The 57,671-nt window shown below is 68.7% G+C and carries 46 protein-coding genes; 25 read left to right on the forward strand and 21 right to left on the reverse strand.

Annotated features, from left to right (window positions below):
- The first annotated feature begins 639 nt into the window (after positions 1-639).
- Positions 640-1,614: a glucokinase gene (locus ASC98_RS15240; RefSeq protein WP_056809534.1), complete on the forward strand. Its 975-nt coding sequence runs from the start codon at positions 640-642 to the stop codon at positions 1,612-1,614.
- A gap of 9 nt (positions 1,615-1,623) precedes the next feature.
- Here the strand turns inward: ASC98_RS15240 and fabI are convergent, their stop codons facing one another.
- Positions 1,624-2,409: an enoyl-ACP reductase FabI gene (gene fabI, locus ASC98_RS15245; protein ID WP_056809535.1), complete on the reverse strand. Its 786-nt coding sequence runs from the start codon at positions 2,407-2,409 to the stop codon at positions 1,624-1,626.
- Between the two features lie 195 nt (positions 2,410-2,604).
- Between fabI and rimP the strand changes: the two genes are divergently transcribed.
- The 11 genes from rimP (at position 2,605) to ASC98_RS15300 (ending at position 16,184) form a co-directional block, all read left to right on the forward strand.
- On the forward strand, positions 2,605-3,153 hold the full coding sequence (gene rimP / locus ASC98_RS15250) for a ribosome maturation factor RimP (RefSeq protein ID WP_056809537.1): 549 nt from the start codon (positions 2,605-2,607) through the stop codon (positions 3,151-3,153).
- On the forward strand, positions 3,143-4,621 hold the full coding sequence (gene nusA / locus ASC98_RS15255) for a transcription termination factor NusA (protein WP_056809539.1): 1,479 nt from the start codon (positions 3,143-3,145) through the stop codon (positions 4,619-4,621). The genes rimP and nusA overlap by 11 nt, the downstream gene beginning before the upstream one ends.
- Before the next feature lie 70 nt (positions 4,622-4,691).
- Complete coding sequence (gene infB, locus ASC98_RS15260; RefSeq protein ID WP_056809541.1) at positions 4,692-7,616, forward strand: translation initiation factor IF-2; 2,925 nt, start codon at positions 4,692-4,694, stop codon at positions 7,614-7,616.
- Between the two features lie 106 nt (positions 7,617-7,722).
- Positions 7,723-8,088 carry a 30S ribosome-binding factor RbfA gene (rbfA, locus tag ASC98_RS15265; RefSeq protein WP_056809543.1) on the forward strand — a complete coding sequence of 122 codons (366 nt, stop codon included), beginning with the start codon at positions 7,723-7,725 and terminating at the stop codon, positions 8,086-8,088.
- 4 nt (positions 8,089-8,092) lie between these two features.
- Entirely contained in the window at positions 8,093-9,040 is a 948-nt protein-coding gene (gene truB / locus ASC98_RS15270) for a tRNA pseudouridine(55) synthase TruB (protein ID WP_056809544.1), read from the forward strand.
- 16 nt (positions 9,041-9,056) lie between these two features.
- Positions 9,057-10,874 carry a translational GTPase TypA gene (typA, locus tag ASC98_RS15275; protein WP_056809546.1) on the forward strand — a complete coding sequence of 606 codons (1,818 nt, stop codon included), beginning with the start codon at positions 9,057-9,059 and terminating at the stop codon, positions 10,872-10,874.
- Positions 10,875-10,885: 11 nt separating this feature from the next.
- Positions 10,886-11,752, forward strand: coding sequence for a DMT family transporter (locus ASC98_RS15280; RefSeq protein ID WP_056809549.1), 867 nt, complete (start codon positions 10,886-10,888; stop codon positions 11,750-11,752).
- Positions 11,749-12,846, forward strand: coding sequence for an enoyl-CoA hydratase/isomerase family protein (locus ASC98_RS15285; RefSeq protein WP_056809551.1), 1,098 nt, complete (start codon positions 11,749-11,751; stop codon positions 12,844-12,846). Before ASC98_RS15280 ends, ASC98_RS15285 begins: the two co-directional genes overlap by 4 nt.
- A gap of 68 nt (positions 12,847-12,914) precedes the next feature.
- On the forward strand, positions 12,915-14,447 hold the full coding sequence (locus ASC98_RS15290; protein WP_056809552.1) for a wax ester/triacylglycerol synthase family O-acyltransferase: 1,533 nt from the start codon (positions 12,915-12,917) through the stop codon (positions 14,445-14,447).
- A 52-nt stretch (positions 14,448-14,499) separates the two neighbouring features.
- Positions 14,500-15,303 (forward strand): alpha/beta fold hydrolase, encoded by an 804-nt coding sequence (locus ASC98_RS15295; RefSeq protein WP_056809554.1) that lies wholly within the window; start codon positions 14,500-14,502, stop codon positions 15,301-15,303.
- Entirely contained in the window at positions 15,300-16,184 is an 885-nt protein-coding gene (locus ASC98_RS15300) for an alpha/beta fold hydrolase (RefSeq protein WP_056809556.1), read from the forward strand. The genes ASC98_RS15295 and ASC98_RS15300 overlap by 4 nt, the downstream gene beginning before the upstream one ends.
- 7 nt (positions 16,185-16,191) lie before the next feature.
- Here the strand turns inward: ASC98_RS15300 and ASC98_RS15305 are convergent, their stop codons facing one another.
- Positions 16,192-16,422, reverse strand: a complete 231-nt coding sequence (locus ASC98_RS15305; RefSeq protein WP_157597984.1) for a hypothetical protein — start codon at positions 16,420-16,422, stop codon at positions 16,192-16,194.
- A gap of 122 nt (positions 16,423-16,544) precedes the next feature.
- The gene (locus tag ASC98_RS15310) at positions 16,545-17,543 is read right to left on the reverse strand and encodes a molybdopterin-dependent oxidoreductase (protein WP_056809559.1); all 999 of its coding nucleotides are present in this window, start codon (positions 17,541-17,543) and stop codon (positions 16,545-16,547) included.
- Positions 17,544-17,699: 156 nt separating this feature from the next.
- Here ASC98_RS15310 and dusA point away from each other — a divergent pair, with 156 nt between their 5' ends.
- The gene (dusA, locus tag ASC98_RS15315) at positions 17,700-18,710 is read left to right on the forward strand and encodes a tRNA dihydrouridine(20/20a) synthase DusA (RefSeq protein ID WP_082541977.1); all 1,011 of its coding nucleotides are present in this window, start codon (positions 17,700-17,702) and stop codon (positions 18,708-18,710) included.
- 23 nt (positions 18,711-18,733) lie between these two features.
- Here dusA and fhuF read toward each other — a convergent pair whose 3' ends face one another.
- Complete coding sequence (fhuF, locus tag ASC98_RS15320; RefSeq protein ID WP_235581282.1) at positions 18,734-19,474, reverse strand: siderophore-iron reductase FhuF; 741 nt, start codon at positions 19,472-19,474, stop codon at positions 18,734-18,736.
- Between the two features lie 91 nt (positions 19,475-19,565).
- Here fhuF and ASC98_RS15325 point away from each other — a divergent pair, with 91 nt between their 5' ends.
- From ASC98_RS15325 to ASC98_RS15350, 6 genes are all read left to right on the forward strand, one after another.
- Entirely contained in the window at positions 19,566-21,272 is a 1,707-nt protein-coding gene (locus ASC98_RS15325) for a cyclic peptide export ABC transporter (protein ID WP_056809566.1), read from the forward strand.
- A gap of 65 nt (positions 21,273-21,337) precedes the next feature.
- On the forward strand, positions 21,338-21,538 hold the full coding sequence (locus tag ASC98_RS15330; protein ID WP_056809568.1) for a type II toxin-antitoxin system VapB family antitoxin: 201 nt from the start codon (positions 21,338-21,340) through the stop codon (positions 21,536-21,538).
- Positions 21,535-21,912, forward strand: coding sequence for a type II toxin-antitoxin system VapC family toxin (locus tag ASC98_RS15335; protein WP_056809570.1), 378 nt, complete (start codon positions 21,535-21,537; stop codon positions 21,910-21,912). Before ASC98_RS15330 ends, ASC98_RS15335 begins: the two co-directional genes overlap by 4 nt.
- Before the next feature lie 82 nt (positions 21,913-21,994).
- Positions 21,995-22,732 (forward strand): YoaK family protein, encoded by a 738-nt coding sequence (locus ASC98_RS15340; protein WP_056809640.1) that lies wholly within the window; start codon positions 21,995-21,997, stop codon positions 22,730-22,732.
- Positions 22,733-22,881: 149 nt separating this feature from the next.
- Complete coding sequence (locus ASC98_RS15345; RefSeq protein WP_056809572.1) at positions 22,882-24,378, forward strand: ATPase domain-containing protein; 1,497 nt, start codon at positions 22,882-22,884, stop codon at positions 24,376-24,378.
- A gap of 38 nt (positions 24,379-24,416) precedes the next feature.
- Positions 24,417-26,015 (forward strand): ATP-binding protein, encoded by a 1,599-nt coding sequence (locus ASC98_RS15350; protein WP_157597983.1) that lies wholly within the window; start codon positions 24,417-24,419, stop codon positions 26,013-26,015.
- A 26-nt stretch (positions 26,016-26,041) separates the two neighbouring features.
- On the opposite strand, the gene ASC98_RS15355 is transcribed toward ASC98_RS15350, so the two are convergent.
- The 11 genes from ASC98_RS15355 to ASC98_RS15405 all read right to left on the reverse strand — a co-directional run bounded on the left by ASC98_RS15355 (position 26,042) and on the right by ASC98_RS15405 (position 38,363).
- The gene (locus ASC98_RS15355) at positions 26,042-27,292 is read right to left on the reverse strand and encodes an MFS transporter (protein WP_056809576.1); all 1,251 of its coding nucleotides are present in this window, start codon (positions 27,290-27,292) and stop codon (positions 26,042-26,044) included.
- Positions 27,289-27,627: a hypothetical protein gene (locus ASC98_RS15360; RefSeq protein ID WP_056809642.1), complete on the reverse strand. Its 339-nt coding sequence runs from the start codon at positions 27,625-27,627 to the stop codon at positions 27,289-27,291. The genes ASC98_RS15355 and ASC98_RS15360 overlap by 4 nt, the downstream gene beginning before the upstream one ends.
- Before the next feature lie 24 nt (positions 27,628-27,651).
- On the reverse strand, positions 27,652-28,245 hold the full coding sequence (locus ASC98_RS15365) for an RNA polymerase sigma factor (RefSeq protein WP_056809578.1): 594 nt from the start codon (positions 28,243-28,245) through the stop codon (positions 27,652-27,654).
- A 39-nt stretch (positions 28,246-28,284) separates the two neighbouring features.
- The gene (locus ASC98_RS15370; RefSeq protein WP_157597982.1) at positions 28,285-29,976 is read right to left on the reverse strand and encodes a phosphoethanolamine transferase; all 1,692 of its coding nucleotides are present in this window, start codon (positions 29,974-29,976) and stop codon (positions 28,285-28,287) included.
- A 35-nt stretch (positions 29,977-30,011) separates the two neighbouring features.
- Entirely contained in the window at positions 30,012-31,688 is a 1,677-nt protein-coding gene (locus ASC98_RS15375; RefSeq protein WP_056809580.1) for a response regulator, read from the reverse strand.
- Positions 31,689-31,743: 55 nt separating this feature from the next.
- Positions 31,744-32,904, reverse strand: coding sequence for a molecular chaperone DnaJ (dnaJ, locus tag ASC98_RS15380; RefSeq protein ID WP_056809582.1), 1,161 nt, complete (start codon positions 32,902-32,904; stop codon positions 31,744-31,746).
- A gap of 78 nt (positions 32,905-32,982) precedes the next feature.
- The gene (dnaK, locus tag ASC98_RS15385) at positions 32,983-34,944 is read right to left on the reverse strand and encodes a molecular chaperone DnaK (RefSeq protein ID WP_056809584.1); all 1,962 of its coding nucleotides are present in this window, start codon (positions 34,942-34,944) and stop codon (positions 32,983-32,985) included.
- A gap of 98 nt (positions 34,945-35,042) precedes the next feature.
- Positions 35,043-35,594: a nucleotide exchange factor GrpE gene (gene grpE, locus ASC98_RS15390; RefSeq protein WP_082541975.1), complete on the reverse strand. Its 552-nt coding sequence runs from the start codon at positions 35,592-35,594 to the stop codon at positions 35,043-35,045.
- A 116-nt stretch (positions 35,595-35,710) separates the two neighbouring features.
- Positions 35,711-36,142, reverse strand: a complete 432-nt coding sequence (locus ASC98_RS15395; protein WP_056809589.1) for an RNA-binding S4 domain-containing protein — start codon at positions 36,140-36,142, stop codon at positions 35,711-35,713.
- A 53-nt stretch (positions 36,143-36,195) separates the two neighbouring features.
- Positions 36,196-37,554 carry a sensor histidine kinase gene (locus ASC98_RS15400; protein ID WP_056809591.1) on the reverse strand — a complete coding sequence of 453 codons (1,359 nt, stop codon included), beginning with the start codon at positions 37,552-37,554 and terminating at the stop codon, positions 36,196-36,198.
- A gap of 128 nt (positions 37,555-37,682) precedes the next feature.
- Positions 37,683-38,363, reverse strand: coding sequence for a response regulator (locus ASC98_RS15405; protein ID WP_056809593.1), 681 nt, complete (start codon positions 38,361-38,363; stop codon positions 37,683-37,685).
- A gap of 205 nt (positions 38,364-38,568) precedes the next feature.
- Here ASC98_RS15405 and ASC98_RS15410 point away from each other — a divergent pair, with 205 nt between their 5' ends.
- From ASC98_RS15410 to ASC98_RS15425, 4 genes are all read left to right on the forward strand, one after another.
- Positions 38,569-39,525, forward strand: a complete 957-nt coding sequence (locus ASC98_RS15410; protein WP_056809596.1) for a tripartite tricarboxylate transporter substrate binding protein — start codon at positions 38,569-38,571, stop codon at positions 39,523-39,525.
- A gap of 100 nt (positions 39,526-39,625) precedes the next feature.
- A complete protein-coding gene (locus tag ASC98_RS15415) occupies positions 39,626-40,135 on the forward strand; it encodes a tripartite tricarboxylate transporter TctB family protein (RefSeq protein ID WP_056809597.1) in 510 nt (169 codons plus the stop codon).
- A gap of 14 nt (positions 40,136-40,149) precedes the next feature.
- Positions 40,150-41,655, forward strand: a complete 1,506-nt coding sequence (locus ASC98_RS15420; RefSeq protein ID WP_056809599.1) for a tripartite tricarboxylate transporter permease — start codon at positions 40,150-40,152, stop codon at positions 41,653-41,655.
- Positions 41,656-41,692: 37 nt separating this feature from the next.
- Complete coding sequence (locus ASC98_RS15425; protein ID WP_157597981.1) at positions 41,693-42,685, forward strand: tripartite tricarboxylate transporter substrate binding protein; 993 nt, start codon at positions 41,693-41,695, stop codon at positions 42,683-42,685.
- 26 nt (positions 42,686-42,711) lie between these two features.
- Here the strand turns inward: ASC98_RS15425 and hemH are convergent, their stop codons facing one another.
- Positions 42,712-43,803: a ferrochelatase gene (hemH, locus tag ASC98_RS15430; RefSeq protein WP_056809604.1), complete on the reverse strand. Its 1,092-nt coding sequence runs from the start codon at positions 43,801-43,803 to the stop codon at positions 42,712-42,714.
- A 43-nt stretch (positions 43,804-43,846) separates the two neighbouring features.
- Positions 43,847-47,056, reverse strand: coding sequence for a PAS domain S-box protein (locus tag ASC98_RS15435; protein ID WP_056809606.1), 3,210 nt, complete (start codon positions 47,054-47,056; stop codon positions 43,847-43,849).
- Positions 47,057-47,166: 110 nt separating this feature from the next.
- On the opposite strand from ASC98_RS15435, the gene ASC98_RS15440 reads away from it, so the two are divergent.
- Positions 47,167-47,865, forward strand: a complete 699-nt coding sequence (locus ASC98_RS15440) for an HAD family hydrolase (protein ID WP_056809608.1) — start codon at positions 47,167-47,169, stop codon at positions 47,863-47,865.
- Positions 47,866-47,869: 4 nt separating this feature from the next.
- Here ASC98_RS15440 and ASC98_RS15445 read toward each other — a convergent pair whose 3' ends face one another.
- The 3 genes from ASC98_RS15445 to dnaG form a co-directional block, all read right to left on the reverse strand.
- Entirely contained in the window at positions 47,870-48,844 is a 975-nt protein-coding gene (locus ASC98_RS15445) for an adenylate/guanylate cyclase domain-containing protein (protein WP_056809610.1), read from the reverse strand.
- Positions 48,845-48,964: 120 nt separating this feature from the next.
- Positions 48,965-51,184 carry an RNA polymerase sigma factor RpoD gene (gene rpoD, locus ASC98_RS15450; protein WP_056809612.1) on the reverse strand — a complete coding sequence of 740 codons (2,220 nt, stop codon included), beginning with the start codon at positions 51,182-51,184 and terminating at the stop codon, positions 48,965-48,967.
- 349 nt (positions 51,185-51,533) lie between these two features.
- Positions 51,534-53,519, reverse strand: coding sequence for a DNA primase (gene dnaG, locus ASC98_RS15455; protein WP_056809614.1), 1,986 nt, complete (start codon positions 53,517-53,519; stop codon positions 51,534-51,536).
- A gap of 130 nt (positions 53,520-53,649) precedes the next feature.
- On the opposite strand from dnaG, the gene ASC98_RS15460 reads away from it, so the two are divergent.
- Positions 53,650-54,555, forward strand: a complete 906-nt coding sequence (locus tag ASC98_RS15460; RefSeq protein WP_157597980.1) for an energy transducer TonB — start codon at positions 53,650-53,652, stop codon at positions 54,553-54,555.
- Positions 54,556-54,579: 24 nt separating this feature from the next.
- Here ASC98_RS15460 and ASC98_RS15465 read toward each other — a convergent pair whose 3' ends face one another.
- The gene (locus tag ASC98_RS15465; RefSeq protein WP_056809618.1) at positions 54,580-57,609 is read right to left on the reverse strand and encodes an EAL domain-containing protein; all 3,030 of its coding nucleotides are present in this window, start codon (positions 57,607-57,609) and stop codon (positions 54,580-54,582) included.
- Between the last annotated feature and the right edge of the window lie 62 nt (positions 57,610-57,671).

Here is a 57,671-nt window from a genome sequence, read left to right on the forward strand (position 1 = left end):
TCCGTAGCACGCGCGCGACGAGTCCTTCGACGTCGCGCCCGGGCCGGTGCGGAAGTAGCCGCCCCAATCGACGGCTTGTGCAGAGGTGGCGCTCAACAGACCCATCGCGGCGGCAACGGTTGCGAGCTTGAACTGACTCTTCATCAACTGACTCCTCAGAGGTTTTGCTTTGAAATGTGCCGAGCGCCTGGTCTGGGGGGACCCATTGCTGCAGCGGTTGGGGGAAACGGGCTGGGGCGAGCGGTTCGCAGTTCGCCCCGAATGGCTGGAAACGTGCGTTGTCTTCCTTGTGTCCAGCGAGTAGCACGGCTACATCGTTGGCTGTAATGTTTTGTCAAGGTTGACTCTAGTAATCCGACTACAGCCGGTAAACGCGGGTTTTCCCGTCGTTTATCACAATAACCACACCCATCAGGGAAGTCCCGAATGCCCGGCCGCCGATACTTTGCGGCCGGCTTGGCTATCATTAAAAGTAGTTTGGCTACAAAGTCGAGCGCACGGCTCAGGTGCATGGCGCACCGGCCGGGCCGCTCCGAGGGGCGCGCTTCGCGTCGGGAGGCCGCGCGCGAATGGTCGCGCAGCGGCGAGGTCCGTTGCCACGGGGTTTGCCTGCGGTGACTCGAACGAGAGAACGTTGACATGCAGGCAGATTCATATCCGCGATGGGTCGGTGACGTCGGTGGCACGAACGCGCGTTTCGCGCTGCAGCTGGCGCCGGGTGCCGAGCTGAGCGCCGTCGACACGCTGCCGGCCGCCGATCACCCGACGCTGCAGGACGCGATGGCGCATTACCTGCGCACGCATTCGCCGGCGGTGAGCCCGCGCTGGTGCGCGATCGGCATCGCCAACCCGATCGTCGGCGACCGGGTGCAGATGACCAATCACCACTGGTCGTTCTCGATCGAGGCGGTGCGCCAGACGCTTGGCCTCGAGCGGCTGTTGCTGATCAACGACTTCACGGCGCTCGCGCTGTCGCTGCCGTCGCTGAAGCCGGCCGAGTTGCGGCAGGTGGGTGGCGGGGCAGTGGTCGAGGGTGCGCCGGTCGGGCTGATCGGCCCGGGCACCGGGCTCGGCGTGTCGGGCCTGTTGCGGGTGCCGGGCAGCGATCGGGTGGTGCCGCTGAACGGGGAGGGCGGCCATGTGACGCTCGGCGGCGCGACGCCGCGCGAGGATGCGGTGATCGCGGCGTTGCGCCAGCGCTACGGACATGCGTCGGCCGAGCGGGCCTTGTCGGGCCCGGGGCTGGTGAGCCTGTACGAGGCGCTGTGCCAGGTCGACCGCGCCATCGCGCAGCCGCTGAGCGCGGCCGAGGTCAGCGAGCGAGCGGTGGCGGCGAGCGACGCGCACTGCGTCGAGGCGCTCGACATGTTCTTCGCGCTGCTCGGCAGCGTGGCCGGCAACCTGGCGCTGTCGCTGGGCACGCGCGGCGGGATGTACATCGGCGGCGGCATCGTGCCGCGCCTGGGCGACCGGATCGACCGGTCGACCTTCCGCGAGCGCTTCGTCGCGAAGGGGCGGTTCCGCGACTACCTGCAGGCGATGCCGACCTTCGTCGTGCAGGCCAGCACCTCGCCGGCGCTGCTCGGCGCGCTGCGGGCCCTCGACGACCTGTGATGTGGCAGGTCAGACTTCGGTGATCCCGCCCATGGCGTGGCTGAAGCCGCCGTCGACATAGGTGATTTCCGATGTGACGCCTGCCGCCAGGTCGGACAGCAGGAAGGCCGCGACGTTGCCGACATCGTCGATCGTGACGTTGCGGCGCAGCGGCGCGTTCTGCTCGACCACGTCGAGGATCTTGCCGAAGCCCTTGATGCCGGACGCGGCCAGCGTCTTGATCGGTCCGGCCGAGATGCCGTTGACCCGCACCCCCTTCGGGCCCAGGCTGGCCGCCAGATAGCGGACCGAGGCCTCGAGCGAGGCCTTCGCCAGCCCCATCGTGTTGTAGCTGGGAACGCTGCGAATCGCCCCCAGATAGCTCAGGGTCAGCAACGCGGCTTTCGGGGTCAGGCGCGAGGCGGCTGCCTTGGCCATCGCCGGGAAGCTGTAGCTGGAGATGTCGTGGGCGATCCGGAAACTCTCGCGCGACAGGCCGTCGAGAAAATCGCCGGCAATCGCTTCGCGCGGTGCGAAACCGATCGAATGGACGAAACCGTCGAACTGCGGCCAGGTTTCGCCGAGCTGGTTGAACATCGCGTCGATCTGTTCGTCGCTCGCGACATCGCAATCGAACAGCAGCGTGGAGTCGAACTCGGCGGCAAACTCGGCCACGCGGTCCCGGAAGCGTTCTCCGACGTAGCTGAACGCCAGTTCGGCGCCTTCGCGCCGGCAGGCACGTGCAATGCCATAGGCGATCGAGCGGTTGGACAGAACGCCGGTGATCAGGAAGCGCTTGCCGGCCAGGAATCCCATGGAGTCTCCAGTCTGGTGTCATCAAAAGGGGGTGCTCATTCTGGCATGCACATGAGCTTGCCCGTCACAACCCTTGCCGCGTGCTCGCTCAGCGAGATACAATGCGTCTTTCGCAAGAAAACTGCATGGGCGGATTCTTCCAGCCCATTTTTTTTGCTTCTCCACATTTTCATAACCTCTGAAGACACTCGCTGGATGAATTGGCAAGACGTTGTTGAACGCACCGTGACCGGGCTGGGTTACGACCTCGTGAGCTGCGATCGCAGTCCCAAGGGTTTGCTGCGTGTCTTCATCGACCGGCTGCAAAATGATCCAAACGGCGAGTTCATCGTGGTCGAGGATTGCGAGAAGGTGACCCGCCAGCTGCAGCACGTGCTGGAGGTCGAAGGGTGCGCCTATGAGCGCCTGGAAGTGTCGTCGCCGGGGCTGGACCGGCCGCTGAACAAGCCTGCCGACTACCAGCGCTTCGCCGGCTCGGAAGTCGAGCTGACGCTGAAGATGCCGTTCCAGGGCCGCAAGAAGTACCGCGGCGTGCTGGAGGCCCTGGGGGAGCAGTGGCGCCTGGTGTTCAACGACGGCAAGGTCGACCAGGCCCTGGAATTTTCGTTCGAGGAAGTGCGGGACGCCCACTTGGTGCCCGTCCTCGATTTCAAGGGCCGGCGCTTTGCGCAGCCGGCTGCTGCGCCGCACGACGCCGACGTGCAGGCCGAAGATGTTGACGGAGATCCTAAGAATGAATCGTGAACTCTTGATGCTGGTCGATGCCATCTCGCGCGAGAAGAGCGTGGATCGCGAAGTCGTGTTCGGCGCGGTCGAGGCCGCCCTGGCCTCGGCCAGCAAGAAACTGCACGGCGGCGAGGTCGACATGCGCGTCACCGTCGACCGCGAGAGCGGCGAATACGAAACCTTCCGCCGCTGGCACGTGGTGCCGAACGAGGCCGGCCTGCAACTGCCCGATTCCGAGATCCTGCTGTTCGAGGCGCTCGAGCAGATCCCCGACATCGAGGTCGACGACTACATCGAGGAACCGGTCGACTCGGTGTCGATCGGCCGCATCGGCGCCCAGGCCGCCAAGCAGGTCATCCTGCAGAAGATCCGCGACGCCGAGCGCGAGCAGCTGCTCAATGACTTCCTGTCGCGCGGCGAGAAGATCTTCGTCGGCACCGTCAAGCGCCTGGACAAGGGCGACGTGATTGTCGAATCCGGCCGGGTCGAAGGGCGCCTGAAGCGCAGCGAGATGATCCCGAAGGAAAACCTGCGCTCCGGCGACCGCGTCCGCGCCTTCATCGCCGAGGTCGATTCGACACTGCGTGGCCCGCAGATCGTGCTGTCGCGCAGCGCGCCCGGCTTCATGATCGAGCTGTTCGCTCAAGAGGTGCCCGAGATCGAGCAAGGCCTGCTGGAGATCAAGTCCTGCGCCCGCGATGCGGGTTCGCGCGCCAAGATCGCGGTGATCTCGCACGACAAGCGGGTCGATCCGATCGGCACCTGCGTCGGCGTGCGCGGTTCGCGCGTCAACGCGGTCACCAACGAACTCGCCGGCGAGCGTGTCGACATCGTGCTGTGGTCCGAAGACCCGGCGCAGTTCGTGATCGGCGCGCTGGCACCGGCCAACGTGCAGTCGATCGTCGTCGACGAAGAGCGCCATGCGATGGACGTCGTCGTCGATGAAGAGAACCTCGCGATCGCGATCGGCCGGGGCGGCCAGAACGTGCGCCTGGCTTCCGAGATGACCGGCTGGCGCATCAACATCATGACGGCCGAAGAATCGCAGGCCAAGCAGAACGAGGAGTCCGACAGCGTTCGCAAGCTGTTCGTCGACAAGCTCGACGTCGACGCCGAAGTGGCCGACATCCTGATCGCCGAAGGCTTCAGCAGCCTCGAGGAAGTGGCCTACGTCCCGATGCAGGAAATGCTCGAGATCGAAGGCTTCGACGAAGACACCGTCAACGAGCTGCGCACGCGGGCCAAAGACGCTTTGCTGACGATGGAGATCGCCCGCGAAGAGAAAATGGAAGACGTGTCGCAGAACCTGCGCGATCTCGAAGGGCTGGACCCGGCCCTGATCCCGAAGCTGACCGAGAGCGGGATCAACACACGCGATGACCTCGCCGACCTGGCGGTCGACGAACTGACTGAAATTGCCGGCATCGGCGAAGACCAGGCCAAGGCATTGATCATGAAGGCTCGCGAACATTGGTTCACGACCTGACATTGAACGACCTGATGCCCCAACGCCCGATCGAACGCTGCACTGCAAGTACCAAGCAAGGATATTCACAATGGCTGTGACCACCGTCGCCCAGTTGGCTGCTGAGCTCAATCGCCCGGCGGCTGCGCTGCTCGAGCAGCTCCAGTCGGCCGGCGTCGCGAAGGCGTCGAGCGACGACGCGCTGACCGAGTCCGACAAGGAGCGACTGCTTGATTACCTTCGCACTGCCCATGGCACGGGCGGGGGCGAGCGCAAGAAGATCACGCTGACCCGCAAGTCGACCAGCGAGATCAAGCAGGCCGATTCGAGCGGCAAGGCGCGCACGATCCAGGTCGAGGTGCGCAAGAAGCGCACCTTCGTCAAGCGCGACGAATCGGCGCCGTCCGAAGAGCCGGCAGCGCCGGTCGTCGACGACGCCGAACTGCAGCGCCGCGAGGTCGAGGCCCAGGCCCAGGCCGAGCTGCTGCGCCGCCAGGAAGAAGAACTGGCCGAGAAGCGCCGCCTGCGCGAGGAACAGGAAGCCCGCGAACGCGAGGCCGCCGAGGCCCGCGCACGTGAAGCCGCCGAGGCCGCCGCGAAGGCCGCGGCCGAGGAAGCCGCGAAAGCGGCCGCCGCCGCAGCGGCTGCCGCGAAGGCCGCAGCGGCTGCGCCGACCGCGCCGACGCCGGCACCTGCCGCGAAGGCCGCGGCCGCCGCGGCCAAGGCGGCACCGGCACCGACCGCCGCGCCGGTTGCTGCTGCGCCCGTCGCGCCGGCTGCGCCTGTCGAGCCGCCGAAACCCGCGCTGCGCGTGATCAAGGCTGCCGACGTCGTCGACGAAGAGAAGCAGCGCGCTGCCGACCTCGCCAAGCGCCGCAAGGCCGCCGAGGACGAAGCCGCCGCGATCCGCGCGATGATGAACGCGCCGAAGAAGGTGCTGACGGCCAAGAAGCCCGAAGAGCCGCCGAAGCCGGAAGCCGGCAAGGAAGGCATCAAGGGCACGATCCACAAGCCGGCTGCCGCGCCGGGGACGACCACGGCTGCCGCCGCCGCGAAGCCGGGCGACAAGCCGGGCGACAAGAAGTCCGTCAAGTCCGAGAAGCTGTCGTCGAGCTGGGCCGATGACGCCGCGAAGAAGCGCGCGCTGAAGACCCGCAACGACGCAGCCGCCCGTCCGGGCTGGCGTGCGCCGCGTGGCGGCCGCCGTGGCGACCGCAACGATTCGCAGGGCGGCAACTTCAACGCCCCGCCGGAGCAGCAGATCCAGGAAGTGCACGTGCCGGAGACCATCAGCGTCGCCGACCTCGCGCACAAGATGTCGGTGAAGGCGTCCGAGGTCATCAAGCAGTTGATGAAGCTCGGCCAGATGGTCACGATCAACCAGCAGCTGGACCAGGAAACGGCCATGATCCTCGTCGAGGAAATGGGCCACAAGGCGTTCGCTGCGAAGCTGGACGACCCGGAAGCCTTCCTCGAGGACACCCAGGCCGAATCGACGCACGAAGAACTGCCGCGCGCACCGGTGGTCACCGTCATGGGTCACGTCGACCATGGCAAGACCTCGCTGCTCGACTACATCCGCCGTGCCCGCGTGGCCGCCGGTGAAGCGGGCGGCATCACGCAGCACATCGGCGCGTACCACGTCGACACGCCGCGCGGCATGATCACCTTCCTCGACACCCCGGGTCACGCGGCCTTCACGGCGATGCGTGCCCGCGGTGCCAAGGCGACCGACATCGTCATCCTCGTGGTGGCGGCGGACGACGGCGTGATGCCGCAGACCAAGGAAGCCATCTCGCACGCCAAGGCGGCCGGGGTGCCGATCGTGGTCGCGATGAACAAGATGGACAAGCCCGAGGCCAACGTGGAGCGCCTGAAGTCGGAGCTGGTGGCCGAACAGGTCGTGCCGGAAGACTTCGGTGGCGATTCGCCGTTCGTGCCGGTGTCGGCCAAGACCGGAATGGGCATCGACCAGCTGCTGGAACAGGTGCTGCTGCAGGCCGAGGTGCTGGAACTGAAGGCACCGAAGGACGCACCGGCCAAGGGCCTCGTGATCGAAGCCCAGCTCGACAAGGGCCGCGGCCCGGTCGCGACGGTGCTGGTGCAGTCGGGCACGCTCAAGCGTGGCGACGTGGTGCTGGCCGGCTCGACCTACGGCCGCGTGCGCGCCATGCTCGACGAAAACGGCAAGCCGGCGACCGAAGCCGGTCCGTCGTTGCCGGTCGAGATCCAGGGCCTGACCGAAGTGCCGCAGGCCGGCGACGAGTTCATGGTGCTGGCCGACGAACGCCGGGCGCGCGAGATCGCGACCTTCCGTTCGGGCAAGTACCGCGACGTCAAGCTGGCCAAGCAGCAGGCCGCCAAGCTCGAGAACATGTTCGAGAACATGGGCCAGGGCGAAGCGCAGACGCTGGCACTGATCATCAAGGCCGACGTGCAGGGTTCGCAGGAAGCACTGGCCCAGTCGCTGCTCAAGCTGAGCACCGCCGAGGTCAAGGTGCAGATCGTGCACGCGGCGGTCGGCGGCATCAGCGAGAGCGACATCAACCTCGCGATCGCCTCGAAGGCCGTGATCGTCGGCTTCAACGTGCGTGCCGATGCCGGTGCGCGCAAGCTGGCCGAAGGCAACGGCGTCGACCTGCGCTACTACAACATCATCTACGACGCGGTCGACGACGTGAAGAAGGCGATGACCGGCATGCTGGCGCCGGAGCAGCGCGAAGAGGTGATCGGCACCGCCGAGATCCGCACGGTGTTCGTGGCGTCGAAGATCGGCACGGTGGCCGGTTCGATGGTCACCTCGGGTGTGGTGCGCCGCAACGCGCGCTTCCGCCTGCTGCGCGAGAACGTGGTGGTGTACACCGGCGAAGTCGAGTCGGTGCGCCGCCTGAAGGACGACGTGCGCGAAGTCAAGGAAGGCTTCGAGTGCGGCATCAAGCTGAAGAACTACAACGACATCGCCGAAGGCGACCAGCTGGAGTTCTTCGAGGTGAAGGAAGTGGCACGAACGCTGTAAAGCGGAGTGGGTCTCCCCCCCAAACCCCGCCTTCCGAAAGATGGCGGGGTTTGTGTTTGAAGAGAGTCTCGGGAGACCTCCCACGCCCCCGGCAGGAGCCTTGAACATGCGACACAAAAGAGCCATTCCGAACCGCGGTTTCCGCATCGCCGACCAGATCCAGCGCGATCTGGCGGAGCTGATCCGCGACCTGAAGGATCCGCGCATCGGCATGGTCACGCTGCAGGCGGTGGAGGTCACGCCCGACTATGCGCACGCGAAGGTGTTCTTCTCGCTGCTGGTCGGCGACGTGAAGGAATGCGAGGAGGCCTTGAACGAGGCCGCCGGCTTCCTGCGCAACGGCCTGTTCAAGCGGCTGCAGATCCACACCGTGCCGACGCTGCATTTCCACTTCGACCGCACCACCGAGCGGGCGGCCGAATTGAGCGCGCTGATCCAGCAGGCCAATTCGACGCAGGCCAAGGACGACTGATCCGGTGAACGCACAACGCCCGCGCATTCCGCGGCGCGCCGTCCACGGCGTGCTGTTGCTCGACAAGCCGCTCGGCCTGTCGAGCAACGACGCGTTGCAGAAAGCCAAGCGCCTGTACCGCGCCGAGAAGGCCGGCCACACCGGCACGCTGGACCCGCTGGCCACCGGGCTGCTGCCGCTGTGCTTCGGCGCGGCCACCAAGTTCTCGCAGGTCAGCCTCGACGCCGACAAGACCTACCGCGCCACGCTGCAGCTGGGCACCACGACCACCACGGCCGATGCCGAGGGCGAGGTGCTGCAGCAGCGCGAGGTGAACGTGACGCGCGCGCAGCTGCAGGCCGCGATCGAGCGCTTCACCGGCCCGATCCGCCAGGTGCCGCCGATGCATTCGGCGCTGAAGCACGAAGGCCGCGCGCTGTACGACTATGCGCGTGCCGGCATCGAGATCGAACGCGAGGCGCGTGCGGTGACGATTCATCGCATTGCCATCGTGGACGACGAGACTGCCCAGGCCGAAGGCCGCTGGACGCTCGACGTGCGCTGCTCGAAAGGCACCTACATCCGCACGCTGGCCGAAGACATCGGCGAAGCGCTCGGCTGCGGCGCCCACCTGGCCGCGCTGCGCCGCACCGAAACCGGCGGGCTGACGCTCGGTCAGGCGCTCACGCTGGAGCAACTGGCCGGCATGGACGAAGCACAGCGCGAAGCCGCGTTGCTCGACGCCGATGCGCTGCTGGCCGACTGGCCGGTGGTGCGCCTCGGCGACGAAGACGCCGGCCGATTCCTGAGCGGCCTGCGCCGCCGCCTGCCGCTGGCAGATGCGGAGCAGGTCCGCGTGTACGGCCCCGACCCCCGTGCGTTCCTCGGCAGTGGCCGGGTGAATGCCGGAGAACTGATTTCGACGAGGCTCTTGAGCCCGGTGGAGGTGCAAGGCCTCCTGAAGACACCTTGAACGCAGAGAGCACGTCATGACAAGACAGATCCGCAACATCGCCATCATCGCCCACGTGGACCATGGCAAGACCACGCTGGTGGACCAGCTGCTTCGCCAGAGCGGCACCTTCCGCCAGAACGAGAAGGTCACCGAACGGGTGATGGACAGCAACGACCTTGAAAAGGAACGTGGCATCACCATCCTCGCGAAGAACTGCGCGGTGGAATGGAAGGGCACGCACGTCAACATCGTCGACACCCCGGGGCACGCCGACTTCGGCGGCGAGGTCGAGCGCGTGCTGTCGATGGTCGACAGCGTGCTGCTGCTGGTCGATGCGGTCGAAGGCCCGATGCCGCAGACCCGCTTCGTGACGAAGAAGGCGCTGGCGCTCGGGCTGAAGCCGATCGTCGTCGTCAACAAGGTCGACCGTCCCGGTTCGCGCATCGACTACGTGATCAACGCGACCTTCGAGCTGTTCGACAAGCTCGGCGCGACCGAAGAGCAGCTCGACTTCCCGGTGATCTATGCATCGGGCCTGAACGGCTGGGCCACGCTGACCGCCGGCGAGACCGGCACCGACCTGGCGCCGCTGTTCGACGCGGTGCTGCAGCACGTGCCGGCGCACGAAGGCGATCCGGCCGGCCCGCTTCAACTGCAGATCTGCTCGCTCGACTACTCCACCTACGTCGGCCGCATCGGCATCGGCCGGGTCAACCAGGGCACGCTGAAGCCGATGCAGAACGTGGCCGTGTACAGCGGCCCGGACAGCACGCCGTTCAACGCCCGCGTCAACCAGGTGCTGAAGTTCGAAGGCCTGGAGCGCCAGCAGGCGACCGAAGCCGGCCCCGGCGACATCGTGCTGATCAACGGCATCGAGGACATCGGCATCGGCGTCACGCTGACCAGCATCGACGACCCGAAGCCGCTGCCGATGCTGAAGGTCGACGAGCCGACGCTGACGATGAACTTCTGCGTCAACAACTCGCCGCTGGCCGGCCGCGAAGGCAAGTTCGTGACCAGCCGCCAGATCTGGGACCGCCTGCAGCGCGAGCTGCAGAGCAATGTGGCGCTGAAGGTCCGCGAAACCGACGAAGACGGCATCTTCGAGGTGTCGGGCCGCGGCGAACTGCACCTGACCATCCTGCTGGAAACCATGCGTCGCGAGGGCTACGAGCTGGCCGTCAGCAAGCCGCGCGTGGTCTTCAAGGAGGTTGACGGCGAGCGCCACGAGCCGATCGAGATGGTGACGGCCGACGTCGAGGACCAGCACCAGGGTGCGGTGATGCAGGCGATGGGCGAGCGCAAGGGCGAGCTCGTCAACATGGAGCCGGACGGCATGGGCCGTGTGCGCCTCGAGTACAAGATCCCGGCGCGCGGCCTGATCGGCTTCCAGAACGAGTTCCTGAACCTGACGCGCGGCACCGGCCTGATCAGCAACATCTTCGACGGCTACGAGGCCTTCAAGGGCGACATCGAAGGCCGCAAGAACGGCGTGCTGATCAGCCAGGACGACGGCGAGATCGTGACCTACGCGCTGGGCAAGCTCGATGACCGCGGCCGCATGTTCGTGAAGCCGGGCGATCCGGTGTACGAAGGCATGATCGTCGGCATCCACAGCCGCGACAACGACCTGATCGTCAATGCGGTGCGTGCGAAGCAGCTGACGAACTTCCGCGTGTCCGGCAAGGAAGACGCGATCAAGATCACGCCGCCGATCATCCTGACGCTGGAATACGGCGTCGAGTTCATCGCCGACGACGAGCTGGTCGAGATCACGCCGAAGTCGATCCGCGTGCGCAAGCGCCACCTGAAGGAACACGACCGCAAGAAGGCGTCCCGCGACAGCGCTTGATCGCTGCCGCGATGACTCACGGCCGTGCGGTGGCCGGCATGGTGCTGGTCACGCTGATGTGGAGCATCGCCGGCGTGGTGACGCGCCAGCTCGAGGCTGCCCGCAGCTTCGAGGTGACGTTCTGGCGCAGCCTGGCGACCTTCGTGTGCCTGGGCGCGTATTACGCCTGGGCGCATGGCCGCAGCACCTTTGCGCTGCTGCGCGCGGGCGGCCGGCCGCTGTGGATCTCGAGCGCGATGTGGAGCGTGATGTTCACCTGCTTCATGGTGGCGCTGACGCTGACCACGGTGGCCAACGTGCTGATCACGATGGCGCTCGCGCCGCTGATCACCGCGGTGCTGGCGCGCTTCACGCTCGGCCATCCGGTGGCGCCACGCACCTGGGCCGCGATCGTGCTGGCCGGGCTGGGCATCGCCTACATGTACGGGCAGGGCCTCAGCTCGGAGCCGCAGCACGTGATCGGCACGCTGGTCGCGCTGGGCGTGCCGGTCGCCAGTGCCATCAACTGGAACACGCTGCAGCGCAGCGGCACCAGCGTCGACCTGGTGCCGGCGCTGCTGCTGGGCGCGCTGATCTCGGCGATCGTCACGCTGCCGTTGTCGCTGCCGCTGCAGGCCTCGGTGCACGATGTGGGCTTGCTCGGCCTGCTGGGGCTGGTGCAGCTGGCGATCCCGTGCGTGATCGCGGTGCGCCTGGCGCGGCACCTGCCGGCGCCGGAGATGTCGTTGCTGGCGCTGCTGGAGATCGTGTTCGGCATCGCGTGGGCGTGGCTGGGCACCAGCGAGCAGCCGTCGATGGCGGTGATGGTCGGTGGCAGCCTCGTGCTGGGCACCTTGTTCGTCAATGCGTGGGTCGGGTTGCGGGAGGCGCGGGCATGAGCGGTTCGTCATTCGTCGTCGCGGAAGTGCAGGGCGGCATCGGCCTGCTGACGCTGAACCGGCCGCAGGCGCTGAACGCGCTGTCGCTGGCGATGATCCGCGACATCACGCGCGCGCTGCTGGCGTGGCGCGACGATGCGGCGGTGCAAGCCGTTGTCGTGCGGGGCGCGACATTGGAAGGCAAGGGCGTGGCCTTCTGCGCCGGCGGCGACATCCGCTTCTTCCACCAGGCGGCGCTGGCCGGCAACCCGGAGCTGGAAGACTTCTTCACCGAGGAATACGCGCTCAACCACCTGATCCACACCTATCCGAAGCCGTACATCGCGTTGATGGACGGCATCGTGATGGGCGGTGGCATGGGGATCTCGCAGGGCGCCTCGCTGCGCGTGGTGAGCGAGCGCACGAAGATGGCGATGCCGGAGACGCACATCGGGCTGTTCCCGGATGTGGGCGGCGGCTGGTTCCTCGCGCGCTGCCCGGGGCGGTTGGGCGAATACCTGGCGCTGACGGGGCAGATCCTCGGCGCGGGGGATGCGATCGCGTGCGGGTTGGCGGATGTGTGCGTGCCGAGCGGCGAGTTGCCGGCGCTGGTCGAGGCGCTGGTGGATCAGCCGCATGAGAACGCAGAGCAGCTTCAGGCCGCGGTGCGTGCGCGGGCGATAACGCCGGCTGCGGCGACGGTGCTCGATCGCGCGGCGATCGACCGGCATTTCGCGGCGGAGTCGTTGATCGGCATCGTCGAATCGCTGCGCGGCGACGACGGCGACTGGGCTCGGACCACGCTGGCGACATTGACGAAACGCTCGCCGCTGATGATGGCCGTGACGCTGGAGCAGGTGCGCCGCGCCCGCACGATGACGCTCGCCGACGACCTGCGCATGGAACGCGACCTGGTGCGCCATTGCTTTCACCTGCGCCCCGGCGCGGCGAGCGAGACGGTGGAAGGCATCCGCGCGCTGGCGGTCGACAAGGACCACAGCCCGCGCTGGAACCCGGCGCGCATCGAGGATGTGATGCCGGAGATGGTGGCGGGGTTCTTCGAGAGCCCGTGGCCGGGGTTTGCGCATCCGCTGCGCGGGCTCGCCGGCGAGTAGGGCTTCCCCCGAGCGGCGCGCAGCAATTGGCGCCCTAGCATCCGCCTCATCCCCCACGGGAGAGGCCCATGAAGCAGCTGTCCGGTCTGGACGCGTCCTTCCTCTACATGGAGACGCCGGAGATGCCGATGCACGTCGGCGCGTTGCACGTGTTCGAGCTGCCTGCCGCCTACAAGGGCAGCTTCGTCGCCGACGTGCGGCGCCACATCGGCTCGCGGCTGCCGCTCGCACCGCCGCTGTGCCGCAAGCTGGCGTGGATGCCGTTCAACCTCGCCAACCCGGTGTGGGTCGATGCCATGCCCGACCTCGCGCAGCACATCGTCGGCATCAAGCTGCCCAAGGGCAGCGGTCTGGCCGAGCTCGACGAGCAGGTCAGCCGCCTGCATCCGGTGCTGCTCGACCGCGACCGCCCGCTGTGGAAGTTCCACGTCTTCGAAGGCCTCGCGCCCGGGCCTGGCAAGGCAAAGCGAGTCGGCCTCTACACGCAGCTGCACCACGCCGCCGTCGATGGCCAGGCCGCGATCGCGCTGGCCCAGGCCATCCTCGACATCCAGCCCACACCGCGCGACATCGACCACGAGACCCGTCCGGCGAAGAAGCTCGACATCGGCCTCGCCGGCCTGCTGAGCGGCGTGCTCGCGAACCAATTGCAGCAGTACGGCAATCTGGTGAAAGCCTTGCCGTCGACGGTGGGTGCGCTGTCGCAGGTGGCGGCGAAGGGCGCGCGCAGCGTGGCCGGTCGTGTCGCCAGCACCAACGCCGGCGACGCATCGATCGGCCTCGCGCCCCGCACCCGGCTCAACGCCTCGGTGACCGCCGGCCGCGCCTTTGCCGGCGTCAGCCTGCCGATCGCGCAGGTCAAGGCGCTGCGCCGCGCGCACGATGCCACGCTGAACGACGTCGTGCTGATGCTGTGCGGCGGCGCGTTGCGACGCCACTTCCTGCAGCACGGCCCGCTGCCGCGCAAGTCGATGGTGGCGGCGGTGCCGGTGTCGACCCGCGCGGCCGGCGACACCACCGCGAACAACCAGGCCTCGATGACGGTCGTGAACCTCGGCACCCACCTCGCCGACCCGATGGAGCGCCTGCGCTACGTGCAGGCCGCGAGCGCCGCGATGAAGTCGACGCTCGGCAGCGTCAAGAGCCTGATGCCCACCGATTTCCCGTCGCTCGGCGTGCCGTGGCTGATGAGCACCGTCACCTCGCTGTACGGCAAGGCCGGTGTCGCCGACCGCATTCCGCCGATCGCCAACGTCGTGATCTCGAACGTGCCCGGGCCGGCGTTTCCGCTCTACATGGCCGGCGCACGCATGCTGACCAACTACCCGGCCTCGATCGTCGTGCATGGCGTTGCGCTCAACATCACGGTGCAGAGTTATGACGCATCGCTGGATTTCGGGCTGATGGCGTGTGCGAAGGCGATGCCCGAGGTGGGCGAGCTCGCGACGCATCTCGAAGAAGCGCTGGCCGAGCTGCTGGCGCTGCCGGCCACCAGCGCATCTGTCACCAAGGTGACACTCGAGCCGACGCCCAAGCCCAAACCGAAGGTGCCCGCCAAACCTAGGGCCAAGGCTCCAGCCAAAGCCGCCGCCGCTCGCTGATTGCCCACTAAGATGCAAGCGTATTCACGACGGTCCGACGCGGCCTCTCACCATGCCTCATGACGGCGCGCAGCAGTCCTCCCCCGACGCCCGGAATGACCTGAAGGCCCCCAACGCCTTGCTCCTGATGCTCGAAGGGCGCGCGCCCTGGGAGTTCGCCGCCATGCTCGCGTCGTCGCCGGTGCTGAACCGCGCACTCGACAAGCTGCCGCCGGGCGACGGCCATCCGGTGCTCGTCTTCCCCGGCCTGGCCGCAGCCGATTTCACGACCGTGCCGCTGCGCAACTTCCTGCGCGACCGCGGCTATGTGCCGTACCCGTGGGAACAGGGCTTCAACTTCGGGCCGCGCGAGGGCGTGCTCGAGCGCTGCGTCGAGACGGTCGACCTGCTGCACCGCCGCCACCAGAAGCCGGTCAGCCTGATCGGCTGGAGCCTCGGCGGCGTCTACGCACGCGAGGTCGCCAAAGAGCGCCCGCAGCACACCCGCTGCGTGATCACGCTCGGCACGCCGTTCACCGGCCACCCGCGCGCCACCAACGCCTGGCGCCTCTACGAATGGGTCAGTGGCCAGAGCGTGCACGACCCGGCCTTGCTCGATCAGGTGCGCCGCCCGCCGCCGGTGCCGACCACCTCGATCTACTCGCGCACCGACGGTGTCGTCGCGTGGCAATGCAGCATCAATGAAGACTCGCCGCTGGCCGAGAACATCGAGGTGCATGCGAGCCACCTCGGCATGGGCGTGAACCCGTTGGCGCTCTACGCGATCGCCGACCGGCTCGCGCAGGATCCGGCGCACTGGCAGCGCTTCGCCACCGGCGGCGCGCGCAAGTGGTTCTTCAAGGCCGTCGGCGCATGAAGCTCTCGGCCAACGGCATTTCGCTCGAGGTCGAGGACCACGGTTCACCGGACGGCGAGCCGCTGCTGCTGGTGATGGGCCTGGGCATGCAGCTCACCGCCTGGCCCGACGAGCTGGTGCAGATGCTGGTGGCACGCGGCTTCCGGGTGATCCGCTTCGACAACCGCGATGTCGGCCTGAGCCAGGGCTTCGACCAGTTGGGCGTGCCGAACGTGGCAGTGGCCGCGATGAAGTTCGCCTTCCACCTGCCGATCCGCCCGCCGTACCCGCTGAGCGCGCTGGCCGACGATGCCGTCGGCGTGCTCGATGCGCTGGGCATCGCGCAAGCCCATGTGTGTGGCGCGTCGATGGGCGGCATGGTGGCGCAGCTGATGGCCATCCATCATCCGCAGCGACTGAAGAGCCTGACGCTGATGATGACCAGCACCGGCTCGCGCCGCGTGCCGATGGCCACGCCCGAGGTGCGGCGCGCCTTGCTGAGCCGGCCGGAGAACCCGCGCGACCCGGCGTCGATCGCGGCGCACCTGGGACGCTTCATGCACCTGATCGGCAGCCCGGCGTACCGGCCCGACCCGGCGTGGATGCAGGCCAGGCTGCGCGCGGCGGTCGACCGCGCGTACCGCCCGGCGGGCACCGCGCGCCAGCTGGTCGCGATTGCGGCCGATGGCGACCGCAGCCGGCGCCTGGCCGGCGTGAAGCTGCCATGCCGCGTGATCCATGGCCAGGCCGACCCGCTGGTGCCGGTGGGTGCGGCGCACGACCTGGCCCGCAAGATCGCCGGCTCCGAACTCGACCTGATCGACGGCATGGGGCACGACCTGCCCTTGCCCTTGCTGCCGCGTTTCACGCAGGGCATCGCGCTGGCCGCGGGCCGGGCCTGAGCGGCTGTCAGCGGCTGCACGGCAGCCGCGCATCGTTGCTGGCTTCAGCGCGCGCGTCGCGTTGATCGGACACCCCCTGCTGCAGCCATTCGAGCGCGGCCGCGCCGGGCTCCATGCCCTGCCAGTACGGCTCGGAGATCAGCGCCCACGCGAGGTGTTCGAGGTCGCTGCGGTCGACGCGCGGCCATTGTTCCTGCAGGCGCTCGGCGCACTTCAGCGCCCAGTTTTCGGAAGTCATGTCGGGGTTCATCGCAGTCGTTCGGCAGAGTCGAGGAGCGATGCATCGTAGCGATTAACTGTACGAACGTACAGTATTCCCGAGTGCTGTCTGCAGCTGTCAGTTGCGTGCCTCAAAACGCATCACGGCGCGACCTGTTCGTTGCCGTAGGTCTTCACCAGGTAGTCGACGATGGCCGGCATGTCGGCGTCGGGGACGGGTGCCTTGAAGACGCCCTTCATGCGCTTGACCATCGCGTCCCAGTAAGGGCGCGCGGCGGTCGGCGGCTGGAAGGCCATGTACTCGGCCGAGTGGCAGGCGGTGCAGTGGGCCTGGGCCTTCTCGAAGCCGGGCAGCGCACTCGGTTTGAGTTGCAGGCCGTCGGGCGGCAGTTCGATGTTCTTCGGCACCGCGGGCGCCGCCGTCGGCCACGCGGTGGCGAGTGCGGCGGCGAGCTTGACCGGGTAGCCGTTGAGCAGCGGGATGTCGGCGCCGTTCATCTGGTAGGCGAGCATCACCTCGCCGTCCATCGCGTGGGCGATGTCCAGCGCCTTCACGAAGTTGCCGCCACCGAAGAGCGCGATGTCCAGGCCGTTGAAGCTGACCTGGCGTGCACTGTTCTTCGGTTCGGCCCGCGCCAGAACGTCCTTCAGCGGCACGCCCAGCCAGCGCGCATTGCCCATCGCGCCGTTGCCGAGTTGCCCGCCGGTGACGCGGGGGCTGAAGAAGCCGCGGCTGTTGCCCGAGCACTGGTTGACGGCGACGATCTCGGTCGGCTTGAACTGCGTGCGCAGCTCGCTCAACTTCAGCTCATGGGGCTTGGCGAGCGCGTTGCCACCGATCTTGATGATGTGCGTGTCGGCGTCGATCGAGGTCGGGATGCCGGCGTTGTGATAGCGCACGAAGAAGGCATCGTTGGGCGTCAGGAGGCCGTCGTTGAAGACCTCGAAAGGCGTTTCGAGCTGCGGCGGCCGCGAGGTCAGCACGATCAGCGGGCGCTTCTCGGGGAAGGCGACCAGCTTGCGCTTGCCGTTGACGAAGGGGAGGTCGACGGGCGTGGGCGCCTGCGCGAGGGCATGGCGTGCCAGCGTGGCACCGGCCAGCAGGCCGGCGCCGCCGGCGAGAAGTCTGCGACGTTGCATGGGGCGTCTCCGGTATGGCGGCCACGCCCGGTGGGCAGCCTGTCGTGTGTGGACGCGGGTGATGGCGACCTGGCCTGCGAGGTGATCTGCAGCGACTGACCCCACCGCTCATGTCGCTCGTCGTTCTTTGGGACAATGCACTCCTTCCCGCGAGCCATGAGCCTGCGCGCCCCCGAACAGCCCAGGCACCCCACCCACGTGAACACCCCCGACGCTTCCCCCTGGCGCCTGTCCGTCGCCCCGATGATGGATTGGACCGACCGCCACTGCCGCTACTTCCATCGCCTGCTGACCCGGCGCACCCGGCTCTACACCGAGATGGTCACCACCGGGGCGCTGATCCATGGCGACCGCCCGCGGCACCTGGACTTCAATGCCGAGGAGCACCCGGTCGCGCTGCAGCTCGGCGGCAGCGAGCCGGCCGACCTGGCGTTCTGCGCGAAGCTGGCCGAGCAATGGGGCTACGACGAGGTCAACCTCAATTGCGGCTGCCCCAGCGAACGCGTGCAGCGCGGAGCCTTCGGCGCCTGCCTGATGAACGAGCCGGCGCTGGTGGCCGACAGCGTCAAGGCGATGCGCGACGCGGTGGCCATCCCGGTGACCGTGAAGCACCGCATCGGCATCGACCAGGACGAGCGCTATGAATTCGTGCGCGACTTCGTCGGCCAGATTGCCGAAGCCGGCTGCGAGGTCTTCATCGTCCATGCGCGCAACGCCTGGCTCAAGGGCCTGAGCCCGAAAGAGAACCGCGAGGTGCCGCCGCTGCGCTACGAGACGGTGCACCGGCTGAAGCGCGACTTCCCGCACCTCACCATCGTGCTGAACGGCGGCGTGACCACGCAAGAGCAGATCACCGAGCAGCTGCAGCACCTCGACGGCGTGATGCTCGGCCGCGAGGCGTATCACAACCCCTGGCTGATGTCGCAGTGGGACGAGCTCTTCTTCGGCACTGAACACCGCGCGCTCGACCGCGCGGCGATCGAGCAGCAGATGGTCGACTACATGGAGCGCGTCGGCCTGCGCGGTGAGCCCTGGTCGCGCGTGGTGCGCCACATGCTGGGCCTGCGCAACGGGCTGCCCGGCGCACGCCGCTGGCGCCAGGTGTGGTCGGACCACAAGCTGAAGGCGGAGCCGGCGCGCGACGTGGCGAGGCTTGCCGCCGCGTAGCCGGGACGCCCATCCGGGAAATCCTACGGCTGCGGCGCCAGCGGGCACGCGCTGCAGTACGCCTGCGCCGGCAGCCGGTAGAACAGGCAGCACTGCCGGTGCAGCCGGATGTCGCGCGGCGCGTCGGCGTGCGGGCGCTGCCGCGGCCACAACGGGTTGGCCCGGGCGTCGTGCCACAGCGGCTGGTCCAGCAGCGTGTCGCGGTCGCGTGCGATCGGGGCCGCGTGCCCGGCCAGCGCCAGCGCCTGCTCGAAGATGCCGTCGAGCCGACGCGCCAGGTTGCCCCACAGGATCTTCGGCGGGAGCCGCGCGCGGCGCGCCAGTTGCGCGAACAGCGGCGCCAGGTGGGCGTCGATCAACGGCGCGAGGCGGGTCGCGCCATCGGCACCCGGATGCGGCGTGCCGATGTGCCCGATGTAGAACCGGCGCGGCACCGCCGCGGTGTCGTCGAACGCGACCTGCATCTCGTGCGGCGCGGTCGGGAACACCTGCTGCAGCACGCTGGCTGCCGCGACCACCGGCGGCAGCAGCGCATCGAGGTAGGCGAAGCACCAGCTCGACGCGGCCGCACGCAGGTCGGTGCCGTGCCGCTCCGCATGGCTCACGCCGAGGCGACACGCATGCCGGCGCAGCAGGTCGTCGAGCAAGTCGTCTTGCGCATCGATCAGCCGATGCACGCCGACAGCGCCCGCCGGTGGCCGCGCCGCGCACACCAGCGCCTCGCCGAGCGGCGCCCAGGCGCCCTGGAAAAGAGGTTCGAGCATCGGGATCACGACTGAGCAGACGAACGGGGCAGGGCGGTGTTCAGCCCGCCACGCCGCTGAACGGCGGCACGCGTGGTTCGTCATGCAAGCCATGAGCCCTCCTGTCCCGACCCCTTCCAACCCGCCCTTTGTCGACCGGCCGTTCGCCGAAGTCGCACGCCTGCTGCGGCCGTTCCTGCCGTGGCTGGCGCTGTCGGTCGTCACCGGCATCGCGGCCGGCGCGGCCACCGTCGCGCTGCTGGGCACGATCAACCAGGTGCTGAACCGCAGCGGCGGCATGGCCGGCGGGCTGCTGCTGACCTTCGTGTCGCTGTGCGCGGTGGCGCTGGTCGGCCGCGTGACCTCCGACATGTCGACCAACCGGGTCGGCCAGCGGCTGGTGGCGCAGGTGCGCAAGTCGCTGGCGCAGAAGATCCTGTCGGCGCCGATCGACGCACTGGAGCGCTACCGGACGCACCGCCTGATGCCGGTGCTGACGCAGGACGTCGACATGATCAGCGACGCCGGCTTCGTGCTCGCGTCCACCGTGATCGCGCTGTCGATCGCGCTCGGCTGCCTGGGCTACCTCGCGTGGCTGTCGCTGCCGATGTTCGGGTTGCTGGTGGTGGCGCTCGCGGTCGGCGCCGCGGTGCAGGCGGTGGTGCTGACGCGCGCCGAGGCCGGCTTCTGGCGCGCGCGCGACGGCGAGGAGCAGCTGCACCAAGCCTATCGCGGCATCAGCGAAGGCGCGAAGGAGCTGCGCATGCACCGCGGGCGGCGGGCGCGGATGATGTCCGGCCAGATCGAGCGGACGGTCGACGGCATCCGCGCCGTCAACCAGCGCGCGATCAACACCTACGTGGTCGGCAGCGCGTTCGGCTCGGCGCTGTTCTTCCTGCTGATCGCGGTGATCCTCGGCTGGGCCGCGGCGAGCACCGTGGCACCGGCGGTGCTGAGCGGCTTCGTGCTGGTGCTGCTGTTCCTGAAGGGCCCGATCGACCAGCTGGTCGGCGTACTGCCGAACGTCGGCCGCGCGAAGGTGGCGTTTCAGCGCATCGGCGACCTGTCATTGCGCTTCGCGACGCCCGAGCCGCACCTGCACCTGGACCGGCCGGCCGGCGAACTCGCGTTCACCGATGCGATCGAGTTGCGCGGCGTGCGCTATGCGTTCGATGCGCCGGAGGGGGGCGGTGAACCGTTCGAGCTCGGCCCGGTCGACCTGGTGCTGCGACGCGGCGAGCTGGTCTTCATCGTCGGCGACAACGGTTCCGGCAAGACGACGCTGATCAAGCTGCTGCTCGGGCTGTATGCGCCGCAGCAGGGCGAGCTGCGGCTCGACGGCCAACCGGTGACCGACGCGACGCGCGACGACTACCGGCAGCTGTTCACCACGGTGTTCTCCGATTTCTACCTGTTCCAGGACCTGCTGGCCGGCGAGGGCGGGGCGCCGCTGCCGCTGCCGGAAGCGGCGCGGCCGTACCTGGAGCGGCTGGAGATCGCGCACAAGGTGTCGGTGCGCGACGGCGCGTTCACCACCACCGACCTGTCGACCGGCCAGCGCAAGCGGCTGGCGCTGGTGCACGCGTGGCTCGAAGGCCGGCCGGTGCTGGTGTTCGACGAATGGGCGGCCGACCAGGACCCGGCCTTCCGCCACCTGTTCTACACCGAGCTGCTGCCCGAGCTGCGCGCGAAGGGCCACCTGGTGGTGGTGATCTCGCACGACGACCGGTATTTCCATGTGGCGGATCGAGTGGTGCGGATGGCGGCGGGGAAGGTGGAAAGGCCGGTGAAGGAGTCGGCGGAAGCGATCGCTGCGTGAATCACTTTTGCGCATCAGGTGATGCTACATTCAGTGCCCACCGAGGCAGCCCAAGGCGTTCACACATGCGAACCACCATCACCATCGACGACGATCTCCTGGCCAAGGCCACCAAGCTCACCGGGCCACTGGACCGGTCGGCCATGGTGCGCGAGGGCTTGAAAGCGCTCATCGAGCGCGAGAGTGCCAGGCGTCTGGCTCGGCTCGGCGGCACGCAACCGCAACTGAAAGCTGCTCCTCGCCGCCGTGGCGGAGACGAAACTTGATCCTGGTCGATACCTCGGTGTGGGTCGATCACTTGCAGAAGGGTGACACCCATCTGGCCACATTGCTTGAGCGCGGCACGGTGGCAATGCATCCCTTCATCGTCGGGGAGATCGCATGTGGCAGCCTCGCCGATCGGCGCAATGTGCTGGAGCTGCTGCAGGACTTGCCGGCAGCTGTTGTTGCCGAAGGTGCCGAGGTGCTGGAGTTCATCGAGCGCCACACCCTTCACGGGAAGGGTATCGGCTATGTCGACGTGCATCTGCTCGCCTCGGCCGCTTTGACGCCGAATTCCACCTTGTGGACGCGCGATCGGAGATTGCGCGAAGCCGCCGAGCTGCTGGGATGTGCCCACCAGCCCGCCGGTGCTCACTGATTCCGGCTCGCTGACACACTTCGGGTTCGGCAACGAGCGTTCGAAAAGTTGACTTTGCCGTGGATTCAGGCGACATGTGCTGATGCGCCGACTTCAGTTCATCACCTACCGCCACCGCTCGCACTCGACGAACCGGACCCTCGGGTTGCTGCTGGCCTTCAATGCCGGCGCGGTGAACGCCGGCGGCTTCCTGGTCCTGCACACCTACACCTCGCACATGACCGGCTTCGCGTCGCAGCTTGCCGACGGTGCCGTGCTGGGCAACGGCATGCTGTTCCTGAACGCCCTCGGCGCGATCCTCGCGTTCATCCTGGGGGCCGCCGTCTGCGCAGTGCTCGTCAACTGGGCACGCCAGAGCCGGCTGCGCAGCATCTATGCGCCGCCGCTGCTGCTGGAGGCGGCCCTGATGTTTCCGTTCGGCCTGATGGGCGCCATCACGCTCACCTGGACGACGCCGTTTGCCGTGCCGCTGACGGTGCTGCTGCTGTCCTTCATCATGGGACTGCAGAACGCCGTGGGCTCGAAGACCTCGGGCGGCAGCATCCGCACCACCCACATGACCGGCAACATCACCGATTTCGGGATGGAACTGGGCAAGCTGGCGTACTGGAACGCGCGCAACACGCCTGCGGCCGCCATGGTCCGGCATGAACAGGCCCGGATGCAGCGCTCGGCCGGCCTCATCCTGATGTTCCTGGCGGGCGGCGCGGCGGGCGCACTGGGCTTCAAGCACGTCGGCTTCATCTGCGTGGTGCCGCTGGCGGTGCTGCTGCTGGCGCTGTCGGTTCCACCGCTCGTGCGCGAGTTGTCCTCAGGCTGATTTCCGGCCAATGTGGAGTTTTCCTACAGGGGCATCCGGGCTTCGCCGACGGCTGCCGCGTGGCACGTCGTGAATACTGTCTTCAACGAGGAGAGGCAGAAAAGGTGGGCACGGTGCCCGCCCACGGAACCCCACTGAAGGAAGATGACATGACCGACACCAGCGAGGCCGGGCCTGTTCGCACTTCCACCGGCGTCGCCGGCCTGGATGCCATCCTGGGCGGCGGGCTGACCCCGTCGAGGATGTACCTGCTCGAAGGCACGCCCGGAACCGGCAAGACCACCTTCGGGCTGAAGTACCTGATGGCCGGCGTGGCGGCTGGCGAGACCGGCCTCTACATCACGCTGTCGGAGACGGCCAGGGAACTGAGTGCGGTCGTCGCATCCCATGGCTGGACGCTCGACGGCATCCATATCCAGGAACTGGGCAACGACATCGGCCTGATGGCCGAAGAAGCCCAGACCATCCTGCATCCGTCCGAGATCGAACTCGGCGAAACCGTCAGGGCGATGACGCAGGAGGTCGAGCGGCTCAACCCGCGCCGGGTGGTCTTCGACAGCCTGTCCGAGATGCGCCTGCTGGCCCAGGACCCGCTGCGCTACCGCCGGCAGATCCTCGCGCTCAAGCACTTCTTCTCGGACCGCGAATGCACCGTCCTGCTGCTGGACGACAAGACCTCCGAGCCGACCGACCTGCAACTGCACAGCATCGCCCACGGCGTGATCAGCCTCCAACAGGAAGCGCGCGAGTTCGGGGCCGAGCGCAGGGCGCTGCGCGTCGTCAAGATGCGCGGCACGAAGTTCCACGGCGGCTGGCACGACTTCATGCTCGACACCGGCGTCGTGGAGGTGTTCCCCCGCCTGATCGCTGCCGCGCACCACACCCCGTTCGACGCTCCGCTGGCCACGACCGGCTCGGCCCAGCTGGACACGATGCTCGGCGGCGGCCTGGCGGTCGGCACCAACATGCTGCTGCTGGGCCCCTCGGGCGCGGGCAAGACGACCACCGCCGTGCGGTGCATGCTGTCCGCCCTGGAGCGCGGCGAGAACGCCGATTACTACCTGTTCGACGAAGGCGTCGCGACGCTGCTGACGCGCAGCCGGAACCTCGGCATGGCGCTGGACGAGCACATCGAGTCCGGCCGGCTCGTGGTCCACCAGATCGATCCCGCCTCGCTGTCTCCGGGCGAATTCGCGTCGCGGGTGGTCGGCGGCGTCTCGAAGCGAGGGGCGACCTTCGTCGGCATCGACAGCCTGAACGCCTACGTGCATGCCATGCCGGGGCAGAGCTTCCTGATGCTCCACATGCACGAGCTGCTGACCTACCTGAATCAACAAGGGGTCCTGACGCTGCTGATCGTGGGCCAGCATGGGCTGGTCGGCGACGTCCACTCCGACATCGATCTCAGCTACCTCAGCGACGCGATCCTTCTCTATCGGTTCTTCGAGGCGCAGAGCGAGGTCCGCACCGCGCTCGCGGTCTTGAAGAGCCGCACCACGCAGCATGAACGATCGATCCGCGAGCTTCGCCTCGGGTTGCCCTCCGGCCTCCAGGTCGGTGACGAGCTTCGAAACTTCGAAGGCATTCTTGCGGGCGCGGTCGCGTACACCGGATCGACGCCGCTGCTGACCGATTCGCAAGGCTGAGCGTGCAGCGCGACAGCAGCAACCGCCGGCGGGTCCTCGTGCTCGCTCCCAGGGGCCGCGACGCCGCGGTGATCGAGCAGGTGCTGTCGGGGCTCGACATCGCCGTCGAGGTGTGCCCGAACCTGGCCGAGCTGACGGCCGGGCTCGGCGACGAGACGACCGCAGCCATCCTCACCGAGGAGTCGTTGAACGAAGACGGGGCTTCGTCGCTGCAGCGCTGGATCGAGAGCCAGCCGCCGTGGTCGGACTTTCCGTTCGTGGTGCTGGCGACCCGGCAGCCGGCGCGGCGGTCCGCCAACGCGGCGGCGGCGCTGGCCCGACTGGGAAACGCGGTGCTTCTCGAACGGCCGCTGAATGCCGACACGCTCGTCAGTGCCGCCAATTCGGCGATGAGGTCTCGCCGACGGCAGTACGACGCCCGGCGCCAGCTGGAACAGTACGAGGCCGTGGCCCTGGAGAACCAGCGGCTCTTCGAGGCCGAACGCCGCGCGCGTGCCGAAGCCGAGGCGGCCAACCGGGCCACCGATGATTTCCTCGCGACGCTGTCGCACGAGTTGAGGACACCGCTGAGCGCGATCCTCGGATGGACCTATGTGCTTCAGCGGCGCCGCGGAGAACTCGGCGAGCTGGCCCGCGGCATCGACACCATCCAGCGCAACGCGAACTCGCAGGCACGGCTCATCGAGGACCTGCTCGACATGAGCCGCATCGTCGCCGGCAAGGTCAGCCTGGAGTTGCAGACGGTCGTGCCGTCGCAGTTGCTCGAACAGGTCGTGTCGTCGCTGCTGCCGAGCGCCCAGACCAAGGGGATCGAGCTCGTCACCGTGCTCGATCCGGCGCTGACGCCGATCACCGGCGACCCGCAGCGACTGCTGCAGGTGTTCCGGAACCTGATCGTGAACGCGCTCAAGTTCACGCCGGGCGGCGGCGTGGTGCGGGTCGAAGCCGCCGTGGAGGGGGAGGCGCTGGTGGTCCGGGTGGTCGACAACGGCGTCGGAATCTCGGCCGACTTCCTGCCGCACGTCTTCGAGCGGTTCCGGCAGGCGGACGGGTCGACGACCCGGTCGCAGGGCGGGCTGGGCCTGGGCCTGGCCATCGTCAGCCGCCTCGTCGAATTGCACGGCGGCTCGATCGCGGCGCAGAGCGACGGCATCGGCAAGGGCGCCACGTTCACCGTGCGCCTCCCGCCGATCGAGGCGGCGCAGCCGGTGCATGAAGCGGCGAACGACGCGGTGCACGGTCACCCGGGTGGGCGCGGGCGAATCCTGAACATCAGGATCCTGCTGGTGGAAGACGACCCCGACGGTCGCGAGATGGTCAACCAGCTGCTGCGGGACGAGGGCGGCGAGGTCGTCGCCGTCGATTCCGCCGCGCGGGCCTTGTCGGCGCTGCGGGATGGCGTGTTCGACCTGATCGTCAGCGACATCGGCATGCCCGACATCGACGGCTACGAGTTCATGAAACGCATCCGCGACGCGGGCAATCCGATTCCGGCCATCGCGTTGACGGCCTTCGCGCGCCCTGAAGACAAGGCCAGGGCGCTGGAGGTCGGGTATTCAGCGCACATCAGCAAGCCGGTCGAGCCGCCTGCACTGATCGCTGCGGTCGCCGGCGTGATGGGTTCGGGCCGGCGGTGACCGGGAGGGGTGCCCCCCTCGCCACGTCACCCGGCGACCGCCACCGGCTTGTCGGCACGCTGCAACCGCCACACCAGCAGGAACGACGCGACCGAGGCCGCCACCACCACGTGGCCGACCCAGTCGAAGTGCTGCAGCCGCCCATCGGCCCCCGCCGTGACGATGTGGCCGGCCACCACCGACGCGATGCCGCCCGACAACTGCTGCACCGACGAGCTGATCGCGTTGAACGCACCCCGCTGCGCCGGCGAGGGCACGCCGGCGACCATGGCCTGGAACGGGATCATCCGCGAGAAGATCCCGACGAACAGCACCGCGTTGACCGCGATCAGCACCGGCAGCGGCACCGGGCCGAGGTGCGTGTAGATCTGCACCATCGTCATCGCCAGCAGCGTGCCCACCGTGAACATGCGGAACTTGCCGAACCTGTCGGCGGCCCGCCCGATCAGCGGTCCGAAGACGATCGTGCACAGGCCCGTCACCAGGTACACCACCGGCAGGCTGTGCAAGTCGATACCGAGGTTGTTGACGGTGAAGGCGCTGCTGAACGGCATCAGCATGAAGCCCCCGGTGGTCAGCAGTGCGGTCGCCGCGAACGCCAGCAGGTGGCGCGGCACCGCCACCGTGTGCAGCAGGTGCGCGAAGGCGCCCCGTTCCTGCGGCAGCTTCAGGTGCCCGTCCACCGGCTGCAGGCGCCATGCCACCACCACGCCGCCCACGAGCCCGAGCGCGGCCATCGCGAAGAACGGCATGTGCCAGTCCCAGTGGTTCGACAGGTACAGCCCGGCCGGCAGGCCCAGTACCTGGCTGGCGGCGAACGCGGTCTGGATCACCCCCATCACGCGGCCGCGCATCGAGGCCGGGAACAGGTCGGTCGAGATCGCGAGCACGATCGAGCCGATCACGCCGCCGAACAGGCCGGTGACGATGCGCGCCGCGAGCAGGCTTTCGAAGGTCGGCGCAAGCCCGCACCACAGCGTGCCCAGCACGAAGCCGCCATAGAAGAACAGCAGCAGCTTCTTGCGGTCGAAGCGGTCGGCGAAGCCGGCCGTCAGCAGCCCGGCGGTGCCGGCGCTGAACGCATAGGCCGAGACGACGAGCCCGAACTGCTTCGGCGTGATCGACAGCGCCGGCATGATCAGCGCGCCGAGCGGCGCCATCAGCATGAAGTCGAGGATGACGGCGAACTGCAGGAACGCGAGCAGCCCCAGCACCACCTTCTGGTAGCCGGTGAAGACCGGGACGGCCACTGCGGTGGGGGCGGGAGCTGCACTCATTCGGCGGCTCCGTCGCGATGGAACGGACCCGCGCCCATGCGGGACTCCATCTTCGAACGCAGGCCGCGGCGGAACTGCTCGCGCTCTTCGGGTGTCATCGAATGCCAGCGGTGGCCGAAGCGGTGGCCGTGCCAGCCGCCATGCCCGCGGAAGCCGCCGAACAGGATGCGGCACAGCACCAGCAGCCCGAGCGCGTGCGGGTAGTCGATGACCTGGGCACCGCTCAGCAGCCCCGGGACGATCGCGTTCCACAAGCCCATCACCACCGCGCCGAGCGCGGCCACCGCGACCAGCATCAGCACCGCGCGGCCCAGGAACCTCGCCTTGAATCTCATCGTGTCTTTCATCATGTTTCTCCTTCAGTCTTCCAGTTCGTCATAAATGGGTTGCAGGCGCGAGCGCAGGTAGAGCACCGCGTAGCGCTTGCGGGCCAGCAAGGTGTTGATGGGCACGCCGCTGCCCGCGGCCATGTCCTTGAAGCTGTGGCCTTCGAGCTCGTGCGCGACGAAGACCTCGCGCTGGTTCGCCGGCAGGTCGTCGAGCGCCTGCTGCAACGTGTTCAGCAGCACCGAGCGCGCATAGGCCGCCTCCGGCCCGGCGTCGGGTGACGGCAGGGCCAGGTCGAGGCTCGACTCGTCGTCGTCGTCCAGGTCGTCGAAGTCGTGCAGCGGCTGCTCGCGCTTCTTGCGGAAACGGTCGACGATGCGGAAGCGCGCCACCCGGTAGAGCCACGCGCTGACCTGCTCGATCGCAGCCGGCAGCCGGTAGGCCTCGACGAATTCTTCCAGCACGTCCTGCAGGATGTCCTCGGCCTCGCCCGGGTCCCGCACGCGCCGCCGAATGAAATCGCCCAGCCGGCCGGACTCGCGCCGGACCGTGGCGGCGATGTCACGGTCGGGGTCGGCGCGGTCCGGGAAGGTCACGGCGGCGGCAGGCTGCGTTGGCGGGTCCATGCCTGGGTAGACGTTCGTGCCGCCCGAATATTGTGGAGGCTACGGTTGTCGGCCCCGGCAGGCAGCGAACAGGTCGAGATCGGCGCGGTACACGACCGTCTTCGCGCGCATGAAGCCCAACACGCTCGGCACCAGGTTGTCGTGGCTCAGCGCGGTGTCGCGCCGGCCTTGCAGGCAGCTCATCGCGACGCCGGTCGCAGCCTCGGTCTGCGGCGCGAGCCACACCACCAGCGGCACGTGCTTCTGCTCGCGCGGCGCGATGCCGTAGGGCAGGCCGTGCAGATACAGGTTGTTCTCGCCGAGCGATTCGCCATGGTCCGACAGGTACAGCAGCGCCGGGTCGTAGCCGCCGGCCTGCCGTCCCAGCCAGTCGATGGCCTGCCCGAGCACGCTGTCGGTGTAGGCGATCGAGTTGTCGTAGGCATTGAGCAGCTGCTGGCGGTCGCACTGCTGCAGCACGTTGGTCGTGCACTCCGGCATGAAAGGCTTGCGACCCGGCGGCGAGCGCTTCGAGTACGCCGGCCCGTGGCTGCCCATCTGGTGCAGCACCAGCACCACACCGCGTGCGCGGCGTTCGGCCGGCAGCGCGGCCAGCCGCTGGTCGAGCCCGTGCAGCAAGGCCTCGTCGAGGCATTCGCCGCCATCGCACAACCCGGCCGGCATCGGCGCGGCACCAGGCGCCAGTCGGTAGGCGTCGTCATGCGGCACGCGTTCGCACAGGCCCTTGCAGCCGGCCTGGTTGTCGAGCCACAGCACCGCGAGGCCGGCACGCTGCAGCACGTCGAGCAGGTTCTCGAAGTCCTGGTCGCGCGATTCGTAGGCCTGCTTGCCCAGGTGCGAGAACATGCAGGGCAGGGAGGTGGCGGTGCTGGTGCCGCACGAGGTGACGTCGCTGAAGCTGACGACGCCGTGCGCGGCCAGCGCCGGCGTGGTCGCGCGGCCGTAGCCGTTCAGCGCGAAATGATCGGCCCGCGCCGTCTCGCCGACCACCAGCGCGAGCAGCAGCGGCTTCGCGCCCGGCGCCGGGGGGGCAAGCGCGACATCGGTGCCGATCGCGACCGGCGGCCCGGCCGGCCGGGCGTTGGCGTCGTGCACCAGCATGCCGAGCGCGTAGAACGAATTCAGCGGATTGATCTTGTAGCGCAGCGTGTTGTGGGTGCGCATCGTCGACGCGAGGTCGGCGAACAGCGCGCCGGCGACGGCCACCATCACGACCACCGCGACCACCGCGCCCACCAGGTTGCGGCCCGCCTGCCGCAGCACGCCCGGCGCCTGCAAGGGCCGGCGCCACAGCCAGGCCAGCGGCAGCAGCGCGATCACGATGACGCTCACCGCCATGCGCAGGCTCAGCAGGTCGCGCGTTTCGCGCAGGTCGGTCTGCAGCACGTTGGTCATCATCGTGCTGTCGATCACGACGTTGTAGGTGCCCATGAAATGCGCACCGAACGCCGCCGCCAGCAGGAAGAGGCCGATCGCCGGCTTGATGCTCCAGCGCCAGGCCAGCAGCGCCAGCACCAGCGTGTTGAGGCACGCGACGATCACGCCGAACGCGACGATGAAGAGCGTGCCGCGCGAGCCCTGCATCTCGGGCAGCGCCTGCAGCGATTGCCACAGCGGCCAGTTCGCGAGGGCGGCGATCCACACGCCGGCGAGCACCGCGAGCGTCAGCGGATTCCAGGTGGATCGGTGCGGGGTGGGGGGGAACAGGGCCCGGTTGCGTCCAAGGTGCATCCCGGAATTGTGGCAGCAGCCGGCTGAAGCGAGGCTCAGGGCGGGGCGTCGGCGGAGGCGACCGGCTCGGCCTCGGCAGGCGCGCCGCGCTCGCGCAGCGTCAGCGCACCGGCCTGGCGGCCCGAGGCCTGCCCGAGCGACGGCATCGCGCTGCCGGCGTAGCGGCTGCGCAGTGCCTCGACGCGCTCCTGCAGCGGCGCGGCATCGGCGATCTTCTCGTGGTGGCGCTGCAGCGTCATGCGCGCCATCTCGATCAGCTTGCCGTTCAGCGTGCGCTCGCCGTGCGCCAGCAGCAGCTGCACCGCGCCCCGGTGGTCGCCCGACAGCGTGTGCGACACCGCCTGCTCGGCCATCTCGTTGATGCGCTGCTGCGCGTCGCGCACGCGCTGCGCATGCGGCGGGTGGCTCGAGGCGGTGCGCGCCAGCAGCTCGGCCAGTCCCTTCGCGCTCGCGAAACGCAGCGCCAGCGTGTCGACCCAGTCGTCGGCGCCGTCCAGGTTCAGCTCGGCGGCGGTGAGTTGCGACACCAGGCTCAGCACGTTGCACGCCGCCTCCATGTCGAGGCCCGGCTCGCGCAGCTCGCGCGTGATCTCGCGCACCGCGGCGATGGCCGCACCAAGTTGCTTCTGCAGCATCAGGTTGAACACCTCGACGACCGCGGCGAAGCGCTGCAGGCGCCGGCTCTGCGGCGCCTTTTCCAGCGCATGCCGCAGGTTGTCGAGGCAGCGCTGCAGGCCCTTCGAGTCGCGCTGGTGGAAGCGCGTGAAAGCCAGCAGCACCAGTGTCTGGTGGTCGAACATCTTCGAGCTGATGCCGACCGAGGCGGCGCGCTCCAGCATGCGGCCGGCCTCGTCGCGGTCGCCCATGTAGAAGGCCAGCATGCCGTGCTTCTGCAGCCGGCTGATGGAGCCGGGCGTCAGCGCGGTGGCACGCTTGTAGGTGTCCAGCGCACTCTGCAGGTCGCCTTGCTCGACCTGCACGCGGCCCATCACGTCGTAGGCGTCGACGAAGCTCGGGTGGTCGCCGATCAGGCTTTCGAGCGTGCGCAGGGCGGGGCCCGACTGGCCGGCATCGAGCTGGCTGCGCGCGATGCCCAGGCGCGCCCACGGGATCGCGCCGGTCTTCTGCACTTCCTCGAACATCTGGCGCGCTTCGGCGTGCTTGCCGACGCGCAGCAGCAGTTCCGAGCCGATGCGCGCCGCGTACAACCAGTACGGGCCGCGCTGTTCGAAGCGGGTGGCGCACAGCGCGGCACCGCGCTCGAAGTCGCCTTCCTCGATCGCGAGGAAGATCTCGCCGAGCGATTTCTTGCGCCGGCGCGCCTGCATCAGTCGTTCGCCGAGCGCGGTCGCGGTGTGGGGTTTCAGCAGGTAGCTGTCGAGCGCCGATTCGGCGGCATCGGCGACCAGCGAGTACGAGGCTTCGCTGGTGACGATGATGAAGACGGTGGACAGCGGCAGCAGCTGGTTGCGCCGCAGGTCGTCGAGCAGGTTCTGGCCGGAGTAGCCGGTGGCGCTGAAGCTGTGCTCGCACAGCACCACGTCGAACGGGCGGGCTTCCAGCTGCTTGCGGGCGTCCTCGATGCGGCCGCATTGCACGACCGTGCCGACGCCGAAATCGCGCAGCTGGGCGGAAAGAATGCTGCGCGAGGTCGGGTTCGGGTCGATGACCATCGCCCGGCACTGCGCGATATCACGGTCAAGCGGAGCCATCCCGCCTTATCGGATGGGGCGACGGCCGCTTGAGCGCCCGCGCCCGCGGACCGTCCTACTTGAACAGATCCTTCACATGGTCGGTCCAGCTCTTGGCATTCGGCGAATGCTTGCCGCCCGACTTGTTGAAGGACTCGTCCAGCTCCTTCAGCAGCTTGCGCTGGTGCTCGGTCAGCTTGACCGGCGTCTCGACGCTGATGTGGCAGTACAGGTCGCCCGGGTAGCTGGAACGCACGCCCTTGATGCCCTTGCCGCGCAGCCGGAAGGTCTTGCCGTGCTGCGTGCCTTCGGGCAGCTCGATCTCGGCCTTGCCGCCCAGCGTCGGCACCTCGATGCCGCCGCCCAGCGCCGCGAGCGTCAGCCCGACCGGCACGGTGCAGTGCAGGTCGTCGCCGTCGCGCTCGAAGATCTCGTGCTGCTTGATGCGGATCTCGATGTACAGGTCGCCGGCCGGGCCGCCGTTGGTGCCCGGCTCGCCGTTGCCGGCCGAGCGGATGCGCATGCCTTCGTTGATGCCGGCGGGGATCTTCACCTCCAGCGTCTTGGTCTTCTTGATCTTGCCCTGGCCGTGGCAGGTGACGCACGGCTCGGGAATGATCTTGCCGGTGCCGTGGCAGTGCGGGCAGGTCTGCTGGATGCTGAAGAAGCCCTGGCGCATGTGCACCGTGCCGGCGCCATTGCAGCTCGGGCAGGTCTTCGCGCTGGTGCCGGGCTTGGCGCCGCTGCCGTGGCAGGTCTCGCACTCTTCCCAGCTCGGGATGCGGATCTGCGTTTCCTTGCCGCGCGCCGCCTCTTCGAGCGTGATCTCCATCGCGTAGCTCAGGTCGCTGCCGCGGAACACCTGCTGGCCGCCGGCGCCGCCGCGGCGCTGGCCGCCACCGCCCTGGCCGCCGAAGATGTCGCCGAAGATGTCGCCGAAGGCCTCGGCGAAGCCGCCGAAACCCTCGCCGCCCTGGCCGCCCGGACGGAAGCCGCCGGCGTTCGGGTCGACGCCGGCATGGCCGTACTGGTCGTAGGCCGCGCGTTTCTGCGCGTCGGAGAGCATCTCGTAGGCCTCCTTGACCTCCTTGAACTGCTCTTCGGACTTCTTCGCCCCGTCGCCCTGGTTGCGATCGGGGTGGTGCTTCATGGCCAGCTTGCGGTAGGCCTTCTTGATGTCCTCGTCGGACGCGTTCTTCGCGACGCCGAGGATTTCGTAGTAGTCACGCTTTGCCATGGGTGCTCATGCTTGAAATGCAAATCCCCCGTGCGCCTGTGACAGCCCACGGGGGTACCGCTCAGCGAACCGCCGGGCTTACTTCTGGTCTTTCACTTCCTTGAACTCGGCGTCGACGACGTTGTCGTCGGCCGGCTTCGACGAGGCCGCTTCGGCGTGCGGTTGCTGCGCGCCGCCACCCGCCGCCGCGCCCGCACCGGCTGCCGCCTGGGCGGCCTGCGCATCGGCGTAGACCTTCTCGCCCAGCTTCTGGCTCGCGGCCATCAGCGCTTCGCTCTTGGCCTCGATCGCCGCCTTGTCTTCGCCCTTCAGCGCTTCCTCGGCGTCCTTCAGCGCGGTCTCGATCTTTTCCTTCTCGCCGGCATCGAGCTTCTCGCCGTGTTCGGCCAGCGACTTGCGCACGCTGTGCACCATCGCGTCGGCCTGGTTGCGGGCCTGCACCAGTTCGAGCTTCTTCTTGTCCTCGGCGGCGTTCAGCTCGGCGTCCTTCACCATCTGCTGGATCTCGGCTTCGGAGAGGCCGGAGTTCGCCTTGATGGTGATCTTGTTTTCCTTGCCGGTGCCCTTGTCCTTCGCGCCGACGTGCAGGATGCCGTTCGCGTCGATGTCGAAGCTCACCTCGATCTGCGGCGTGCCGCGCGGCGACGGCGGGATGCCTTCGAGGTTGAACTCGCCCAGGCTCTTGTTGCCCGACGCCATCTCGCGTTCGCCCTGGTAGACCTTGATCGTCACGGCCGGCTGGTTGTCGTCGGCGGTCGAGAAGGTCTGCGCGAACTTGGTCGGGATGGTCGTGTTCTTCGCGATCATCTTCGTCATCACGCCGCCCAGCGTCTCGATGCCCAGCGACAGCGGGGTCACGTCGAGCAGCAGCACGTCCTTGCGGTCGCCGGCCAGCACCTGGCCCTGGATCGCGGCACCGACGGCCACCGCTTCGTCAGGGTTCACGTCCTTGCGCGGTTCCTTGCCGAAGAACTCCTTGACCTTCTCCTGCACCTTGGGCATGCGGGTCATGCCGCCGACCAGGATCACGTCGTCGATCGCGTTCACCGCGACGCCGGCATCCTTGATCGCGGTGCGGCACGGCGCGATGGTGCGCTCGATCAGCTCTTCGACCAGCGACTCGAGCTTGGCCCGCGTCAGCTTGATGTTCAGGTGCTTCGGGCCCGAGGCATCGGCCGTCACGTACGGCAGGTTGATGTCGGTCTGCGAGCTGTTCGACAGTTCGATCTTCGCCTTCTCGGCCGCTTCCTTCAGGCGCTGCAGCGCGAGCACGTCCTTCGACAGGTCGACGCCTTGCTCCTTCTTGAACTCGGTGATGATGTAGTCGATGATGCGCTGGTCGAAGTCTTCGCCGCCCAGGAAGGTGTCGCCGTTGGTCGACAGCACCTCGAACTGCTTCTCGCCGTCGACGTCGGCGATCTCGATGATCGACACGTCGAAGGTACCGCCGCCCAGGTCATACACCGCGATCTTGCGGTCGCCCTTTTCGTTCTTGTCGAGGCCGAAGGCCAGCGCGGCCGCGGTCGGCTCGTTGATGATGCGCTTGACGTCGAGGCCGGCGATGCGGCCGGCGTCCTTCGTGGCCTGGCGCTGCGCGTCGTTGAAGTACGCCGGCACCGTGATCACCGCTTCGGTGACGGCTTCGCCCAGGTAGTCCTCGGCGGTCTTCTTCATCTTGCGCAGCACTTCGGCGCTGACCTGCGGCGGCGCGAGCTTCTGGCCGCGCACTTCCACCCACGCGTCGCCGTTGTCGGCCTGCGCGATCTTGTAGGGCATCAGGTCGATGTCCTTCTGCACTTCCTTCTCGGTGAACTTGCGGCCGATCAGGCGCTTCACCGCATACAGCGTGTTGCGCGGGTTCGTGACGGCCTGGCGCTTCGCAGAGGCACCGACGAGGATCTCGCCGTCTTCCTGGTAGGCAATGATCGACGGCGTGGTGCGCGCACCCTCGCTGTTCTCGATCACCTTGGTGGTGTTGCCTTCCATGATGGCGACGCACGAGTTGGTGGTGCCGAGGTCGATGCCGATGATTTTTGCCATGTGGTTCTCCTGAATTCCGAAAATCTTGATGTTGTCGAGTTGTGGATAAGTCGGGCCGTTTCAAGGGGCCGGGCTTGTGGACAGCCGCCTGGGTTGCGCTACTTCGGAGCGGCCACCGTGACCAGCGCCGGGCGCAGCACGCGGTCGGCGATCAGGTAGCCCTTCTGCAGCACGGCCACCACGGTGTTGGCCTCCTGCTCGGCCGGCACCATGCTGATGGCCTGGTGGTGGTGCGGGTCGAACTTCGTGCTGGCCGGCGGGTTGATCTCGATCACCTTGCTGCGCTCGAGGGCCGCCGACAACTGGCGCAGCGTGGCATGCACGCCTTCGAGCAGCTGCTCCGGCGTCGCCGCCTGGATCGCGATCGCCGCTTCCAGGCTGTCCTTCACCGGCAGCAGGCTGTCGGCAAAGCCTTCGACCGCGAACTTGCGGGCCTTGGCGATCTCTTCTTCCGAGCGGCGGCGGATGTTTTCGGTCTCGGCCTTGGCGCGCAGGTAGGCGTCGGACATGTCGGCCAGACGGGCTTCGAGCGTCGGCTCGGCCGCTGGCGCGGCGGCAGCGCCGGCGTTGTCGGCCGGCGTCTCAAGTCCTTGATCTTGCGAAGAATTTTCTGGATTTTGCATGGGTGGATCCTGTCGAATGGCGCGCATATTGGCGCTTTGCCCCGCGTTTCAAGAGGGGCTTTCAAAATAATGCAGGCCCCCTCGCTGGAAGGCACGTGGGAGCGGGCGGGAGAAAGGCAAGGGCGGCCGACCCGCGCCGAGGGTTACTCGGGGTCGATGCTGGCGCTCCAGCGGTTCCAGTCGGCCAGGGTGCGCCGGTCTTTCTTGGTGGGGCGTCCCTGTTCGATGGCCAGCGCCGGTTCAGAGGCCAGCTTGCGCTGCTGCGCCGCCTCGTCCCGCCGCGCGATGCTCTCGGCCGTCTCCTCGTACAGCGCCTGCGCGACCGGCGCCGGCCCACGCTGGTGGCTGAGGCCGAGCACGACGATGCTGCGGGTGACGGGGCCCTGGCGCATCTCGAGGCGATCACCCGGCTTCAGCTCGCGCGCCGGCTTCGCGGCCTGGCCGTTCACCTGGATGCGGCCCTTGTCGATCTCCTGCGTCGCGAGGCTGCGGGTCTTGAAGAAGCGGGCGGCCCACAACCATTTGTCGAGCCGCACGCCGGCGTCGTCGGGTGTGCTGGAAGGTGTCTTCGCCATGAACGGTTCGGGGGAAGGGCGCGCAGTGGTCAGGCACCCAGTGTAGGCAGGAATCAGGCGGGCGGCGGCTCGGTCGCGGGCCGGAAGCGCACTGTTGCATCCAGGCCGGCGAGGCGCCCGGCGAACTGCCGGTTCTCCAGCTCGATCGTCGCGCCGATCGAATTGCAGATCTCGCGGCAGATCGACAGCCCGAGGCCGCTGCCCTGTGTCGGATGCCCGGTGTGGAACGGCTCGAACAGCCGCTCGCGAAACTCCGGCGCGATGCCCGGGCCGCTGTCGCTGATCAGCAGCTCGGCGTTCGCGACCCGCAGCAGCAGCTCGCCGCGCTTCGGCGTCTCGCGGATCGCGTTGTGCAGCAGGTTGCGCAGCAGCTCGCGCACCATCCATTCATGGCCGTGGACCAGGCTCGAATCGGCCTGCAGCTCGAAGTCGAGGTTGCGCTCGCCGATCAGCGGCGACATGTCGATCGCCACCTCGCGCGCCAGCGCGCCCAGGTCGGCGGTGGCCGGCTCGGGCTGGCCCTGCACCTGCTCCACCTTGGCCAGCGCGAGCATCTGGTTGGCGAGCCGGATCGCCCGGTCGACGGTGGCGTGCATCGCCGGCAGGGCCGCGCTCGCATCCTTGCTCGGCGCGCACATCGCCGACTGCACCTGCGTTTTCAGCACCGCGAGCGGCGTGCGCAGCTGGTGCGATGCGTCGCGCACGAACTGCCGCTGGTGCCCGTGCAGCCGCTGCAGCCGCTGCATCAGCTGGTTCACCGCGCCGAGCAGCGGCGACAGCTCGGTCGGCAGGTTGGGGTCGCTGACCGGCGACAGGTCGCGATCGCTGCGCGATTCGAGCTGTGCGCGCAGCGCCTCGATCGGCCGCAGCGCATGGGCGACGACGAACCAGGTGATCAGCGCGACCACGCTGATCAGCAGTGCCTGGCGCACCAGCGTGTCCAGCAGGATCTGGCGCGCCAGCCGGCGCCGCACTTCGAGCGTTTCGGCGACCTGCACCAGCGCGACGCCGCGCGCGTCGGGGCTGGCGACGGGCTGGTACAGCGCGGCGATGCGCACCGGCTCGCCGCGGAACTCGCCGTCGTAGAAATCGACCAGCGCGTCGTAGGCCGAGCGCTGCGGCGGCGTGCGGTCGTAGGCGGGGAAGTCGGCATAGCCCGACAGGAACTCGCCGTTGAAGCCGCTGACGCGGTACATCATGCGGGCGTCGCCGTTGTCGAGCATCTCGAGCGCGTTGTACGGCAGCTCGACGCGAAGCTCGCTGCCCTTGATCGACAGCAGCTCGCCGATGTTGCGCGCCGAGCCGAGCAGCGTGCGGTCGTAGGCCAGCGTGATCGCGTCGAGCGCGCGCTGGTACAGGCTGATGGTGTCGAACGCGATGAAGCAGGCGATCGGCAGCACGATCCAGCCCATCAGCCGGCTCCGCAACGAATAGGATGACGACCCCTCGACCGACGGGTACGTCGGCCGCTCCCCCGAGGGGAGGGCGGGCCGGCTTGGGAGCGGCCCGGCGCTCGGCCCGCCTTCGTGCTGCGATTCGCTCATGCGCCTTCAGCCGGGTCGGAGCGCAGCAGGTACCCGAGGCCGCGCAGCGTGATCAGCGAGACGCCGGAGCCGGCCAGCTTCTTGCGCAGCCGGTAGGCCACCACCTCGATCGCCTCGAATTGGATGTCGGTCTCCATCGGGAACACGACGCGGAACAGCTTCTCCTTCGGCACCGCATGGCCGGGGCGCGCGATCAGCGCCTTCAGCAGCGCCTGCTCGCGCGGCGTCACGTCGAACACCCGGCCGTCGAGGTAGAACGCGCCCGACGACAGCTCGAGCGTCAGCGCGCCGCAGGCGAGTTCTTCCGATTCGTTGCCCACGGTGCGCCGCAGCAGCGCCCGGATGCGGGCCTCGAGTTCGTCCAGGTCGAACGGTTTCGCGAGGTAGTCGTCAGCGCCGGCGTTCAGGCCCAGCACCCGGTCGCCGACCGCGCCGCGCGCCGTCAGCACCACGATCGGCACCCGGATGCCCTCGGCACGCGCCCGGTGCAGCACCTGCAGGCCGTCGAGCCCGGGGATCGTCAGGTCGAGCAGCGCCAGGTCGGGCGGCTGGTTGCGCAGCTGCTGCAGCGCATCGCTGCCGTTGTGCACGACCGCCATGTCGAAGCCGCGCCGTTCGAGCGCCAGCTGCAGGGCCTGCGCCATCGCGAGGTCGTCTTCCACCAGCAGGAGTTTCATGGCCGCGAGTGTGCCCTGCCGCGCAAGGGGGTCGCGCCAGGGGCGAACCCGGCCTGACAGGCAGACGACAGCGCGATCGGCAGGGAATGACAGGCGTCTGACAGCCTGATGCCGCGACCCCAGGGCTTGCCCGGATGTAACCGGGCGCACCTGCGCTCAGGATGGCGCCTCTGTTCAGTGCATTCCCTTTCAAGGAGACTCATCCATGCGACGCCTCTTGCTCAAAACCCTGCTGTTGCCGCTGGCCCTTGCGTCCGCTTCCGCGGCCGTGTTCGCCCAGGACAACTTCAAGGTGATGATCGGCGCCAACCCCGGTGGCGGCTATGACCAGTGCGGCCGCGGCATCGGCAAGGCCCTGCAGGAAGCGGGCGTGGCTGGCTCGGTCACCTACGAGAACAAGGGCGGCGCCGGCGGCACGATCGGGCTGGCCCAGTTCGCGAACGCGTCGAAGGGCGACCCGAACGCGATGATCGTCGTCGGAGCCGTCATGGTCGGCGCGATCGTGCAGAACAAGCCGCCGATCACGCTGAACGACGCGACGCCGGTGGCGCGCCTGCTGGCCGAGTACAACGTGTTCGTCGTGCCGGCCAATTCGCCGCTGAAGACGATGAAGGACGTCGTCGAGCAGATGAAGAAGGACCCCGGCAGCGTCAAGTGGGGCGGCGGCTCGAAGGGCTCGGTCGACCACGTCAGCGTCGCGATGATCGCGCGCGAGGCCGGCGTCGATGCGACCAAGATCAACTACGTGCCGTTCAAGGGCGGCGGCGAGGCGACGGCCGCGGTGCTGGGCGGCCACATCACGGTGGGCACCAGTGGCCTGGCCGAGTTCGAGGAGTTCATCAAGACCGGCAAGATGCGCGCGATCGGCGTCACCGCGCCGAACCGCATCCGCGGCTCGGACATCCCGACGCTGGTCGAGCAGGGCATCAACGTCTCGATCGGCAACTGGCGCGGCGTGTACGGCGCGCCCGGCATCACGCCGGCGCAGCGCCAGAAGCTGGTCGACGCGGTCGCCAAGGCCACCAAGACCAAGAGCTGGGCCGAGACGCTGGCCGCCAACAAGTGGAACTCGGCGCTGATGACCGGCGACGACTTCGGCAAGTTCGTCGACGACGACACCGCGCGGCTGCGTGCGCTGATGCTGAAGCTGGGCATGCTGTAGGCGCCCGACCGCAGGCTCCATGCAGTACGGCTGGCCGGCGCTGTGCGTCGGCCAGCCTGCGTTTTTGAGGGGCGTCGCCCATGACGCGAGGAGGTAGACCATGAAGAAAACGAGCAAGCGGTCCGAGATCGGCATCGGTGCCGGCGCGATCGGACTGGGGGCCTTGATGGCCATCGGTGCGGCGCAGATCAAGGGCGAGGCAGGCTATTCGGGCGTCGGCGCCGGCTTCCTGCCGTGGCTGATGGCGGCCGCGATGACGCTGTGCGGCGTGCTGCTGATCGTGCAGGCCACCACCGGGGGGTTCCGCACGATGCCCGAGGGCAGCGACGACATCCCCGCGCCGCACTGGGTCGGCATGGCCTGGCTGTCGGCCGGCCTGCTGCTGAACGCGGCGCTGATCACGCGCGTCGGGTTCATCCCGTCGTGTTCGCTGCTGTTCGTGCTCGCGGCACGCGGCTTCCGGCTGTCGATGGGCGCCGGGCCCGCGACGCTGTCCGACTGGGTGCGCGACGTGCTGGTCGGCGCGGCGCTGTCGGCGCCGGTGTACTGGCTGTTCACGAAGTTGCTGGGCCTCACGTTGCCTGGCCTCACCAGCTCCGGCTGGATCTGAAGAAGAGCATCACCATGGATATCTGGAATTCGCTGCTGCAGGGTTTCATGACGGCGGGCACGCCGGTCAACCTGATGTGGGCGCTGCTCGGCTGCCTGATCGGCACCGCGATCGGCGTGCTGCCCGGCATCGGCCCGGCGCTGACGGTGGCGATGCTGCTGCCGATCACCTCGCACGTCGAGCCGACCGCGTCGATGATCATGTTCGCCGGCATCTACTACGGGGCGATGTACGGCGGCTCGACCACCTCGATCCTGCTGAACACGCCCGGCGAGACCGGCAGCATGGTCACCGCGATGGAGGGCAACCTGATGGCCAAGAGCGGCCGCGCCGGTGCGGCGCTGGCCACCTCGGCGATCGGGTCGTTCTTCGCCGGCACCATCGCCACCGTGCTCGTCACGCTGTTCGCGCCCGGCCTCGCCGAGTTCGCGCTGCGCTTCGGCCCGCCGGAATACTTCGCGCTGATCCTGCTGGCCTTCACGACGGTGTCGTCGGTGCTCGGCCAGAGCACGCTGCGCGGCATGACCAGCCTGCTGCTCGGCCTGTCGATCGGGATCATCGGCATCGACCAGATCTCGGGCCAGGCGCGCTTCACGCTGAACAACGTGCCGGAGCTGGTCGACGGCATCGAGGTGGTGCTGGTCGCGGTCGGCCTGTTCGCGGTCGCCGAGGCGATGTACCTGATGATGTACGAAGGCCGCCAGGACGAGACGCGCAACAAGATGTCCAGCCTGTGGATGACGAAGGGCGACTGGAAGCGCTCGTGGCCGGCCTGGCTGCGCGGCACGCTGATCGGCTTTCCGTTCGGCACCATCCCGGCCGGCGGCACCGAGATCCCGACCTTCCTGTCGTACGGCGCCGAGCGCAAGCTGTCGAAGCACCCGGAAGAATTCGGCACCGTCGGCGCGATCGAGGGCGTGGCCGGCCCCGAGGCGGCCAACAACGCGGCGGTGGCCGGCACGCTGGTGCCGCTGCTGACGCTGGGCATCCCGACCTCCACCACCGCGGCGATCATGCTGTCGGCCTTCCAGAACTACGGCATCCAGCCCGGCCCGACGCTGTTCCAGACCTCGTCGGCACTGGTCTGGGCGCTGATCGCGTCGATGTACATCGGCAACGTGATGCTGCTGGTGCTGAACCTGCCGCTGGTCGGGCTGTGGGTGAAGCTGCTGAAGATCCCGAAGCCGGCGCTCTACGCCGGCATCCTGATCTTCGCGACGGTCGGCGTCTACGGCATGCGCCAGTCGGCCTTCGACCTGTTCCTGCTGTACGGCATCGGGCTGCTGGGTGTCGTGATGCGCCGTTTCGACTTTCCGACCGCTCCGGTGATCGTCGGGATGATCCTCGGACCGCTGGGAGAGGCACATATGCGCAATGCGATGTCCATTGGAGAGGGCAAATGGACGGTGTTCATTGAACGGCCGTTGTCGGCGACTATCCTCGCTGTGTGCGTGGCGGTCTTGATCGTCCCGCCGCTGTTGACCCGGTTCCGAAGCCGCCGCGCGGTGGCAACGGCCTGACCGGCCCTCCCTCACAGCAAGGCAGCAAGGATCCCCCATGAAGTCGAACCGTCGTTCCGTTCTCCGCTGGATGGCCGCCTCCACGGCCGCCGGCATCGTCCCCACGCTGCCGGTGGCCAGCCTGGCCGCCACCGCCGCGGCGCCGCTCGGCAAGCTGCGCATCATGATCCCGGCCAATCCCGGAGGCGGCTGGGACGGCACCGGCCACGCGGTCGGCGACGCGCTGGTGGCCTCAGGGCAGGCCAGCGAGATCGTCTACGAGAACAAGGGCGGCAAGGGCGGCATCATCGGTCTGGCCGAATTCGTGGAGAAATACTCGGATTCCCAGGATTCGGTGATGGTCGGCGGCTTCGTGATGGTCGGCTCGATCGCGCTGAACCGCCCGGCCATCACGCTGGCCAAGGTGAAGCCGATCGCCCGCCTGACCAGCGAGGTGCTGGCGCTGGTGGTGCCGGCCGATTCGAAATTCCAGACGATCAAGGATTTCCAGGCCGCGCTGGTGAAGAACATCGCCGACGTGCCGCTGGCCGGCGGCGGGGCCGGCGGCGTCGACCACATGTGCGCCGCGCTGGTGGCGCGTGCGGCCGGGGCCGATCCCGGCAAGCTGGTCTACGTGCCGTCGAGCAGCGGCGCCGAGGTGATGCAGGCGCTGGCGGCCGGCAAGGTGGCGGCGGCGGTGTCGGGCTTCGGCGAGCTGAAGTCGGGCATCTCGTCGGGCAAGCTGCGGGCGCTGGCGATCAGCTCGCGCCGCGGGCTGTTCGGCATCCCGTCGTTCCGCGAGCAGCGCCTCGATGTCGACCTGGCGAACTGGCGCGGCATCTTCGCGCCGGCCGGCATGTCCGATGCGCAGGTGGCCAACATTCGCGCGTCGCTGCAGAAGGCCACCCAGCACCCGAGCTGGCAGGCCGCGCTGGTGCGCAACGACTGGCAGCCGAGCTGGCAGGTCGGCACCGAGTTCAGCGAGTCGATGGAGCTCGACAAGGCGATGGCGGATGCCTTGGTCTACATCCTGAAGCTGAAGACGGCCTGATGGGGTGATGGAGCCGGTGCCGGCGCTCAGGCGCCTGCACCCAGCTCCAAGGCGCGTCGCTGCTGCGCATCGAGCGCGGCCGCTTCCGGCGGGGCCGTCGTGTCCCATCCTTGCATGTGGCGCATCGCGAGGGCGCTCAGCGCCGCCATCCACTCATGCTGGTCGTTCAGGCACGGGATGTAGTTGAACTCGGCACCGCCCGCCTGCAGGAAGGCATCGCGGGCTTCCTGCGCGATCTCCTCCAGCGTTTCCAGGCAGTCGGCGGTGAAGCCGGGGCACATCACGTCGACGCGCTTGACGCCTTTCTGCGCCAGCGCAACCAGCGTCGGCTCGGTGTAGGGCTGCAGCCATTCGGCCTTGCCGAAGCGGCTCTGGAACGTGACGACCCATTGGTCGTCCTTCAGGTCCAGGCGCTGTGCCACGAGGCGTGCCGTCTTCAGGCATTCACAGTGGTAGGGGTCGCCGAGTTCGAGCGTGCGGCGGGGCATGCCGTGGAAGCTCATCACCAGCTTGTCGGGGCGGCCGTGCGACACCCAGTGGTCGGACACGCGCTTCGCGAGCGCCGCGATGTACGCCGGGTCGTCGTGGTAGCGGTTCACGAAGCGCAACTCGGGCAGCGCGCGCACCTTTTGCGCCCACTGGTAGATCGCGTCGTTGACGCTCGCGGTCGTCGCCGCGCAGTACTGCGGGTACATCGGCAGCACCAGGATGCGGGTCGCGCCCGCGGCCTTCAGCGCATCCAGTTCGGCGCCGATCGCCGGCGTTCCGTAGCGCATCGCGAACGCCACCTTGACGCGGTGGCCGCGCTCCCCGAGGTAGCCGGCCAGCAGCCGGGCCTGCCGCTGCGTCCACACCTTCAGCGGCGAGCCCTCGGGCAGCCACACGGTGGCGTATTTCGCGGCGGATTTCGCCGGCCGCACCCGCAGGATGATGCCGTGCAGGATCAGCCACCACAGCAGCTTCGGGATCTCGACGACGCGCGGGTCAGCGAGGAACTGGGCGAGGTAGCGGCGCACCGCCTGCGGTGTCGGCGCGTCGGGGGTGCCGAGGTTGCAGAGCAGGATCGCGGTGGTCGGCGCCTGGCCGTGCTGGTGAGGGGGTTCGGCAGAGAAGCGCATCGGCCGGATTATGGCCGTGCGCCATCGGCGAAGCGCCCGCCGTTCAGCCGGCCAGCGCGGGCGATTGCAGCAGCTGGTCGATGTCGGCGACCACCGCGGCGATGTCGATCGGCTTGGTCCAGTAGCCGATGAAGCCGGCCTCGTAGGCACGCTGCACGTCCTCGGGCATCGCATCGGCCGAGCACATGTAGGCCGGCGCGCGGGCCAGGCCCGGCAGCTGGCGCAGCTGGTGCAGCACCTCGAAGCCGGTCATGCCGGGCAGGTGGGCGTCGAGCACCAGCACCTCGGGCTGCCAGTCGCGCGCGATCTCGAGCGCTTCCTCGCCGTCTTCGGCGATGCGCAGGTCGACGGCGCCGCGGCGAATCCGCAGTGCCTCCTCGAACAGGATCGCGTTGATGCGGTTGTCCTCGACGTACATCATCCGCAATGCAGAGCGCGCGGCGGGCGCGGGCGCGGTCTCGGCATCGCCGGGCCCCTCGGCCAGCGGTGCCGGCGCGGAAGCCACCGGTTCGAGGTCGCAGACCATGTCGAGCCGCACGCAGGTGCCGTGGCCGAGCGTGCTGGTCACCTGCAGATCGCCGCCGATCGCCTGCATCAGGCTGCGCGCGATGATCAGCCCGAGCCCGGTGCCCTCGATGGCCGAGGTCTCCCTGCCGAGCCGTTCGAAAGGCTGGAACAGCCGGCCCATCTGCTCGGGGGTCAGGCCGGCGCCTTCGTCCTCGATCCGCAGCGTGAGCCGCTCGGGGCAGTCCTGGATCACCGTCCAGCGCACCGCGCCGCCGGGGCGGTTGTACTTGACCGCGTTCGAGGCCACGTTCAGCAGCACCTGGCGCAGCCGCTGCGCATCGGCCTGCACGAACAGCGGCGACGGCACCGCGTTCTCGAAGCGAATGCCGCGCGCGTGCGCCATCGGCGCCAGCAGGTCGATCGTGCGTTCGACGACGTCGTCCAGCGCCACGCGTCCCATGTCCAGCGCCAGGGCGCCTTCCTCCACCTTCTGCAGGTCGAGCACGTCGTTGATCAGCGCCAGCAGGTGTTGCCCGGCGTCCAGCACGTGGTCGGCGTAGTCGTGCACCTTGGCGAGGTCGGCCTGGTCGACGCCCATGCGCATCAGCTGTGAAAAACCGATCACCGCATTCAGCGGCGTGCGCATCTCGTGGCTCATGCGCGACAGGAACTCGCTCTTCGCCCGGTTGGCGAGCTCGGCGGCCTGCTTGTCGCGCAGCGCCTGCTCGGCCAGCTTGGTGCGCGTGATGTCGGAATGGGTGCCGACCACGCGGCGCGGGCTGCCGTCGGCATGGCGCTCGACGATCTTGCCACGGTCGAGCACCCACAGCCAGCGGCCGTCGCGGTGCAGCAGCCGGTGCTCGGTCTCGTAGGCGTCGGTCTCGCCGCGCCGGTAGGCCTGGATCGCCCGCATCACGCGCGGCCGGTCGTCCGGGTGGATGCGACGCGACCACTCCTGGATGGTGTTGCCCACCTCGTCCTCGCGGTAGCCGAGCATTTCCTTCCAGCGCGGTGAATAGAACGCGATGTTGCGGTCTTCGTCGAAGTCCCAGACGCCGTCGCCGGCGCCTTCGAGTGCGAATTTCCAGCGCTCTTCGGCGGCCTTCAGCGCGCGCTCGGCGGCGCGCTGCTGCGTGACGTCGCGCGTCACGTACAGCACCCGCTCGCCGGCCATCGGCGACAGTCGCGCCTCGAAGCTGCCGGGGCGACCGCCGGCCGTCACCAGGTCGTACTCGAGGCGCTGCACCTCGCCGGTCCGCAGCGCGCGGCGGATCGCCGGCAGCACCTGGTCCGCCAGCTCCTGCGTGACGCCCTGCACGAAGGGCTGGCCGCGCACGCGCTCCCAGCGGTGCACCAGGAGCGGATGGTCCGGGTCGCTGCATTCGAGGTAGCGACCATCGGCATCGAGCACGAACCACAGGTCGGGCACCGCGGCCAGCACCGCGCCGAGCCGCGCCTGCGCCTCCTGCGCCTGCAGCTGCTGGCGCGTCAGTTCGAGCTCGGCGCGCTTGCGGTCGGTGATGTCGACCGACAGGTGCACCTGGCTGCCGTCGTGCAGCCGGCGGTCGTTGACGATCAGCCAGCGGTGGCGCCAGCGCAGCTCGTGCTGCGCGCGCTCTTCGGAGACCAGGCCGAGCCGCCACTGCACGAAGGCCTCTTCGTTGCCGACCGCATCGGGGTAGTCGCCGCGCGCCACCATGCTGCGCACCATCTCGGGCCAGGTCATCTGCTCGGCCGGGATGGTGCGCCCGATCGAGCGCCGCCACGCCGCATTCGACTGCACGACGCGGCCGTCCGGCGCGCTGATCATCACGCCGGCGTGCATGCTCTCGAGCGCGTCGCTCAGCAACTGCTCGGCACGCCGCGCGGCGCTCTGGGCCTGCAGGCGCGCATTGATCGTGGTGGCCGAGCCGCGGTGGCCGCGGAACCGGCCGGTGCTGCTGAACACCGGCACGCCGCTGATCGACAGCGTCAGCAGGCCGGACGGGGAAGGGCGGTCGGCGACCAGCTCGGTGAACGGCTCGCGCTGCGCGAGCGCCGCTTCGCAGCGCGGCCACGAGGCCGCATGCTCGCCGCCGTGCGGCTGGTACGGCGCGAGGAAGCGGCGGCCCAGGTCGTTCTGCGGCGGCAGGCCGATGCGGTGCTCGAAGTTCTCGGACAGCCAGCTGAGCTGGCCCTGGTCGTCGGTCTCCCACAGCCAGCTGTTGCCGGATTGACTGGCGGCCCGCACCCGCGCCTCCTGCAGCCGCCAGCGCTGTTCGCGCAGCCGGGCGTCGAGCAGTGCGCTGGCCAGCAACGCGAGGTCGTGCAGCGCCTGCCGTTGCGCGGCATCCAGGCGTGCCGGGGCGGTGTGGATCGCGCAGACCGTGCCGATGCGCCGGTCATCGACCACCAGCGGCACCGACGCATAGGCGCGGATGCCGGGGGCGCCGCTGACCAGCGGGTTGTCGCCGAAGCGCGGATCGACCCGTGCGTCGGCCACCTCGAAGGCGGCCGGCTGCAGGATCGCGTGCCCGCAGAACGATCGATCGCGCGGTGTCTCGCGCACGGCAAGGCCGACGGCGGCCGGGAACCACTGGCGCTCGGCATCGACGAGGCTGATCGCGGCGATCGGCCAGCCGGTGCGGGCGGCGATCTGGCGGGCCAGCGCGGCGAAGGCCGGATCGACGACGGTGTCGAGCACGCGGAGCTCGCGCAGCACGCGCAGGCGCTCGGGCTCGTCGGCGGGCAGGTCGGCCGGCGTCATGAAGCGCGGAAGGCGTGATTCATGGATGTCTGCTGCTCCGGGGTCGATCGACTGTAATGGAGAATCCAGGCGGTCGACGCGCTGTCGCCGCGTTGGAATCCACAGCTTCCATGCCTGCTTTCCCTGTCAGTTCCCCGCTGGCCTTGACCCTCGACCTCGACGACACGCTGTGGCCGGTCTGGCCCGCGATCGAGCGCGCCGAGCACCAGCTGCACGGCTGGCTGCACCAGCATGCGCCGGCCACCGCGCAGCGCTTCGACCCGCCGGCGTTGCGCGCGCTGCGCAACGCGGTGGAGGCCGAGCACCCGCATTGGCGCCACAACCTGAGCGCGATCCGCAAGGAAAGCATCGCGCGGGCATTGGCGATGACCGGCCACGACCCGCAACTGGCCGGCCCGGCGTTCGACGTGTTCTTCGCGGCGCGCCAGCGGGTGGACTTCTTCGACGATGCGTTGCCGGGGCTGGCGCGGCTGGCGGCGCGCTTCCCGCTGTATGCGGTGACCAACGGCAATGCCGACCTGGCGACGGTCGGTGTCGCGCACCACTTCCAGGGCAGCCTGAGCTCACGCGAACTCGGCATCGGCAAGCCGGACGCGCGGATCTTCCACCTGGCCTGCGAGCGCCTGGGCGTGCCGCCGGCGCAGGTGCTGCACGTCGGCGACGACCTGCAGCTCGACGTGCATGGCGCACGCGATGCGGGGTTGCAGGCGCTGTGGCTGCACCGGCCGGGTCATGCGGTGGGCGAATTGCCGGAGGGTTGCGGCCAGGCCGCCAGCTTGCTGGAACTGGCCGAGATGCTCGGCTGCTGAGTGCTCAGCGGTTGAACTCGAAGGGAGCCTGCGGCTGCGTGTCGGAGAACTTCATCACCTCGAAGCGCACGCACGGCGAGGTGGGGTCGACCGGCGAGGCCCCCAGCCCGATCGCGCCGCTGCCGTGCAGCGTGCAGGTGCCGCGGCGCAGCTGGACGATCTCGGAATCGCTGGAGAAGCGAACATACGTGCCGTTGTAGCTGAGGTCGGTCAGCTGGAAGGCGCCGCCATGCCAGTCGATGCGGGCATGCGAGCGCGAGACGCGCGAGTCGTCGATGCAGTAGGTGGCCTGCGGGCTGCGGCCCAGCACCACCGGCAGGCTCGGGCCGGCATAGACGCGGTTCAGGTCGAGCCACGCGAGGCGGATGCCTTCGGGTTCGGTCGCGGTGGGCAGCAGGTCGCCATAGGCAGTGGCCGCGGTGTCGCCGAAACGCCGGCCTTCGAGCAGGTAGACGTGCACCGGCTCGACGCGGCCGCGCAGCTGCACGCGGTCGAGGCTGCGAAAGCGCGCGCTGCTCTCGGCGTCCTGGGCCGAGAACACGGTGGCGGTGGTGAGCGTCTCGTTGTCGCCGGCATGGTCCAGCAGGCGCGCCGCGACGTTGACGGCATCGCCGAAGCAATCGCCCGACATCGCGACCACTTCGCCGTGCGCCAGCCCGACCTGCAGCTTCAGCACCGGCGAGCGTTGCACCGCGGCCGGTGCGCCGGCGGCAGGCGCGGCCGGCGGCACGATGCGGTCCAGCGACTCGTGCATGCCGTCGGCGGCGGACACCGCCTCGATCGGGTTCTCGAACACCGCCATCAGGCCGTCGCCCAGCGTCTTGACGACGGTGCCGCGGCAGCTGGTCACCACATGGGCCAGCAGCGCGACGCTGTGCGTGACGACCGTCGTGGCCTCGGCGTTGCCCAGCGTCTCGTACAGCGCAGTGCTGCCGCGAAGATCGGCAAACAACACGGTGCGCTGCAGGATCTGGGTCATAAGCGTGAAGTTTATGGCAACTTGGCGGCCGCCGAAGGCGCAAAAAAGGCCCCGAAAGCGGTGCTCGCGGGGCCTTTGCAGGGGACGTTGCAGCGGCGCTGCAGGCATCCCCTGGCGGGATCAGAGATTGTCCAGATACGTGCGCAACTTGTCCGACCGGCTCGGGTGCTTCAGCTTGCGGATCGCCTTGGCTTCGATCTGGCGGATGCGCTCGCGCGTCACGTCGAACTGCTTGCCGACTTCTTCCAGCGTGTGGTCGGTGCTCATCTCGATGCCGAAGCGCATGCGCAGCACCTTGGCTTCGCGCGGCGTCAGGCTGTCGAGGATGTCCTTCACCACATCGCGCAGGCCGGCCTGCATCGCCGCCTCGATCGGCGCGGTGTTGTTGGTGTCCTCGATGAAGTCGCCCAGGTGCGAATCGTCGTCGTCGCCGATGGGGGTTTCCATCGAGATCGGCTCCTTCGCGATCTTCATGATCTTGCGGATCTTGTCTTCCGGGATCTCCATCTTCTCGGCCAGCGTCGGGGCATCGGGTTCGAAACCGAATTCCTGCAAGTGCTGGCGCGACAGCCGGTTCATCTTGTTGATCGTCTCGATCATGTGGACCGGGATGCGGATCGTGCGCGCCTGGTCGGCGATCGAGCGCGTGATGGCCTGGCGGATCCACCACGTCGCGTAGGTCGAGAACTTGTAGCCGCGGCGGTATTCGAACTTGTCGACCGCCTTCATCAGGCCGATGTTGCCTTCCTGGATCAGGTCGAGGAACTGCAGGCCGCGGTTGGTGTACTTCTTCGCGATCGAGATCACGAGGCGCAGGTTGGCCTCGATCATTTCCTTCTTCGCGTCGCGCGAGGCCTTCTCGCCCTCGTTCATGCGCTTGTTGATCTGCTTCAGGTCTTCCAGCGGCACGACGGCGCGGGCCTGCTGGTCGGTCAGCTTCTTCTGCAGCTCCTGCACCGGCGGCAGGTTGCGCGCCAGCACCGCGCTGTACGGCTTGCCCGCTGCCGCTTCCTTCTCCGCCCACTTCAGGTTCAGGATGTTGGGCGGGAAGTTCTTGATGAAATACTCTTGCGGCATGCCGCACTTGTCGACGAGGATCTTGCGCAGCTCGCGTTCGTAGCGGCGCACGTCGTCGACCTGCGAGCGCAGGATGCCGCACAGCTTCTCGATGGTCTTGACCGTGAAGCGGATCGTCATCAGCTCGGCGCTGATGGCCTGCTGGGCCTTGTTGTACGGCGCCGACTGGTAGCCGTCCTTCTCGAAGGCCTTGCGCATCTTGTCGAAGTTCTCGCGCAGGTTGGCGAGCTTCGTCAGCGCCGCACCCTTCAGTTCCTCGAGCTTCTTGGTCAGCGCCTTGCTGCCGCCGTTGCCGTCGTCGTCGTCTTCCTCGTCGAAGAAGTCGACGTCTTCCTCGGCCACGTAGTCGTCGGCCTCGTCTTCCGAGACGAAGCCGTCGACGACCTCGGAGATCGTCATCTCGCCGGCGCCGATGCGGTCGGCATAGACCAGGATCTCGGCGATGGTGGTCGGCGAGGCGCTGATCGCCAGCATCATGGCCTGCAGGCCGCCTTCGATGCGCTTGGCGATCTCGATCTCGCCCTCGCGCGTCAGCAGCTCGACCGTGCCCATCTCGCGCATGTACATGCGCACCGGATCGGTGGTGCGGCCGAATTCGGAGTCGACGGTCGACAGCGCCGCTTCGGCGGCTTCCTCGGCCTCTTCTTCGGTGGCGGTGGTGGTGCCGCCGCCGGCGATCAGCAGCGTCGCGGCGTCGGGCGCCTGCTCGTAGACCGCGATGCCCATGTCGTTCAGCATCGACACGATGGCTTCGAGGATGTCGGCGTCGACCAGCTTCTCGGGAAGGTGGTCGTTGATTTCCTGGTGGGTCAGGAAGCCGCGCGTCTTGCCCATCTTGATGAGCGTCTTCAGCTCATGGCGGCGCTTGGCGACTTCTTCTTCGGTGAGCGCGGTCTCGTCGAGGCCGAACTCGCGCATCAGCGCGCGCTCCTTCGCGCGCGACACCTTCATGCGCAGCGGCTTGACCTTGGCAGCCTTGTCGTCGGTGCCGGCCGCTTCGGGCTCGGGCTCGCCTTCGAGCTCGGCTTCGACGTCGGAGAAGTCCTCTTCGGGCACTTCTTCCTTCTTGGCGGCGGCGCCGGCCTTCGGCTTGCGACCCGGCTTGCCCTTGGCGTCGGCGACGGTCTTGTCGGCCACCGCCTTGGCGGCCGGCTTGGCGACGGCCTTCTTCTTGTCTTCAACTTCGGCCTTGCCGGCCTTCACGGCTTTCGACGCAGCGGCGGGTTGTGCTGCCTTGGCGGGGGCGCTCTTCTTCGCGGTCATGCAAATCCTCGAATGGTGGTGGTCGTCACGTCGAACCGCGCCTCAGGGCCCATGCCCAGAAGCCGGATGACGGCGGCTCGGCAGGGCCTTGTTCAGCGGAGGTCCAAAGACGTAGCGAGGCCCGGATCAAGCCTTAGCTTGGGGCCGCAATCAATTGGGCAAGGTCGCGTGACCATCGAACGGAGTACAGCCCTTGCGGGATAGGGGTGGCCTTGAGGTGGGGACCCTGGGTCAGAGGGTGGCCGGGGCCCGGAGGTGCTGTCTTTGGAACCGTCTTTGCTGACTGTCTTGCCAGCCGGTCATCACTCTTGCCTTACAACAAACCCTCGATTATCGGCGAAAGAACCTGTTACGTCAAAGCCGGTGGCTTCATTCCCTGCAGCCGAAGCCGGCGCTCGGCGTCGAGTTCACGCCACCGCGCGAGCGCGGAGGGGTCGGTCGCGGCCTGCCGGATCAGGATTTCCTGGCGCGCCGACAGCAGCTCGACCCACATGCCGTCGACCACCCGGCGCAGGTCGGCGAACTGCATTTCGTCCTGAAGCACACCCGGCGGCACGAGGCGGCGGCTGTCGTCGGCCCATTCGCTGCCGTGCAAGGCCTGTTCGAGCACGGCCCACGGCGTGGCACCGTGTTCGAGCAGGTGGCGCTCCAGCCAGGCGACCAGCGAGCCGTGCGGCGCGGGCAGCTCGTGCAGCAACTGGTGGTCGTCGGTGCCGAGCTGGTCCCACCAGTCGCTGTGCAGCAACAGCAGCCGCAGCACGGTGTCGGCCGGGCTGGTGGGAACCGTCCGCACCTTCGACTGCGGAGGGAACGGGCCGCTTTCCTCGTAGCGGTCCGGCGCGCCACGCTTGCCCTTCCAGTCCTTGGTCCATTCCTTGGTCCACTTGCGGCCGCCACCGCCGGTGCCGCCGTCGCGGCGCTGGAAGCGCTCGCGCGGCGCGGCGGGCTCGCCATCGTCCGGCGGGCCGTAGCTGTCGTCGGTCGGGGGCTCATGGCGGTTCGATGCCGAACCGCCGCCGTGCCGCGACGGCGCCGAGGCCTGCCACAGCTGCGTCAGGTCGGCCGAGCCGATGCCGCCTTGCTGCGCCAGTTCGGCCAGCAGCTGCAGCTTCAGCGCGCCGTCCGGCAGCGCCGACCACAGCGGCTTGGCATTGGCGAGGAACTTGGCGCGGCCCTCGGCGGTCGACAGGTCGCCGCCGTCGCGCGCGGCTTCGACCAGCTGGCGCGACAGCGGTACCGCCTGGGCGACGCAGGCCTCGAAGGCTTCGGCGCCGAGTTCGCGCACATACGAATCCGGATCGTGTTCGGTCGGCAGGAACAGGAAGCGGACGGTGCGGGTGTCGCTCGCGAGCGGCAGCGAGGCCTCGAGCGCCCGGCCGGCCGCCCGCCGCCCGGCGGCATCGCCGTCAAAGCTGAACACCACCGATTCGGTGAAGCGGAACAGCTTCTGCACATGCTCGGCCGTGCAGGCGGTGCCGAGGGTCGCGACCGCATTGTCGAAGCCGTGCTGGGCGAGCGCGACGACGTCCATGTACCCCTCGACCACCAGCGCATAGCCGCGCTTGCGCAGCCCGGCGCGCGCCTCGTGCAGGCCGTACAGCTCGCGGCCCTTCACGAACACCGGCGTCTCCGGCGAGTTCAGGTACTTCGGCTCGCCCTTGTCGAGCACCCGCCCGCCAAACCCGATCACGTCGCCCTGCACCGAGCGGATCGGGAACATGATGCGGTCCCGGAAGCGGTCATAGCGCTTGCGTTCCTCGTCGTTCTCGCCCTGCGAGATGACGAGGCCGCTCTCCTCGAGCAGCGGGTCGTCGTAGCGCGGGAATACGCTCGCGAGCGCGCGCCAGCCGTCGGGCGCGTAGCCCAGCCCGAACGCCGCGGCGATCTCGCCGCTCAGCCCGCGGCCCTTCAGGTAGTCGATCGCCCGCGGACTGCCCTTCAGCTGCTTGCGGTAGCTCTCGCTGGCCTTGGCCAGCACGTCGCTGAGGGTGGCCTGGCGTTCCTTCAGCTCGGCGGCGCGTTCGCGCTCCTGCGGCGAGCGGTCGTCTTCCGGCACCGTGAGCCCGGCCTGCTGCGCCAGGTCGCGCACCGCATCGAGGAAGCCCATCCCCGAATACTCCATCAGGAAACCCAGTGCGTTGCCGTGCACACCGCAGCCGAAGCAGTGGTAGGTCTGGCGGGTCGGGCTGACGGTGAAGCTCGGCGTCTTTTCGCCGTGGAACGGGCACAGGCCCTTGTGGTTGATGCCGGCCTTCTTCAGCTGCACGTGGCGGCCGACGACTTCGACGACGTCGATGCGGGACAGCAGTTCCTGGATGAAGCTCGGCGGGATCACCCCGCGAGTCTATCGAACCGACTGGGGGAAGACCCCGAGGCGGCGACTTGTGCAGCTTTGCACGGGGCCGGTCTTGCGGGCTGTTACCGATTGACGCAAGGGTGACCATGCTCGGTACACTTTTTGCACCGTGAAGTTCGATGCCGTGTCGTTGGGGCACGTCAAGACCCTCGGAAGGAATCGTGTGCATCTCCACTCAACGCCGGAACAGGCGCGTTTGCGATTCTCGCCTCGCACACTCTGCCTCGCGCTGCTGGCGTCGGGGTTGATGGGGGCATGGCAGGCGGCCCGGGCGCAGGCCGCCTCCGCACCCGCGGCGAAAGAAGAGTCCGCGCCCAGCGAGCGCGCCAAGCGCGAGGCGGAGAACGTCTTCCGCTGGATCATGATCCACTCGGACAAGCCCCGCAAAACGCGCGACGGCAAGGACGACAAGCCGGCCGCGCCTGCACCGGCGCCGGTCGCCAATGCACCCAGACCGGCACCGGCCGCACGCGTCGCGAAGGCGGGCGAGGGCAGTGCCGAAGGCGCGGTGGCTGCACCCGTACCGGCACCTGCGCCGGCGCCCGCGATCCGCGCCGCAGCGGCGCCGGCCCAGGTGCCTGCTGCAGCGGCGCAGGCAGTGCCGGTCTCCACGGTCGACAACGAAGCGGCGCGCATGTCGAACAACGCCGCGGCGCTGGCTCGCGGGAACGGGGCAGCGGTCGGCAACGGCGGCGGCCGCACGGCCATGCCGGACGCCGCCGCGCCACCCGCGCTCGCCGCGGCGCCGGAACCCGAGCCCGAGCAGGAGTCGCTGGTGATGGTGTCCCAGGTGGAGCCGCAATTCCCGCGCGCGGTGATGCTCGACCTGCGTCGCGGCACCGTGCGGGTGCGCTTCGACGTGATGACCGATGGCACGGTGGCCGGGCAGACCGTCGTGTCCTCGACCAATGTGCGGCTGAACCGCGCAGCACTGGCCGCCGTCGGGCAATGGAAGTTCCAACCGTTGCGCGAGGCGCAAGAGGGCATCGTCGAAGTGGGCTTCAACCTCGATTGAGCCGCTCCCGAGCGGCTGCAGCGGTCAGGCCGCGATGGTCCGCTCCGGCGCGATCGCGCCCCGGTACTGCCGCACCCAGTCGACCACCTCGGTCGACGGCATCGCGGCCGCGATGCCGTTGCCCTGGGCCATGTCGCAGCCGATCGCGATCAGGCGCTGCGCCTGGGCCCGCGATTCGACGCCCTCGGCCACCACCGTGCAGCCGAAGGTGCGCGACAGGCTGATCACGCCGGCGACGATCGCATGGTCCTGCGGGTCGAGCAGCATGTTCTGCACGAACGAGCGGTCGATCTTCAGCAGGTCGAGCGGCAGCCGCTTCAGGTAGGTGAGGGTGGAATAGCCGGTGCCGAAATCGTCGAGCGCGAATCGCACGCCGAGCTTGCGGCACTCCTGCATCAGCTGCACCGTGTAGTCCACGTCGGCCAGTGCGGCGGTTTCCAGCACCTCGATCACCAGGCGCTGCGCCACCGGCGAGTTGTAGCGCGACAGCAGGCCGGCCAGGCGCTGCGCGAACAGCGGCTCCTGCAGGTGCCGCGCCGAGACGTTGATGCTGACCGTCAGGTCGAGCCCCTGGCGCTGCCATTGCGCGAGTTGCTCGATGCCTTGTTGCAGCACCCAGTCGCCGACGCTCGCGCTGAGGCCGGTGTGCTCGATCAGCGGCAGGAAATGCGCCGGCGCGATCACGCCGTGCTGCGGATGCTTCCAGCGCAGCAGCGCCTCGACGCCCATCACCGTGCCGTTGCGCAGGTCGACCTTGGGCTGGTAGTAGAGGCAGAACTCCTGCGCGTCGAGCGCGGTCTGCACGCGGCTGAGCGCCTCGAAGCGCTCTTCGGTGCGGCGGTTGAGCTCGGTGTCGAAGAACAGCGAGCCATTGCGGCCGGCCTGCTTCGCGCCGTACATCGCATGGTCGGCGTGGCGCAGCAGCGTTTCGGCGTCGGCGCGGTCGACCGGGTAGACGGTGGCGCCCAGGCTGGCGGTGACGATCACCGGTCCGATGCCCATGCCGAGGTTGTACGGCAGCGAGACCTGGCGCAGCACGCGCTCGACGGTCGCCTGCGCGTCTTCGATCGTGGCGGCGCGCAGCAGCAGCACGAATTCGTCGCCGCCGAGGCGCGCGACCTCGTCGGTCCAGTGGTCCCAGCGCCCGAGCGAATTGCGCAGCCGCTGCGCCAGCTCGACCAGCAGCCGGTCGCCGGCCTCGTGGCCATGCGTGTCGTTGACGGGCTTGAAGTTGTCGAGGTCGAGGTAGCAGACCACCAGCAGGTAGCCATCGCGCTCGCTCGCGCGGATGGCCTCGCGCAGCATCTGCGCGAGGCGGGCCCGGTTGGGCAGCCGGGTCAGCTCGTCGAAATGCGCCTGGCGCTCGAGCTGTTCGCGGTGCAGCCGGGCCTGCGTGGTGTCCGACAGCACCAGCACGTGGTGGCGCAGTTCTGCGTCGGGGCCGGGGATCGCGGAGATCGTGACCTGCAGCGCGCACAGCTCGCCGTCGCGCCGCCGGTCGATGATCTCGCCGCGCCACGAGCCGGTCGATTCGAGCGCCGCCGCCATGCTGGCGCGTTGTGCGGCGCCCGGCTCGCCGTCGGCGGCCGGACGCAGCAGGGCCGGCACGGCGCCGAGCATTTCTTCGCGCGAGAAGCCGGTGATCTTCGTGAAGGCCGGGTTCACGTCGAGCACGCGGCAGGCCGCGTCGGTGATGATCAGGCCTTCGTGCAGGTACTCGAAGAGCCGCGTCGTCACGTTCTGGCGCTCCGCGGTGGCGTGGCGGTCGGTGATGTCGATCGCGGTGGCGATCACGCGCAGCGGCTCGCCGTCGGATGTGCGCTCGACAACGCGGGCATGGCCTTCGAGCCACAGCCAGCGCCCGTCCTTGGCCTGCAGCCGGAACTCGAACGCGTCGGCCTCGCCGGCCGGCGCCGTGCCGCGGCCGCGCGGCTGCAGCGCGCTCAGCAGGCGGGCACTGTCGGACGGATGGGTGCGGGCCAGCAGCCCGTCGATGCGGTGGCCGAACTCGACGCTGCCGTAGCCGAGCATGCGCAGCCAGCGGCGCGAATAGCCGATGCGGCCGCTGCGCAGGTCCCATTGAAGCGTGCCGACGCCGGCTGCGTCGAGCGCCAGTTGCCAGCGTGACTCGTTGGTCGCGGTGCGGCCGACCACGGCGCTGGCGAGCAGCGGCGTGGCGCACAAGGTGGCCAGCCAGCCGGACAGCGTGGCCGGGTCGGCCAGCGGCCCCGTGCCCGCGGCGACCGACCCGGTGGCGGCCCAGGCCGCGAGCCCTGCAGCGATCAGCAGGACCGTGGCCGAGGCCGGCAGCAGCCCGCGGCGCGCGGCCATGCCACCGACCAGCAGGTGCGGGATGCTGGCCAGCGCGAGCATCGCCGGGGTGTTGCCGTGGCGGGCGACGGCCCAGGCCGCGGCCAGCGCCCCGGCCCCCAACGCGGCGCTGGCCAGCCAGCGCCATTGCGCGAACGCCTGTTGCAGTGCCTGGCGCGACAGGGCCAGCAGCGGCAGTGCGAGCAGCATCGAAGCCAGCGCGTCGCGCGCTGCGGCGACGGCGCCAGGTTGCAGCCACACCTGCCGATCGAGCGGGCCGTCGACGGTGAAACAGACGAGGGCGTTGGCCACCGAGATCGAGGTGGGCAGCAACACGCCGACACCCAGCATCAGCGCGGCATCGCGCCAGCCGTCGATGCGGCCGACGAAGCCGAGGCGGCGCAGCAGCAAGGCCGACAACCAGGCGCCGCCGACCGTGCCGGCCGAGAGCGCCGCGGCTTGCCAGGGCATCAGGTCGGCACCCAGCAGCGCGAGGCAGCCGGCCAGCCAGAGCCCGGGGAGCATGCCGCTGCCCCAGCGCAGCAGCGCGGCCAGCATCAGGCCGCCGGGCAACCAGGGCAACGGAACCGCGAGCGACGCGAGGTTGAGCAGCGGCGTCGACAACCCCCAGCGAGCGAGGGCCACACACGCCAGCGACGCCAGCACCGCCTGCACGGCCCTGACGCTCAGGCGCGTGGACGGCAGCAGGATGACGGGCAGGGTGGGCAGGCGGATGACGGGCACGTGGGCGTCGCGAGGAAGCTTTTGAATGTACCCCGCGGCGCCTCCGCCAGACGCTGCGCGAT

Source organism: Rhizobacter sp. Root1238 (assembly GCF_001425825.1).
GTDB lineage: Bacteria > Pseudomonadota > Gammaproteobacteria > Burkholderiales > Burkholderiaceae_C > Rhizobacter.

Coding starts and splice junctions, on each gene's coding strand:
- ASC98_RS15240 (WP_056809534.1), top strand. CDS start 640: ATGCAGGCAGATTCATATCCGCGATGGGTCGGTGACGTCGGTGGCACG.
- fabI (WP_056809535.1), bottom strand. CDS start 2,409: ATGGGATTCCTGGCCGGCAAGCGCTTCCTGATCACCGGCGTTCTGTCC.
- rimP (WP_056809537.1), top strand. CDS start 2,605: ATGAATTGGCAAGACGTTGTTGAACGCACCGTGACCGGGCTGGGTTAC.
- nusA (WP_056809539.1), top strand. CDS start 3,143: ATGAATCGTGAACTCTTGATGCTGGTCGATGCCATCTCGCGCGAGAAG.
- infB (WP_056809541.1), top strand. CDS start 4,692: ATGGCTGTGACCACCGTCGCCCAGTTGGCTGCTGAGCTCAATCGCCCG.
- rbfA (WP_056809543.1), top strand. CDS start 7,723: ATGCGACACAAAAGAGCCATTCCGAACCGCGGTTTCCGCATCGCCGAC.
- typA (WP_056809546.1), top strand. CDS start 9,057: ATGACAAGACAGATCCGCAACATCGCCATCATCGCCCACGTGGACCAT.
- ASC98_RS15280 (WP_056809549.1), top strand. CDS start 10,886: ATGACTCACGGCCGTGCGGTGGCCGGCATGGTGCTGGTCACGCTGATG.
- ASC98_RS15285 (WP_056809551.1), top strand. CDS start 11,749: ATGAGCGGTTCGTCATTCGTCGTCGCGGAAGTGCAGGGCGGCATCGGC.
- ASC98_RS15290 (WP_056809552.1), top strand. CDS start 12,915: ATGAAGCAGCTGTCCGGTCTGGACGCGTCCTTCCTCTACATGGAGACG.
- ASC98_RS15295 (WP_056809554.1), top strand. CDS start 14,500: ATGCCTCATGACGGCGCGCAGCAGTCCTCCCCCGACGCCCGGAATGAC.
- ASC98_RS15300 (WP_056809556.1), top strand. CDS start 15,300: ATGAAGCTCTCGGCCAACGGCATTTCGCTCGAGGTCGAGGACCACGGT.
- ASC98_RS15305 (WP_157597984.1), bottom strand. CDS start 16,422: ATGACTTCCGAAAACTGGGCGCTGAAGTGCGCCGAGCGCCTGCAGGAA.
- ASC98_RS15310 (WP_056809559.1), bottom strand. CDS start 17,543: ATGCAACGTCGCAGACTTCTCGCCGGCGGCGCCGGCCTGCTGGCCGGT.
- dusA (WP_082541977.1), top strand. CDS start 17,700: ATGAGCCTGCGCGCCCCCGAACAGCCCAGGCACCCCACCCACGTGAAC.
- fhuF (WP_235581282.1), bottom strand. CDS start 19,474: ATGCTCGAACCTCTTTTCCAGGGCGCCTGGGCGCCGCTCGGCGAGGCG.
- ASC98_RS15325 (WP_056809566.1), top strand. CDS start 19,566: ATGAGCCCTCCTGTCCCGACCCCTTCCAACCCGCCCTTTGTCGACCGG.
- ASC98_RS15330 (WP_056809568.1), top strand. CDS start 21,338: ATGCGAACCACCATCACCATCGACGACGATCTCCTGGCCAAGGCCACC.
- ASC98_RS15340 (WP_056809640.1), top strand. CDS start 21,995: ATGCGCCGACTTCAGTTCATCACCTACCGCCACCGCTCGCACTCGACG.
- ASC98_RS15345 (WP_056809572.1), top strand. CDS start 22,882: ATGACCGACACCAGCGAGGCCGGGCCTGTTCGCACTTCCACCGGCGTC.
- ASC98_RS15355 (WP_056809576.1), bottom strand. CDS start 27,292: ATGAGTGCAGCTCCCGCCCCCACCGCAGTGGCCGTCCCGGTCTTCACC.
- ASC98_RS15360 (WP_056809642.1), bottom strand. CDS start 27,627: ATGAGATTCAAGGCGAGGTTCCTGGGCCGCGCGGTGCTGATGCTGGTC.
- ASC98_RS15365 (WP_056809578.1), bottom strand. CDS start 28,245: ATGGACCCGCCAACGCAGCCTGCCGCCGCCGTGACCTTCCCGGACCGC.
- ASC98_RS15370 (WP_157597982.1), bottom strand. CDS start 29,976: ATGCACCTTGGACGCAACCGGGCCCTGTTCCCCCCCACCCCGCACCGA.
- ASC98_RS15375 (WP_056809580.1), bottom strand. CDS start 31,688: ATGGCTCCGCTTGACCGTGATATCGCGCAGTGCCGGGCGATGGTCATC.
- dnaJ (WP_056809582.1), bottom strand. CDS start 32,904: ATGGCAAAGCGTGACTACTACGAAATCCTCGGCGTCGCGAAGAACGCG.
- dnaK (WP_056809584.1), bottom strand. CDS start 34,944: ATGGCAAAAATCATCGGCATCGACCTCGGCACCACCAACTCGTGCGTC.
- grpE (WP_082541975.1), bottom strand. CDS start 35,594: ATGCGCGCCATTCGACAGGATCCACCCATGCAAAATCCAGAAAATTCT.
- ASC98_RS15395 (WP_056809589.1), bottom strand. CDS start 36,142: ATGGCGAAGACACCTTCCAGCACACCCGACGACGCCGGCGTGCGGCTC.
- ASC98_RS15400 (WP_056809591.1), bottom strand. CDS start 37,554: ATGGGCTGGATCGTGCTGCCGATCGCCTGCTTCATCGCGTTCGACACC.
- ASC98_RS15405 (WP_056809593.1), bottom strand. CDS start 38,363: ATGAAACTCCTGCTGGTGGAAGACGACCTCGCGATGGCGCAGGCCCTG.
- ASC98_RS15410 (WP_056809596.1), top strand. CDS start 38,569: ATGCGACGCCTCTTGCTCAAAACCCTGCTGTTGCCGCTGGCCCTTGCG.
- ASC98_RS15415 (WP_056809597.1), top strand. CDS start 39,626: ATGAAGAAAACGAGCAAGCGGTCCGAGATCGGCATCGGTGCCGGCGCG.
- ASC98_RS15420 (WP_056809599.1), top strand. CDS start 40,150: ATGGATATCTGGAATTCGCTGCTGCAGGGTTTCATGACGGCGGGCACG.
- ASC98_RS15425 (WP_157597981.1), top strand. CDS start 41,693: ATGAAGTCGAACCGTCGTTCCGTTCTCCGCTGGATGGCCGCCTCCACG.
- hemH (WP_056809604.1), bottom strand. CDS start 43,803: ATGCGCTTCTCTGCCGAACCCCCTCACCAGCACGGCCAGGCGCCGACC.
- ASC98_RS15435 (WP_056809606.1), bottom strand. CDS start 47,056: ATGACGCCGGCCGACCTGCCCGCCGACGAGCCCGAGCGCCTGCGCGTG.
- ASC98_RS15440 (WP_056809608.1), top strand. CDS start 47,167: ATGCCTGCTTTCCCTGTCAGTTCCCCGCTGGCCTTGACCCTCGACCTC.
- ASC98_RS15445 (WP_056809610.1), bottom strand. CDS start 48,844: ATGACCCAGATCCTGCAGCGCACCGTGTTGTTTGCCGATCTTCGCGGC.
- rpoD (WP_056809612.1), bottom strand. CDS start 51,184: ATGACCGCGAAGAAGAGCGCCCCCGCCAAGGCAGCACAACCCGCCGCT.